Genomic DNA, 56095 nt, shown 5'->3' with positions numbered 1-56095 from the left:
GGCGCGGTACTGGTGTATGAGTTCGTCGCGCTGGGCGCGTCCAACGGCGCCGCCACCTATACCCTGGTACTGTTCGCCAAGACGGCACTGATCGGGTTCGGTCTGGGCGGCCTGGGCGGCTATCTATGGGGGTGCGTGCTGCGGCACCACTGGCTGCCGCAGCGTCTGCACAGCTTCGGCACGCTGATGGCCATGCTGACGCTGTTCACGCTGTCCAACATGCTCTTCCACGAGTCCGGCCTGCTGACGGTGACGGTGATGGGCGTGTGGCTGGCGAACATGCGCGGCGTGCCCACGCAGCAGATCATCGAGTTCAAGGAAACGCTCTCGGTGCTCCTGATCTCGGGCCTGTTCATCCTGCTCGCGGCGCGGCTGACCACCGACCAGCTCGCGCAGCTGTCCTGGCCGGCCTGGGCGTTTCTGCTCATTCTGGTGGGCGTGGCCCGCCCGCTCGCGGTCTGGGTATGCACCGCGGGCACACGACTCAACTGGCGGGAAAAAGCCTTGCTGGCCTGGCTGTCGCCGCGCGGTATCGTGGCCGCCGCGGTGGCGTCGCTGTTCGCCATCAAGCTCGAGAATCTGGGCATGCCCGGCGCTGAGATGCTGGTCCCGGTGACCTTTCTGGTCATCATCAGCACCGTCGTGGTGCAGAGCCTGTTGTCGCGCCCGATCGCCCTGGCCCTGAAGGTCAGCGAGCCACCTCCCACCGGCTTTCTGATCATCGGTGCCAACCCCGTGGCACGCGCCATCGCCAAGGCACTGGAAGAATCCGGCTTCACCGTGCGGCTCACCGACAACAGCTGGGACGCGGTGCAGGAAGCGCGCATGGCAGGGCTCCCGGTCTACTACGGCAACCCGCTTTCGGAGCATGCCGCGCAACACCTGGAACTGACCGGCATCGGTCATCTGCTGCCGCTGTCACCCTATCGCGAGTTGAACAACCTGGCGGTCCTGCATTTCGAACACGTGCTGGGGCACGGCAAGGTCTTCCGTCTCGCGGCGGGCACCGGCAAGCACGCCCATCGCCATCAGGAACAGGCGCTGGACCACCTGCCACTGGTGTTCGGCGAGAGCGTCACCTATGCCCAACTGTCGAGCGTGGTCCACCGGGGCGGCGAGGTACGCAAGGCCAAGCTGTCGGCCAATTTCAGCTTCGAGGACTATCGCCAGGCACACCAGGACCGCCTGCTGCCGCTGTTCTGCATCGGCCCCAACGGCCGCATCCGCGTCGCCAACGACCGGGTGCCGCTGGCGCCTCGCGCCGGTGACACCGTGATCAGCCTGATCCAGGTGGACTCCCCCGAGTACTGACCGACCGTATGCCCTCCATGACGCCATCGGGCCGCACGCAGCGGCCCGATGGCGGTCGATTCAAGGCAATGGCGCGCCTAGAAAAACAGGCGACGCAAGGCGCTGCCCGGATCCGCCTCGCGCATGAAGGCCTCGCCGACCAGGAAGGCGTTCACGTCATGCTCCCGCATGTGCTCGACGTCGCCACGCGTGTGAATGCCGGACTCGGTGACGACCGTGACGTGCGGCGGAATCCGCGACAGCAGGTCGAACGTGGTCGTCAGGGTGGTGTCGAAGGTACGCAGATCGCGGTTGTTGATGCCCACCAGGGTCAGGTCCAGCGCCATCGCCCGCTCGAGTTCGGCGGCGTCGTGCACTTCCACCAGCACGTCCATGCCCAGCTCGTGCGCCTGCTGGTGCAGCGCCTTCAGGCGGGCATCGTCGAGCGCCGCGACGATCAGCAGGATACAGTCCGCGCCGATGGCGCGCGCTTCGCTGACCTGATAGGCATCGACGATGAAGTCCTTGCGGATCACCGGGAGCGTGCAGGCCGCTCGGGCCGCCTGCAGGTCGCGCTCGTGCCCCTGGAAGAAGTCCACGTCGGTCAACACCGACAGGCAACTGGCGCCTGCCTCGGCATAGGCCCTGGCGATCTCGGCCGGCTGAAAATCCTCGCGAATCACGCCCTTCGAGGGCGAGGCCTTCTTGACCTCGGCGATGACGGCCGGGTCGCCCGCCGCGATGCGCCGGTCGAGCGCCGCGACGAAACCGCGCGGCGCCGCTTCGTGCCGGGCCCGCTCCAGCAGCTCGGCCTCGCTCACCTGCGCGCGACGCTCGCGAATCTCGACGTCCTTGCGCGCCAGGATCCTGGCCAGAATCGTGGGTAGACCGGTGTCGTTTGCTCGGCTCATCAGCGCTCGTCCTTGTGGGCCAGAATACGCGTGAAATCCGCGAGTTCCTTCATCTTCTCGAGGGGCAGCTTGGACGCCTGGGAGTCCTGGGCCAGCACCACGCCCTCGCTGAGCGTATCCGCCACGCCGGCCGCGTAGAGCGCCGCGCCGGCGTTCAACGCCACGATGTCCGCGGCCGGCCCCTCGCCCACCAGCGCCGCCTTGACCAGCTTGAGGCTGTCTTCGGCGGTAACCACCTTCAGCGGCGCCAGCGCCTGGCGTTCGATGCCGAAGTCCTCGGGGGCGATGGTGTACTCGTGGATCTCGCCGTCGCGCAGCTCGGCCACTCGCGTCGGCGCGGCCAGGGAAATCTCGTCGAGACCGTCCTCGGCGTTGACCACCAGCACGTGCTCGCTGCCCAGACGCCTCAGGGCCTCGGCCATGATCGTCAACAGCGCGGGGTCGTAGACGCCGAGCAGCTGGTTGGGCGCGCCGGCGGGGTTGGTGAGCGGCCCGAGGATGTTGAACACCGTGCGCACGCCCATCTCGCGGCGCGGCCCGATGGCATGCCGCATGGCCTGGTGGTGCATCGGCGCGAACATGAAGCCGACCCCGATCTCGGTGATGCAGCGCGCCACTTCCACCGGCGGCAGCTCCAGGGAAATCCCCGCCACATCGAACAGGTCGGCGCTGCCCGAGGACGACGACACGCTGCGATTGCCGTGCTTGGCGACACGCCCGCCGGCGGCGGCGACCACGAAGCTGGACGCCGTGGAGACGTTGAACAGGTTGGCCCCGTCGCCGCCCGTACCCACGATGTCCACCAGGTGAGAGCGGTCCACCTCCACGGGCGTCATCAATTCCCGCATCACTTGCGCGGCGGCGGTGATTTCCTCGGCCGTTTCTCCCTTCATCGCCAGGCCGATCAAGAAACCGCCGATCTGGGCATCGCTGGCCTCGCCGGTCATGATCGCCCGCATCACCGCATGGGTGTCGTCGAAGCTCAGGTGGCGGTGGCGCATCACCGCGCCGATGGCGTCTCGCATCTGCATGTGTCGCTCCTCGTTATGCGCGGCGTTTCAGAAAGTTGGCCAGCAGCTCGTGACCCTGGCGCGTCATGATCGATTCGGGGTGAAACTGGACACCCTCGATGTCCAGCGTCTTGTGGCGCATGCCCATGATCAGGCCGGGCGTCACGTCATCGGCGACGACGCGCGCCGAGACCTCGAGGCACTCCGGCAGGCCCTGTTCGGCCACCACCAGCGAATGGTAACGCGTCACTTCGAGAGGGTTGGCCAGGCCGTCGAACACGCCGCGCCCGTCGTGCTCGACCCAGGAGGTCTTGCCATGCATGACCTGCGGCGCCCGCACCACGTCGCCCCCGAACACCTGGCCGATGGCCTGGTGTCCCAGGCAGATGCCGAGAATCGGCAACTTGCCCGCGAAATGGCGCACCGCATCCAGCGAAATGCCTGCTTCGTTGGGCGTGCAGGGGCCGGGCGAAATGACCAGATGGCTCGGCGCCAGACGCTCGATCTCCTCGAGCGTGATGGCGTCGTTACGGTAGGTGACGACGTCGGCCCCGAGCTCAGCCAGGTATTGCACGACGTTGTAGGTGAAGCTGTCGTAATTGTCGATCATCAGCACGGACATGGCGCTATAGTCCTTGATTTCACAATGTTTTCGGTTTCTGGCTTCTGGTTGGCCGCCTGGATGTCACCCAGGTCGGCCGCGATGCCATGCCAGCCGTGCAGGGATGCAGACACAAAAATGCCGCCCTGACGGCGGCATTTCATTCAGTCGCAAGCGTGCCGCCCCTCGCTCAGGAGCGCCACCACTGAATCAAGCTGTAGGTCGTATCGGTAGTCATGCATTGCATATTGCCGTTTGTGATCAACGGATGTCAATTGGCTCGGGACGCTTGATCTCGCGTCGCGGCGGCGCCATGTCTATGCTTGAAGGCATACTTCCTCATCTGCAGGAGTCACCGATGAAACGCATGATAGGCGCCGCCATTGCCAACTGGTTTCGCAAACCCGAGAACCGCGAGAAAGCGAAACGCACGGCGAAGCAGATGGCCCAGAAGTACCAGAACCAGCGCAAGAAATCGCCGAACGATTCGTCTTCACGCTGATCTGCCCCGCACGGCATGTGCCATCGCACCTGCCGTGCTCCCTGCCCGACGCACCCGCGGCGTCAGCTCAGGTTGTCGAGACCGCGCTCGGCCATGGCCACCGCGCGAAACAGGGCGCGGCCCTTGTTGAGCGTTTCCTGCCACTCCTGCTCGGGCACCGAATCGGCGACGATCCCCGCTCCCGCCTGCACATGCAGCTGACCGTCCTTGATGACCGCCGTGCGAATGGCGATGGCAGTATCCATGTTGCCGTGCCAGGACAGGTACCCGACCGCGCCGCCATAGACGCCGCGCTTGACCGGTTCGAGCTCGTCGAGGATCTGCAGCGCGCGAAACTTGGGCGCGCCCGACAAGGTGCCGGCGGGGAAGGTGGCACGCAGGACATCCAGCGCCGACATGCCGGGCTTGAGCTTGCCGGTGACGTTGGAAACGATGTGCATGACGTGCGAGTAGCGCTCGATGGCCATGTTGTCGGTGACCTCGACCGTGCCCGTTTCGCTGATGCGGCCGACGTCGTTGCGCCCCAGGTCGATCAGCATCAGATGCTCGGCGATTTCCTTGGGATCCGCCAGCAGCTCGGCCTCCAGCGCCTGGTCTTCCGCCTCGCTATGGCCGCGTACCCGCGTGCCGGCGATGGGCCGCACAGTGACGTTGCCCTCCTCCAGGCGCGTGAGGATCTCCGGCGACGAGCCGACCACATGGTGATCGCCGAGGTTGAAGAAGAACATGTACGGCGACGGATTCAGGCTGCGCAGTGCACGGTACAGATCCAGCGGTGGCGCCCGATAGGGAATCGTCATGCGCTGCGACGGCACGCACTGCATGACGTCGCCGGCCAGCACGTACTCCTTGATCTGCTCCACCGCCGCCTTGAACCCTGCCTCGGTAAAGCCGGAAGTGAAGTGCCCCTCCTCGACCGCCGGGCCGCCCGTGCCGGGGCTGACGGTATTGAGCGTGGCGCTGCGCAACTGCATCTCCAGCGCTTCCAGACGCTCCAGCGCGTGGGGATAGGCATCCGCCACCTCGGGATCGGCATGCGTCCACAGCGTCAGGCGCCCGGAGAGATTGTCGAACACCACCAGCTCGTCGCACACCATCAGCAAAATGTCCGGCACGCCGATGGGGTCGGGTTTTTCCACGCCGCGCAGGCGCGGCTCGATGTAGCGAATGGTGTCGTGACCGAAATACCCCACCAGACCGCCGTCGAAACGCGGCTGCTCGTCGAGCTGGGGGACCTTGAAGCGTGCCTGGAACTGCTCGATCCAGGCGAGCGGGTCGTCGGCCTCGGTGACGCCGGCCTGCTCGCCATTCACGATGTGGCGCACCTCGTGGCCGCGCACCTCGATACGCTCGCGGCTCGGCAGGCCGATGATCGAATATCGTCCCCACTTCTCTCCGCCCTGCACGGATTCGAGCAGGAAGGTCCAGGGCGCGTCGGCCAGCTTGAGATAGGTGGAAAGCGGAGTGTCGAGATCCGCGAGTACCTCGCGGGTCATGGGAATGCGGTTGTAGCCGGCCTGCGCCAGCTCGGCAAAGCGTTCGGGGGTCATCATGCCCTGGGTTCCTTCGGTGAGAGGCTGCGTCACAAGGGGATCGCGAGGCCGAGTCGGCGAGACCATCGCCGCGACCCGACACCAGACGGCGACATCACCATCGCCAACGCTTGACGTCACGCATCAACGCGAGGGCTCTACGCGACGAGGGGGCATTCAGAATCATCTAACGCTGTCCGTTATAGCAGAACGTTATCAAAAACTTGGTTTTATAGACGCAAGTATCGAAAAACACTAAACGAGTTCCCAAAGCGATTCAACCATGGCATCCGGCGCGCTCGCCGCCACCGGATCGCCGTGATTGTAGCCGTAGGGCACCGCCAGGGTGCGGAATCCGGCACCCCGCCCGGCCTCGATGTCATGCCGGGAGTCCCCCACCATCAGACAGACGCTCGGCGTCACCCCGAAACGGGATGCCACGTGCAGCAAGGGCGCCGGATCTGGCTTCTTCGCCGCCAGCGAATCGCCGCCCAGCGTCAGGTCGAAAAAGTCGCTCAGTCCCAGCGTTTCGAGGATCGGGGCGATGAACGCCGCCGGCTTGTTGGTGATCAGCACCAGCGTCAGACCGCGTGCGCGCAACCCGTCGAGCGCCTCGCGCACACCGGGGTACAGGCGCGTCGCGCGACAAGGCGCCAGGCGATAATGATGCAGAAACGCCTCGTGAGCCGCCTCCGGGTCCGTGTCTTGCGCGTCGAGCGCTTCCAGGGCGCGCTCCACCAGCTTGCGGGAGCCATTGCCCACCCAGTCGCGCACCGACGCTTCGTCGACGCCCGCGAGTCCCAGCGAACGCAGGGCGGCATCGACGGCAGCGGCCAGGTCGGGGACCGAATCCACCAGCGTGCCATCGAGGTCGAACGCGACCAGGCGGATACCGTCGAGAATGCGCAGGGGCGGATTGGGCGACATGAAAGGCTCCTCGTCATCGATGGAAGGGTCATGCATGTAATATTACGGAAAAACCGGCCACACTGCTCCGCGCCCGGTGTTTTTGGCAAGCGAACGGCGTTATTCTATACGCAGACGTCGCCGACACCAGGCGCCAGCGCCCCCGCGTCACGACACGCCTTTCCAGGCGCCTCGTACCTTGGCGTTTCGCTGCGATGCCCGACCCTGGCGACACCCTTTTTCCATGTTTCGTTCTTCGGGAGTCCATCATGTCTACACCGCGCATCGTGGTGGTCGGGGGAGGCGCAGGTGGCCTCGAACTGGTCACCCGCCTGGGGCGCAAGCTCGGCAAGCGCCAACGCGCCGAGATCGTTCTGGTCGACCGCAACGCCACGCACATCTGGAAGCCCCTGCTGCATGAAGTGGCCACGGGCGTGCTCGATTCCAGCCTCGATGAAGTGTCCTACCAGGGGCATTCCAAGGCGCACGGCTACCGCTTTCAACGCGGCACGCTCAGCAACCTCGACCGCGACAACCGCACCATCACGCTGGCGCCGATCATCGACGACGACGGCGTCGTGATCCTGCCGGCGCGCACGCTGGAGTACGATTACCTGGTGATGTCGCTGGGCAGCGTCTCCAACGACTTCGGCACCCCGGGCGTGGCCAAGCACAGCCACTTCATCGACAGCCCGCAACAGGCCGAAAGCTTCCGCCAGGACATGCTCAACACCTTCCTGCGGTACAGCGATCCCGAGCGGCGCACCCATCCCAACCTGAGCGTGGGGCTCGTCGGTGCCGGTGCCACCGGCGTCGAGCTGGCCGCCGAACTGATCGGCGCCTCCAAGATGCTGCACAGCTACGGGTTCACCGCCATGGACAGCGGCAAGCTGGAGATCCACCTCATCGAGGCGGCACCGCGCATCCTGCCGGCGCTGCCCGAGCGCATCAGCCGCGCCGTGCACCAGGAGCTGGAACGCCTGGGCGTGCAGATCCATGTCGACACCCGCGTGACCTGCGCCGACGAGCACGGTTTCGTCACCGCCGACGAGACGCGCATCGCCACCGACCTCAACGTCTGGGCCGCCGGCATACGCGCGCCGGCCTTTCTGTCCGAACTGGGGCTTTCCACCGAGCGCAATCATCAGCTCAAGGTGCATCAGACCCTGCAGAGCATCGACGACGATCGCATCTTCGCCTTCGGCGACTGCGCCTCCTGCCCGCAACCCGACGACAAGCGCGTACCGCCTCGCGCCCAGGCCGCGCATCAGCAAGCCAGCCTGCTGTACCACAACCTGCGCGCGGCAATGGACGGCAAGCCCCTCAAGGATTTCGTCTTCCGCGATCGCGGCTCGCTGATCTCGCTGGCGCACTTCGATGCCGTGGGCAGCCTGATGCGCGGCGCCTCGGCACGCAGCCTGTTCATCGAGGGGCGCCTGGCCAAGCTGTTCTATGCCTCGCTCTATCGCATGCACCAGTTGGCCATTCATGGCGCCTTGAAAACCGGCATGACCGTCATCGTCGACGGCCTCAACCGGTATCTGCGCCCCCGCATGAAGTTGCACTAATCCGACCGGAGCACCATGATCGTGGCACTCACCGCGCGATCATGGAGCCCGCTCATGCAGCACTTCTTCAACGATGCCTCTCGCGTGGTCGACGACGTTCTGCACGCCGTCGGCCATCTCGCCCCTCTGCGCATCGCCGAGCCCGCCAGCGGCGTCCGCATTCTGATACGCCGCGACTGGTCTCGCGACGAGCATGGGCAACATCAGGTCGCGATCCTCTCCGGCGGCGGGTCGGGGCATGAGCCGGCCCACGCCGGCTTCATCGGCGACGGCATGCTGACGGGTGTCATCGCCGGCAGCATGTTCGCCTCGCCCAGCGTGGACGCCGTGCTGGCCGCCATCCGCGACGTCTGCGGGCCGGCCGGCTGCCTGCTGGTGGTCAAGAATTACACCGGGGACCGCCTCAACTTCGGCCTCGCCGCCGAGCATGCGCAGCGGGAAGGCCTGAAGGTCGCGATGATCATCGTCGGCGACGATGTTGCCTTGCCCGATACGCCGCAGCCGCGCGGTCTCGCGGGCACCCTGCTGGTCCACAAGGTCGCCGGCCATTACGCACGCCAGCGAGACGCGCTGGAAACGGTGCACGCCCAGGCGCAACGCGTGTGCGAGCGCATGGCCTCGATGGGGCTGGCGCTCACCGCGGCGACACTGCCGGGCCAGGCCCGCCCGGAGCGCAGCCCGGCGCTGGGCCTGGGGATCCATAACGAACCCGGCGCCCGGCACATCGCTCCCGATGACGCCCGGCAAGCCATGCAGCACGTCGTCACTCCCCTCGCGGCCGCTCTGAATGAACGCGGCCACGACGGCGACTGGGTGGCCATGCTCAACAACCTCGGCAGTTGCTCGACCCAGGAGATGAGCGTGCTGGCCGGCGCCCTGATCGAGGCATTCGGCGCCGAGCGTCTGCCCCACCTCATCGGCCCCGCCCCGCTGATGACGTCGCTGGACATGCACGGCTTTTCGCTGACCCTGATCGCTGCCGATGACGCCTTGCGCGAGGCGCTTCAGGCTCCCACCGACGCTCCCGCCTGGCCGGGCGTTCGCGCCATCCAGCCACCGGCGACGTTCACGCCGAACCTCGCCACCCAGGGCGAGGCGCTCGCCGAAGGTGCACCGCAATCGTCCGCCATCGCGTCCGCCGTGTCGCAGGTGATCGCGACCCTGCGCGATGCACGCGAGGCACTGGACCGGTTGGATACGCAAAGCGGCGACGGCGACGCCGGCAGCAGCATGCAGGAAGGCGCCGACGCCATCGCCGGGGCGCTGGAGGCGGGCCGGCTGGACACCGCGCATCCCGACCGCCTCTTCGCCGGCATCGGCCAGTGCCTGGCCAAGGGCATGGGCGGTTCGAGCGGCGTGTTGCTCTCGATCTTTTTCACCGCCACGGCGACGGCCATGGAACGACATGACCTGCCGGAGAGCTTGTGGCAAGGGGTCGAGCGCATGCAGACCTACGGTGGCGCGCAACGCGGCGATCGCACGCTGCTGGATGCCCTGATCCCCGCTCTCGAGGCCTGGCAGGCACAAGGCACCGTGCAGGCGGCGGCCGACGCCGCTCGTCGAGGCGCCGAGCATACCGCGACGCTCGCCCAGGCCCGCGCGGGGCGTGCCGCCTACGTGCCCGATACCGCCCTGCAAGGGGTCGTCGACCCCGGCGCGGAAGCGGTCGCACGCGTCTTCGAGACGCTGGCGCGCTGCCTATGAGGACGTCGGCTCGCTTTCGCGCTGCGTCAGCCAGGCACGCTTGGCGGCAGGACTGAGCTTCTTGAGGGCGGCCTCTTGGCGCAACGCCTCGCCATGGCCGCCCACGTACTCCGCATGGCGCAAGGTCAGCGGCCCCTTGCCGCGCAGGGCACGCGCCCCGCGCTTGCCGTCGCGATGCTCGCGGAAACGTCGTGCGACATCGGTGGTCACGCCGGTATACAACGCCCCGGCCGCCGTCTCGACGAGGTACAGATACCAGCGCTGCGCGGGGGCGTCGCGATCGTCCTCGGCCATGACGCGGCTCAGCGCTGCGCCAAGGCGTCGTGAAAGGCACGCATGACGGAGTCGTAGCGGTGCGGATCCGCTTCGTCGCGTGCCTTGAAGATCGCCGACCCGGCGACGAAGGTATCGGCGCCTGCGCGCGCGATCTCGGCGATGTTGTCGACCTTGACGCCACCGTCGACCTCCAGGCGAATGTCGCGCCCGCTGGCATCGATGCGCTGACGCACCTCGCGCAGCTTGTCGAGCGTGCCGGGGATGAAGGACTGCCCCCCGAAGCCCGGATTGACGCTCATCAACAGCACCATGTCGAGCTTGTCCATGACATGATCGAGGTAGGCAAGCGGTGTCGCGGGATTGAAGACCAGGCCGGCCTTGCAGCCGCCGTCGCGAATCAGCTGCAGCGAGCGGTCGATATGCTCCGATGCCTCGGGATGAAAGGTGATGTAGCTGGCGCCGGCATCGATGAAGTCACCGATCAAGCGATCCACCGGCTTGACCATCAGGTGCGCATCGATGGGGGCGGTGACGCCGTGCTTGCGCAATGCCTCGCAGACCATCGGCCCGATGGTGAGGTTGGGGACGTAGTGATTGTCCATGACATCGAAGTGGACGATATCCGCCCCCGACGCCAGGACATCGTCTACCTCCTGGCCCAGGCGCGCGAAATCGGCGGAAAGGATCGAAGGAGCAATCTTGAAATCAGGCATGAAAAGGCGCGTTCGACGTGAAATGAAGCCCTCATTCTAGCGAATGGCGGACGGAAAAACAGACGCACGGGGCGGAAGCGGCACGGACGCCTTGCACTTTCGGAAACCGCCTTCGATAGTAAAGAGAAACCTGAAACACGACACGACGCATCGCGCGTCGCATTCACGAGGGCTCGACATGCTCCGATTCACTTCGCGCCGTGGGCCGCGTCTGGCACTGTGCGCCGTACTGGTATTCTTCGCCACCTCCGCTGGCGCTCAGCAGGCGATTCTCGAGGGTGAGCGCTTCCATCCCCAGGAAAGCCGTCACGGCATGGCCGCCACCAGCCACTACCTTGCCTCCCAAATCGCCCGGGATGTCATGCAGGACGGCGGCAACGCCGTGGATGCCGCGGTCACCGCCGGCTTCGCGCTGGCCGTGACCCAGCCGCGCTCCGGCAACATCGGCGGGGGCGGCTTCATGCTGATTTCCGACGAGGACAGCGGCAAGGTGGTCGCCATCGACTATCGCGAGAAGGCGCCGGCGGCCGCGTTCGAGACGATGTTCCAGAACGACGCGGGCGAGGCCGTCCCCGAGCTGTCCCGCTATACCCACAATGCATCCGGGGTGCCGGGCACCGTCGCCGGCCTGGCGCTGGCACTCGACGAATATGGCACCCTGAGCCTCGCCGAGGCCCTGGCGCCGGCGATCGACCTGGCCGAGAACGGCTTCGCGCTTCCGCAGCGCTTCGTCGAGGGCATCGAGCAGGCCAGCGAGCGGTTCGAACAGTGGCCGGCCAGCCGGGCCAAGTTCTTCAAGCCCGACGGCAGCCGCTACCAGGTGGGCGACACCTATCGTCAGCCGGCCCTGGCAGCCACCCTCAAGCGCATCGCCGAGCACGGGCCCCGCGAGTTCTACGAAGGCGAAACCGCCGAACTGATTGCCGCCGAAATGGAAAAACATGGCGGCCTCATGACCGCCGAGGACCTGGCCGATTACCGCCCCGCGATCCGCGAACCCGTGCATGGCACGTATCGCGGCTACGACGTGTATGCCATGAGCCCGCCCTCCAGCGGCGGCGCGCATATCGTGCAGATGCTGAACATCCTCGAGGGCTACGACATCGGCGCCATGGGCTTCAACTCGGCACGCACCATCCACGTCATGGCCGAGGCGATGAAACGCGCCTATGCCGATCGGGCCGAGTACCTGGGCGATACCGATTTCGTCGACGTGCCACTGGCCGGCATTACCTCGAAGGCCTATGCCGACGCGCTTCGCGAGCAGATCGACCTGGGCCGCGCCACCCCGAGCGACAGCATCGCGGCGGGCGACCCGTTGCCCTACGAGTCCAACGAGACCACGCACTTCTCGATCGCCGACGACAGCGGCCTCGCCGTTTCCAACACCTATACCCTCAACTTCAGCTACGGCTCGGGCATCGTCGTCGACGGTGCGGGCTTTCTGCTCAACAACGAAATGGACGATTTCTCCGCCAAGCCGGGCACGCCCAACGCCTATGGGCTGATCGGCGGCGAGGCCAACAAGATCGAGCCCGAAAAACGCATGCTGTCATCGATGACACCGACCATCGTCAAGAAGGATGGCAAGAACGTTCTGGTCACCGGCAGTCCCGGCGGCTCGCGCATCATCACCACGACCCTGCAAGTCGTCATGAACGTCATCGATCACGGCATGAACGTGCAAAGCGCCGTGAGCGTGCCGCGCATTCATCACCAGTGGCTGCCCGACGAGATTCGCATCGAGGAAGGCATCAGCCCCGACACCATCGGCCTGCTCGAATCCATGGGACACACGGTCTCGCAACAGGCCGCCATGGGCGCCGCGCAATCGGTGCTGATCGAAGATGGTCGCTTCTACGGCGGGGCCGACCCGCGCCGCTCGACCTCCTCCGCCCTGGGGCTTTGAGCTTGTCGCCGGCGCGCATGCCGCGCCGGCGGCCTTGAGGTCCTTCGGTCGTCCCGGCCTCGACCATGGTGCCATCGACAGCTTCCGCGACGACTGGCACAACGACGACTCCCCCTCGACATGAGTCTCCCCATGCCCATTGCCTGGATCGCCCTCGCCGAGCTGTTCGGCACCGCCCTGTGGTTCACGCCCAATGCGGTGATCGGCGATCTGGAACGCGAATGGGCACTGGCCGCCCCCGACCTGGGGTGGCTGACCGGCGCCGTTCAGGTCGGTTTCTTCGTGGGCACGTTGATGATCGGTCTCAGCGGCATCGCCGACCGCCGCGATGCGAGCCGCCTGTTCGCCGCCTGCTGTCTGCTGGGTGCCCTCAGCAATGCCGCACTGCCCTGGGCCGGCGGCCTGTGGCCGGCGGTGGCACTGCGTCTGATCACCGGCATGGCGCTGGCCGGCATCTACCCGGTGGGCATGAAACTCATGGTCGGCTGGGCGCCGCAGCGTGCCGGGCTGGGGCTGGCATGGCTGGTGGGCATGCTGGTCGTCGGCACGGCACTGCCGCACTTGCTGGCCGGCGTCTCGCTCGGCGGCAACTGGCGCGGTGCGCTATGGAGCGCCTCGCTGCTGGCGCTTGTCGCGGGCGGGCTGGTGTGGCGCCTCGGCGAGGCGCCAGGCGTACGCAAGACGTCCCGGGACACGCCCCGCTGGGCGGGTCCCAGCGCCTTTCGCATCGCCGGGTTCCGGCACGCGGCAAGTGCTTACTTCGGTCACATGTGGGAGCTGTATACCCTGTGGGCCTTGATACCGCTATTGCTGGCCACGGCGCTTCCCGAGCTGACCAAGACGCAACTGGCCTTCGGCAGTTTCGCGTTGATCGCCATCGGCGGACCGGGCTGCTGGCTGGGGGGCTGGCTGAGCCTGCGCCTGGGCAGCCGCCGCATCGCCCAGATCGGACTCGTCGGCTCGGCGGCCTGCTGCCTGCTCTACCCCTGGCTGGGCCTGCATGGCGGACGCTGGGTCGCCCTGTTCCTGGGCCTCTGGAGCCTGTTCGCGGTCATCGATTCCCCGCACTTCTCGGCACTCTCGGCACGGGCCTGTCCGCCCTCTCTGGTCGGCAGCGCCCTGACCCTGCAAAACGCCATCGGCTTTGCGATATCGGCAGGTTCGCTGGCGTGGCTGCTGCCCGCCTGGTCATCGCTCGGCCCGTGGGTGGCCTGGCTGATGCTGCCCGGCCCGCTGCTGGGCCTGTGGGCATTGGCTCGAAAGGACGTCGCGAGCGGCTGAGGGGGCCGCTATACTCGCCCAGACACCGTTGACACGGATTTCTCACTCCCAGATCAGGATACATGTCGAATATGCATCGGACCCGTCGCATGGGGCACCTCCCCACACTGGCCCTCGCCGCCCTGCTCCTCGCGTTGCTCGTCATCGGCGGCTGTGCACAAAGCCCGCAGATACTTCAGGTCAAGCCCGATGTCGGCGCGAGTCTGCCGCAAACCGGCAACGGTCAGGCGATTGCCGTCAGCGTCGTCGACGGACGGCGCAGCGACGTGCTCGGCACGCGCTCCGGCGAACCCTCGTCGACCTCGACGATTCGCGTCCCCGCTCACGACGTCATCCCCAAGCTGCAGACCCAGGCGGAAAACGCCCTGCGGCGCATGGGATACACCCCGACGCGCGAAGGAGGGACCGGCGCGACCCTGACACTCACGCTCGCCGATCTCCAGTACGCCCCCGCCGACGCCGATGCGCCGCTGCTCGATGCCGCGCAACTCCAGGCCGTGCTGCGCGCGGAAATCGTCAACGACGGCGGCACCTATACCGGCACCTACACCGCCAAACGCACCCAGAGTTTCGCCATCAAGCCCGACTGGGAGACCAACAACCGCATGGTCAGCGACCTGCTGAGCAACGCCCTGCGGCGCGCCTTCAGCGATCCCGAGCTGTCACGCCAGCTGCAGTACTGACCGTCACTCGCCGGGCCCCGTGTCCTGACGCGGGCCACGTCGCACCAACGACCAAACGCTCTCCTGCTTGCCGCCGGCCTCCGGCGGCAAGGTTTCCAGGAGAGTCAGTTCGAAATTGGGGGCGAACAGGCGCTCCACCTCGTCATGATCCACCGAATACGGCGGCCCACCCTCGGGCGACTGGGTATCGACCAGGCTGATCAGCAAGCCTCGCGTTCCCGGCAGCAGCAGCTGCGCGAGATGAAAGGCATAGCGTTGCCGGGTGGCCTCGGGCAGCGCGATCAGCGCCGCCCGGTCGTAGAAGGCGGCCAGCTCGGCGGCCTGCGCCGTGTGAAAATGGAAGAAGTCCCCGCACCAGAGCTCGATGCTCCCCTGCCGGCAGCAGGTGAAATCCCCCTGGGTGTAGCGGGACACGGGGCCCTCGCCCTCGGCAATGAACTGCTCGATGGCCAACGACGACAATTCGAGCCCCAGCACCGGATGGCCCTGCTCGGCCAGCCAGCGCATGTCCAGGCTCTTGCCGCACAACGGCACCAGCACCTTCCCCCGCGGCGGGGCGCCGAGCGTGGGCCAATGCCGTTGCAATGACGCATGCGGCGCCGAGCGATGAAACCCGATGCGCCCTTCCTCCCAGCGCGACAGCCACTCATCCGTGGGCATGGATGCTCACCATAGCGACTCAATGCCTCCCGTTCGATTGGCGCTAGAACCAGCCGCTGCGACGCTTACGCCGACGCGGCAGGTGCGGCACGATCAGCCCGACCAGCAGCCCGGCGCCAGCCACGCCGGCCCCGTACATGAAGTAGCGCATCAACAGGTCTTGTTCCTGGGTATCGAGCCGCGCCTCGAGCCCGCGCACGGTTTCCTGCGCCTCGCCGTAGGCCGAGTTCAGCTCGGCGTTGCGGGCCTCCAGCTCCTCGATGCGCTGGCCGCGCTCATCGAGCGTGGTCTTCATGTCGGCCACGCGCTGTTCCCATTCCTGGTTGATGCCGTCGAGTTCCGAGGTCAGCTCGTCCACGCGCGTCTGCAACTCGGGCAGGCGTGAACGCGCACTCGGCGTGTCCTGCAGATAGCGACTGGGAATCCACACCGTGTCGCCGTCCTGGCTACGCACCCGGCTGTAATCGTTTTGTCGTTCCAGCAGCGTCACGGGTTCGCCGCTGTCGAGCGTTCCCACGATGCGATAACCGTCCGTGGGGCCGCTGCGTACATAGGTGGGCAACTGGTCCGAGACCCAGTGCTGTGCCTCATCCTGTGCATGGGCGTCCACCGCAAAGGCCCCGAGGACCAAGCTCAACATCAGAGGTTTGATTCTAGACATAACGTGGCTTCTTCATGAATGACGAACGGCTCACGATACGAACTGCTCCACGCGTTGCGATCCATGCCGAGCGGACCTCCTGTCGCGCCTCGGCGAGCGACCATCCACACATTCTGTGGATAAGTCTTGGGAAAACCGAATCATGACAGCGGCGAGACCGCCGCAATGTCTGTCATAGCGACAAATCGTGCAATTTTTGATCACCCCTTCCACGCGTTCTATCGCGTGCCGACCCCGCCTGGCGCGGCGTTGTCACCGCCGCCCACGGGCCGCGCGGGAGACGCCCCGAGGGCGAGATTGCGCGACAGCCGCTAGCGTATCATAGCCACGCCGGATTCGCGGACGATTCGACGTCCGCGCAAGGCTGGCCCAGGCTGCCGGCAATCCGTATAATGCAATGTCTTATCCTGGACAAGCGGCTGGGCCGCATTTCAAGGCCACGCTTTCTACTCACCCCCAATCACGGACAATGTCGGGCGCTCGACGCACCGACCGTATCGGTATGGCGAAGAAACTCTTCATCAAGACCCATGGCTGCCAGATGAACGAGTACGATTCCGCGCGCATGGCGGATCTGCTCGGTGAATCGCACGCACTCGAGCTGACCGACGACGAGCGGGACGCCGACGTCATCCTGCTCAACACCTGCTCGATTCGCGAAAAGGCCCAAGAGAAGGTGTTCCACCAGCTCGGTCGCTGGAAGAAGCTCAAGGCCGCCAATCCCGACCTCGTGATCGGCGTCGGGGGCTGCGTGGCCAGCCAGGAAGGCGAGCACATCAAGAAGCGCGCGCCGCACGTCGACATGGTCTTCGGTCCGCAGACACTGCACCGCCTGCCGACCATGCTCGACTCGCGCCAGGGCGCGGAGACCATTTCCATGGTCGACGTCACCTTCCCCGAGATCGAGAAGTTCGACCACCTGCCCAAGCCCACGTCGGACGGCGCCACCGCCTTCGTCTCGGTGATGGAAGGCTGCTCGAAATACTGCACCTTCTGTGTGGTGCCCTATACCCGTGGCGAGGAAGTCTCGCGGCCCTTCGAGTCGGTGATGGAGGAAGTCATCCATCTGGCCGACCAGGGCGTGCGCGAGATCAACCTGCTGGGCCAGAACGTCAACGCCTATCGCGGCGAGAATCAGCTCGGCGACGAGATCGACCTCGCCGAGCTGATCGGCTGCGTCGCCGCCGTGGAAGGCATCGACCGGATCCGCTTCACCACCTCGCACCCCGTGGAATTTTCCGACAGCCTGATCGAGGCTTACGGCGAGATTCCCGAGCTGGTCAGCCATCTGCACCTGCCTGTTCAGGCGGGGTCGGACCGTATCCTGGCGGCCATGAAGCGCGGTCACACCGTCGAGGAATACGTCGACAAGCTGGAGCGCATCCGCGCGCTGCGCCCGGACATCAGCTTCTCCTCGGACTTCATCATCGGCTTCCCCGGCGAGACCGAGGAAGACTTCATGGACACCATAAACCTCATCCAGCGCATCGGATTCGACGCCTCGTTCAGCTTCGTCTACTCCCCGCGCCCTGGGACGCCAGCGGCGAACCTGGAAGACGAGACGCCGGAAGCGACCAAGAAGCAGCGTCTGGCGATTCTGCAGGAGCGTCTCAACCAGCAGACCATGCAGATCTCGCGGCGCATGGTCGGCAACACCGAGCGCATCCTGGTCACCGGCTTCTCGCCCAAGGATCCCGGCCAGCTTTCCGGCCGCACCGAGAACAACCGGGTGGTGAATTTCCGCGCGCCCAACCCCACCGAACTCATCGGCTATTTCGTCGACGTCGAGATCACCGAGGCCTTGCCGAACTCGCTGCGCGGTGACCTGGCGTCACCCGCGCGCTACTGACGTGCCATTCACCTCTCGGTGAAACCTTGCGCAAGATCATTGCCCCGGCGTTGTCCGGGGCGCTAAGCTGAATTCACACTTCCAACCCATGGATCCCCTCGAGTTGAGCCAGAACACTTCGCAGGCACATCGCATCCTCACCCTGACGCTCGAACCCAACGACCCCATGCGCCTGGCCAGTCTGTGCGGGCAGCAGGACGAACACCTCAAGCTCGTCGAGACCCGCCTGGGCGTGACGCTGCGCAATCGCGGCAACACCTTTCAACTCGCGGGGCCGGGGTCGAGCGTCAAGGCCGCGGCCAACGTCGTCGAGCATCTCTACCGCGAGACGGAAGCCAGCGAGCTGACACCCGATACCGTGCACCTGTTCCTGCAGGAATCCGGCCTCGAGGCGCTGGAGGAGGAAGAGGAAACCATCGACGAAGGCGGTGTCCTGCTGCGTACGCCACGCGCGCTGATCAAGCCGCGTGGCAACAACCAGCAGACCTATGTCGCCAGCATTCGCGATCACGATATCAATTTCGGGATCGGGCCGGCGGGGACCGGCAAGACCTACCTGGCGGTCGCGGCGGCGGTCGAGGCACTCAACCAGCAGCAGGTGCGGCGCATCCTGCTGGTCCGTCCGGCGGTGGAAGCCGGCGAGCGGCTGGGCTTCCTGCCGGGGGACCTGGCACAGAAGATCGACCCCTACCTGCGCCCGCTGTACGACGCCCTCTATGAAATGCTGGGCTTCGAGCAGGTCGGCAAGCTGATCGAGCGCCAGGTGATCGAGGTCGCTCCGCTGGCCTACATGCGCGGCCGCACGCTCAACAATGCCTTCATCATTCTCGACGAGAGCCAGAACACCACGCGCGAGCAGATGAAGATGTTCCTGACGCGCATCGGGTTCGGCTCCACCGCGGTGATTACCGGCGACATCACGCAGGTCGACCTGCCGCGCGGCAACCAGTCGGGGCTGATTCAGGTCCTCGACGTGCTCAAGGACACCCCGGGAATCGGCGTCACCCACTTCGTGGCCAAGGACGTGGTCCGCCACCCGCTGGTGCAGCGCATCATCGAGGCCTACGATGCCTTCGAGAGCGCCGAGGAAGAACAGGAACGCACTCGCCGCGAGCGCCGCGCCCAGGCCAAGCGCGAAGAGAACGACGCGCGACGCGACAACGACGAGCCGACCAACGCATGACGCCCGACATCGATCGTCAGGTCGCCCTCGAGACGGCGACGGAACTTCTCCCCACCCAGGCCGACCTCGAGGCCTGGGTGGGGGCCGTGCTGGCGCGTCATCCCGACACGGACCGCCACGAACTCAGCGTGCGCTTCGTGACGGCCGACGAGAGCCAGGCGCTCAACCGCGATTACCGCGGCAAGGACAAGCCGACCAATGTGCTGTCCTTCCCCTTCGAGGCACCGCCCGGCATTCCCCTGGCGCTGCTCGGCGACCTGGCGATCTGCCACGCCGTGGTCGCCGACGAAGCCGCCGAGCAGGGCAAGCCGCTCGCGCACCACTACGCCCATATGGTGATCCACGGCACCTTGCATTTGCTCGGCTACGATCATATAGATGATCGGGAAGCCGAAGAGATGGAAGCCCTGGAGCGGGAATTACTGGCGCATTTCGCCATCGGTGATCCCTATGCCGAGTGAACCGCCGCCTGCCGGAACGGCCCCCGGCTTCCTCCGAAACGCGACCGCCGGCCGCGTCAGCATCTTATTACCCCAGCGTGATCGTCCATGAGGAACGAGAGACCCATCGCATGAGCGAAGACCGATCGAGCAGCCAGGGTGGCAAGTCCTGGCTGGATAAACTGTTGAGCGCTTTCTCCAACGACGCCGACGAGCCCAGCTCGCGAGACGAACTGCTCACCTTCCTGCGCGAGGCCGGCACCCGGCTACGCCTCGATCAGGATGCGCTGACCATCATCGAGGGCGCATTCCAGATCAGCGATCAGCAAACCCGTGAGGTGATGATCCCGCGCTCCCAGGTAACCGCCCTGCATGTCGATCAACGCCCCGAGGACTGCCTGCCGGTGATCCTCGAAACCGCTCACTCGCGCTACCCGGTCATCGACGAAAACCTCGATGAAGTGCTGGGCATCGTGCTGGTCAAGGACCTGCTGCCCTTGCTCAAGCTCAGCGATGCCGAGCGCCAGCGCTTTCAACTGCGCGACATCCTGCGTCCGGCGATGTTCATTCCCGAGTCGAAGCGGCTCAACAGCCTGCTCAAGGAATTCCGCGACACCCACAACCACATGGCGGTGGTGGTCGACGAATACGGCGGTACCGCCGGCATAGTGACCATCGAGGACATCCTCGAGCAGATCGTCGGCGATATCGAAGACGAGCACGACACCGACGAGGAAGACGACATCCGCGACCTCGGCGACGGCACCTACGCGATTCGTGCGCTGACCCCCATCGAGGAGTTCAACGAACGCTTCGACACGGCCTTCCCCGACGAGGAATTCGACACCGTCGGCGGCCTGGTGATGCAGCGCTTCGGCCATCTTCCCCGTCGCAACGAATACGCCGACCTGGGCGACTGGCGCTTCACCGTGCTCAACGCCGACAACCGCCGCATCCGGCTGTTGCAGGTCTCGCCCGCATCGGATGCCAGCAGCGAGACGGCGCAAGCCGAAAGGGAATGACCCAAGTGCGCCGTGACGCCACGTCGTCCTCGTTGCGGCATGGCCCACGGCGCCCTGCTCTGTTATAAGAGGCACCTTCGACAAGGAGTGCCTCATGCTGTCTTCCCGAGCCTATCGCCCCTGGATGGGATATCTCGTCGCGCTGGCCGCCGGCGCGCTCACGACCCTGACCTTCGCCCCGTTCTCGCTCTGGTGGATCGGCCCGATTGCCGTCGCCATGGTCTTCTACGGGCTGCACGACCTCACCACCGGTCAGGCCGCCTTGCGCGGCTGGAGCTACGGCGTCGGGCTGTTCGGCGCCGGCACGTCGTGGATCTATGTGTCGATTCACGATTACGGCTACACCGGCGTACCGCTGGCCGTCTTTCTGACGGCATTGTTCGTCGTCACGCTGGCGCTGTTCTATGCCGTGATATTCGGCGTCTATCGGCGCTTCACCTCGCCCCGCTGGGCCATGCTGACCTTCGCGGGCGCCTGGGTGCTGGGCGAAGCGCTGCGAACCTGGGCGTTCACGGGGTTCCCCTGGCTGCTGCTGGGCAGCGCCCATGTCGCGTCGCCCCTGGCGCCCTGGGCTCCCGTCGGCGGCGTCTACCTGCTCTCCTTGTTCGTCGCGCTGAGCGGGACCCTGCTGGTCGCGCTGTGCCGAAAGCGCTACTGGGCCCTGGCGCCACTGGCCGCCATTTGGGTCATCCCGATGCTGCTTCCCGCGCAATGGACGACACCCCAGGGTGAACCCAAGCGCGTCGCCTTGCTGCAGGGCAATCTCCCGCAACTGACCAAGTGGAGCGCCGAGGGCCAGCGCGCCGCTGCCAACACCTACAGCACGCTCACTCGCGCCCAGCCCGAGGGGACCGACCTGATCGTGTGGCCGGAGACCGCCCTGCCGATGTTCGCGGCCCAGGCACGCCCCGTGCTCGAGCGCGTGCAGGCGACGCTTCCGCCGGACACGGCCTTGCTGACCGGCATCGTGCAACGGGAGGCAAACGGCGATTACTACAATTCGGTCATCGGGGTCGGCGCCAGCGAGGGCAGCTACCGCAAGGAGCATCTGGTGCCGTTCGGCGAATACCTGCCGCTGGAGGGCTTGCTGCGCGGCATCATCGCCTTCTTCAACCTGCCCATGTCGAGCTTCACCGCCGGTGACGCCGACCAGGCACCGATCGAGGCCGCCGGCATGCAGCTGGGCAGTGCGATCTGCTACGAAATCATCTATGCGGATCTGGTCGCCAACCGGGCGCGCGACGCCAACGTGCTGCTGACCGTGTCCAACGACACCTGGTTCGGAGACTCCATCGGCCCGCTTCAGCACTTGCAGATGGCCCAGCTACGCGCCCTGGAGAACGGCCGTTACGTCCTCCGCGCCACCAGCAACGGCGTCACCGCCATCATCGACGCCCAGGGCCGGATCACGCAGCGCGCGCCGCGCTTCGAGACCACCAGCGTCAACGGCGAGGTCCAGCCCATGCAAGGCCTGACGCCCTTCACCCGGACCGGCAGCTGGCCGGCCTGGGGACTCGCCCTGCTGCTGCTCGTCCCCGGGCTGCGCTGGCGCCGTCGTACCTAGCATGCGCCGGTCCCGGCACGAGGCGCGGTGAATCCCGCGCCTCGTGCCGGGGGCCAGGCCACGGCCTAGTCCGACAGCGACACCTCTTCCTCGACGGGCAACGCCTCGGTCCTGCGATGACCGCTGGTCAGGATATGGTGCAGGCTGCCGCACTCCACCAGCGGATCGTTGCAATTGATGACGATGTCCGAGCGAGCCAGCATGTGAGCCTTGCCGGTGATGGTGTTCTCGGCCACCCGATGGTCCCCTTCCTGCCGGGAGCCGGTGAACTCGCCGATGAAGCCCGTGCCGCGCAGGGACACGGTCTCCAGCTTGTCCCCCGGCTGCAGCGTGCCCTCATGATGCATCAGCGCCAGGCGCGCCGAGGTGCCCGTACCGGTCGTGCTGCGGCAGATCACGCCCGGGTGCACGTAGGTCGTCGAGCGCGAGCGGAAGAAGCCGTCGGCGACCTGCTCGACCGGCCCCATGAAATGCAGGAACGGCAGCGGCCCCACATCACCCAGGGTGTAGTGCGAGAAGCCTCGCTCGGCCTGGATCGCCTCGACGATGGCATGGGCGCACTCCGCCAGCCGTGCCTCCTCGTCCCGATTCAACGAGAAGCCCAGCTCGGCGGCATCCACCATTGCGTAGAACCCTCCGCTGTAGGCGACGCTGTAGGTCACGTCGCCGACCGAAGGCACATGGATGCTGGCCCGGTAGGTGTCGATGTAACTGGGCAGCCCTTCGCAGGTGATGGCTTCCACGACGCCGTTTTCCACCCGCGCCTCGATATGCACCAGGCCGGCCGCGGACTCCAGGATGAAGCGCTGATGCCCCTCGCGCTTGGGCACGAGGCCGCTTTCCAGCACGGCCGTGGCGGTGCAGATGGTGTTGGACCCGGAATAGATGGGATAGCCCATCACCTCCATGATGATGTAGCCCACCTCGGCTTCCGGATCGCTGGCGGGAACGAGCAGATCCACCGACATCTCGGGAATGCCATAGGGCTCGCTGAGCAACAGCTGGCGCAGGCCGTCGGCATCCTCGCGCAGGTACTCCATCTTCTCGCGCACCGTATTGCCCGGCAGCGGGTCGATGCCGCCGGTCACGATACGGCTGACATCACCGCCGGCATGCAGGTCGATCAATTGCAGTGTCAGTTCTTCGCTCATTGTTCACCCTTCAGTGCGTACGGGGCGCCATGCGCTTGCCACTGCGAATCGGGGACGATCACGATCTTGCCCAGGTAATTGCTGTTGCGATTGACGAAGTAACGTTCGGCGTCATGCAACTCGGAAAGCTTGAACGCCGCGTGCAGTACCGGCGTCAACTGCCCCGTGCGGATCCAGTCCACCAGTTGCTCGGCCTCGTCGCGCGTGCCGTGGGACACGCCGAATATCTGCACCTGATACAGATAGATCCGCGTCCACATGATCTCGCTGAGATTACCGCCGCTCGCCCCGGCGATGCTCAATCGCGGGTACGTGGTGCGGCGCGTCATGTCGAAGATCATGGTGTCGATGAAGCGGTCGGTCATCTCGCCGCCGACCAGATCCATGACCGCATCGATGGGCGCGCCCTGCGTCAGGGCCTTCACCTTCTCGGTGAAATCCTCCATGTCCGTGCGATCCAGCACGGCCTCCGCCCCCAGCGCCATCAACGAAGCAGCCTTGTCCGGCTGGCTCAGCGCGTAGGGAATCGCTCCCATGATGCGGCAGAGCCGAATCAGGGCCGTGCCCACCCCGCCACTGGCACCGGTCACCAGCACGCGTTCGCCGGCCTGCACGTTGGCGGCGTTCAGCATGTGCAGCGCGGTCTGGTAGGAACACATGCCCATGGCGGCGAGTTCGGCATCGGCCAGTTCCGGGTTGTCCACCGTATGGAACTGCGCCGAAGGCACGGCAACGTACTCGGCGAAGCCGCCATCGGCCCCATGACCGTAATAGTCGGGCGTCAGGTTGATGTCGGGGCGGTCGTCGGCATAGATATTGAAATCCAGCAACCCGCGCTGGCCGATGCGTTCTTCACTCACGCCCTCGCCGACAGCGACCACGCGCCCGGCCACATCGGCACCCTGAATGCGAGGAAAGGTCAGGGTCGGGGCACCGCCGATCTGGAACGAGGTCGTGTCTCCCTTGTCCTTGGTCGGATAAAGCCCTTCCCGCGCCTTGCGGTCGGTATTGTTCTTGGCCGTCGCGGTCACCTGCACCAGGACCTCGCCATGGGCGGGTCTCGGCACGGGCACGTCCTGGCGATAAACCAGCTTGTCGATGCCCCCGTGTCCGGTCAGCAACATCGCCGCCATCGCGTCGGGCAGCCCCTCGTCATGCATGCCTGTCTCCTCGTCTTGGTCGTGGTTGGGTCTTCGATCGTGTTTCGGGGTGCGACGATATCAAACTTTTCCCCATGCCCAATGGCCCGATCCAGACACCATTTTCGAGCCCGGCCCATGGCACGCCACGTGCCGGACCACGACGAGGGTGACGAGAGGCACCAGTCCCTTGCCATTCGTATAGCGAAACTATACGCTACTCGAATGATCAAGAGCTTCCAACACAAAGGGCTGCGCAAGTTCTTCGAGACCGGCTCGACTGCCGGCATCCAGGCCAAGCACGCCACCAAGCTACGAATCCAGCTCACCGCACTGGATAGCGCGAAGGGCCCTGAAGACATGAACGCGCCAGGCTGGAGGCTCCATCCACTCAAGGGCAGCTTGCACGGACACTGGACCATCACCGTCAATGGAAACTGGCGGCTTACCTTCACGTTCGATGGCGAAGACGCCATCTTGGTGGACTATCAGGACTATCACTAGCAGTGACTATCACTAGGAGGCCGCATGAACCGCATGCACAACCCCGCGCACCCTGGCGCCGTACTGCGCGAGTACATCGGTGACATCTCAGTCACCGAGGCCGCCAAGCGTCTGGGCGTCACGCGCGCTGCGCTGTCTCGCATTCTCAACGGCAATGCCGGTATCTCGGCGGATATGGCACTGCGCCTTGAGCAGGCGCTGGGCACCAGCGCGGAGATGTGGCTGGAAATGCAACTCAAGTACGAACTCTGGCAGGCAGCACAACGACCTCGCGCTCAGGTCACCCCCCTACACGCCGCAGGGTGACCGTTCAAACGACATCGCATTCAGACCATCCAGCGCCAAGCAGGGTGGCTCCCTCCAATGAAGCGGCCAGGGGCGTCGAGTGTCTGACGCCCCTCATGCCCTTCCCTTGTGCCCTTTCTCTCGGCCTTATCCCCTGGCGCGTGCGAAATAGCGATGACCGCAGTGGTGGCAGGGCTCGAGCCGGGTGATGGTCTCGAGGATCACTTCCGTATCGCAGTGCACGCAGCGCATGCGGCCGGGCACCGCCATCTCGCCTTCGACATAGTCGGCGCGCGCAGCTTCGAGGTCGTCCGCGAAACGCGCCTGGTCGACGGTGGTGCGGTCGGCGATGGAAAACAGCGCCTCGGTGACCCGCCGCGAGACGGCGCCGAGGTCGATTCCCAGCCAGGTGGCGATGCCTTCGCCGCCGTGGGCCAGGAACTGTCGCAGGTCGCGCATGTCGCGCTCGACCCAGGCGCGCAGCAGGGCCAGCTCGTCCTTGGTGTAGGTCTCGAGTTCCGCCTCGAACTCGATGGCGTCATCCATCTCGCGCTGCAACGACTCCCACGACAGGTCACCGGCGCCCTTCTCGAGCCGTTCGAGTACCCGTTCGTAGGCACGGCTCAAGCGATTCTCTTGCTCGTGACGTTCGCTCATAATGCGTCTCCTGACTGTCGTCGAGGTCACGCCCCTACCTGTAGGCGCATGACTGGGGTATCCTGACGGCCTGACATATCACACAGACAACGTCCGTTCACCTCCGTTTCTACCACATCGCGGTGCCGGGCGTTATCCGCTTCAAGCCAAGCCCAACGCAAGGTGCCAGATCAAACCGATGGACGCACAGTACACGCCGCACGCAATCGAATCCGCCGCCCAGACCTTCTGGGACAAGAACCAGTGCTTCAAGGCCGTCGAGGACGCGACCCGGGAGAAATTCTACTGCCTGTCGATGTTCCCCTACCCCAGCGGCAAGCTGCACATGGGGCACGTGCGCAACTACACCATCGGCGACGTGGTCTCGCGCTTCCAGCGCATGCAGGGCAAGAACGTCCTCCAGCCGATGGGCTGGGACGCCTTCGGCATGCCCGCCGAAAACGCCGCGATCAAGAACCGGGTCCCGCCCGGCGCCTGGACGTACGACAACATCGACGCCATGCGTCGCCAGTTGAAGGCCCTGGGCTTCGCCTATGACTGGAACCGCGAATTCGCCACCTGCGACGTCGACTACTATCGCTGGGAGCAGTGGTTCTTCACCAAGCTGGTGGAGAAGGGCCTGGTCTACAAGAAGATGTCCACGGTCAACTGGGACCCCGTCGATCAGACCGTGCTCGCCAACGAGCAGGTGATCGAAGGGCGCGGCTGGCGCAGCGGCGCGCTGGTCGAGCGCAAGGAAATCCCGCTGTGGTTCCTCAAGATCACCGATTACGCCGATGAGCTGCTCGCAGACCTGGACAAGGTCGACTGGCCCGAGCAGGTCAAGACCATGCAGCGCAACTGGATCGGCAAGTCCACCGGGGTCGAGCTGAGCTTCGCGGTGGCCGACAGCAGCGAGCAGCTCGAGGTCTACACCACGCGTCCCGATACCCTCTATGGCGTCACCTACGTCGCCGTCGCCGCCGGCCATCCGCTGGCCAGGCAGGCGGCCCAGGACAACCCCGCGCTGGGCGATTTCCTGGAGGAATGCCAGCAGGGCGGCAATTCCGAGGCCGAGCTGGCGACCATGGAGAAGAAGGGCATGGACACCGGCCACAAGGCGATTCATCCGCTGACCGGTCGTGAAGTGCCGATCTTCGTCGCCAACTTCGTTCTCATGGAATACGGCACCGGCGCGGTCATGGCGGTCCCCGCCCACGACCAGCGCGACTGGGAATTCGCCACCAAGTACGGCATTCCCATCGAGCCGGTGATCGCCGACGCCGAAGGCAACACGCCGGATCTGTCCCAGGGCGCGCATACCGAGCACGGCAAGCTGATCAACTCCGGCGAATTCGACGGGCTCGAGTTCGACGCCGCCTTCGATGCCATCGCCGCGCGCCTCGAGGCCAACGGACAGGGCACGGTGAAGACCAACTTCCGCCTGCGCGACTGGGGCGTGGCCCGTCAGCGTTACTGGGGCGCGCCGATCCCGGTCAAGTACGGCCCCGAAGGCCAGACCGTGCCGCTGACCGACGACGAACTGCCCGTCGCCCTGCCGATGGAAGTCGAGGTCGATGCCTCCGGCTCGCCGCTCAAGAAAATGCCGGCATTCTATGACCTCGGCGAGGGGTGGACGCGCGAGACCGATACCTTCGATACCTTCATGGAATCGTCCTGGTATTACGCGCGCTTCGCCAGCGCCGACAACATGGAGGCGATGCTCGACGAACGTGCCGACTACTGGCTGCCGGTGGATCTCTACATCGGCGGCATCGAGCACGCCATCCTGCACCTGCTCTACGCGCGCTTCTTCCACAAGCTGATGCGCGACTTCGGCCTGGTCGCGAGCGACGAGCCCTTCCAGCGCCTGCTCACCCAGGGCATGGTCATCGCCGAGACCTTCTACCGTGCCAACGACGACGGCAGCAAGGACTGGTTCAACCCCGCCGACGTCGACGTCCAGCGCGACGACAAGGGCCGTCCGGTCAGCGCCATCCTGCGCGAGGACGGCCAGCCGGTGGAGATGGGCGGCATCGAGAAGATGTCCAAGTCCAAGAACAACGGCGTCGACCCGCAGGCGATGATCGACCGCTTCGGTGCCGACACCGTGCGCCTGTTCATGATGTTCGCTGCTCCCCCCGAGCAATCGCTGGAGTGGTCCGACTCCGGCGTCGAGGGCGCACACCGCTTCTTGAAGCGGCTCTGGAAGCTCGTCGCCGATCACCTGGACGCCGGCACGCCCGCGGCCCTGGATGCCGACGCCCTGAACGACGACCAGAAGACGCTGCGTCGCAAGACCCACGAGACCATCGCCAAGGCCAGCGACGACATCGGCCGCCGCACCACCTTCAACACCGCCATCGCCGCGGTAATGGAACTGGTCAACGCCATCGGCCGCTTCGAGGACACCTCGCCGCAAGGCCTGGCGGTCACGCGCGAGGCACTGGAAGCCTGCGTGCTGGTGCTGGCGCCGATCGTACCTCACGCCTGCCATGCCTTGTGGGATGCCCTGGGTCACGACACCCCGGTCATCGACGCCGCCTGGCCGCAGGCCGACGAGGCGGCCATGGTCAAGGACAGCGTCGAACTGGCGGTCCAGGTCAACGGCAAGCTGCGTGCGCGTCTCGACGTGCCGGCGGCCGCCGACAAGGCCGCCATCGAGGCCCAGGCGCTGGAGGCGGAGAACGTACGTCGCCACACCGAGGGCAAGACCATTCGCAAGGTCATCGTCGTGCCCGGCAAGTTGGTCAACATCGTCGCCAATTGATCCGGCTCACATGCCCGCTCCCTGGGAGCGGGCACAAGCTCGCAAGGAGGCCCGCGTGAAGCGCCGTTCGTTCATCTCCCGTGCCCTGATTCTGCTCGCCGCCACCACGCTGCTCGCCGGATGCGGCTTTCAACTCCGCGGCGTCGGCGACACCGCGCTCGACGTGCCCGCCGTCGCGTTGTCCTCGCCTTCGGGCGAATTGCGCGATGCCGTCGCGCAGGCCCTGCAAGGCGCCGGCGCCTCGCTCGAGGACGACGCGCCCCTGCGCGTCAATCTGGACGAGGAGCAGATCCGCGAGACACGCCTGACGCAAGGCAGCAGCGGCAACCAGCAGCGCCGCCTGACGCTCACCGTGCCCTTCTCGGTGCAGCGCAGCGAGGACAACGCCTACCTGCTCGATCAGCAGACCCTTGAGGCCAGCACCAACCTGACCGTCGACAACGACAACCTGCTCTCCCAGGACGAGCTGCGCAATGAAGCGCTCGCCTCGCTCCGCCAGGAGGCGGCACGTCAACTCGTCGATCGCCTGCGCGCCCTAGAGACACCATGAAGGTCTTTCCCGACAAACTGGACGACGCTCTCGGCAAGCGGCTGCACCCGGTGTACATCGTCGCCGGCGACGAGCCGCTGATCCACATGGAAGCATGCGACGCCATCCGCGCCGCCGCGCGCCAGCGCGGCGTCGAGGAGCGCGAGGTGCTGCACGTGGAAAACGGCTTCCAATGGGGGCGCCTGACCGAATCGGCCGCCAGCATGTCGCTGTTCGCCTCGAGCAAGCTCATCGAACTGCGTCTGGGCGGCCAGTCCCCGGGCCAGGAAGGCGCCAAGGCTCTCGATGCCTACGCGCGCCAGGCCAAGGACAGCGACGACATCCTGCTGATCAGCAGTGCGCGTCTCGACCGGCGCGCGCAGTCCAGCGCCTGGTTCAAGGCCCTGGACAAGATCGGCGTGTTCGTGCCGGTGTGGCCGGTGGACCATCAGCGCCTGCACTTCTGGGTGCGCGATCGCGCGAGCCGCCACGGGCTGTCCCTGGACATGGACGCGGCCCGCCTGCTCGGCGAGCGCACCGAGGGCAACCTGCTGGCCGCCGATCAGGAACTGCAGAAGCTCGCCTTGCTCTACCCCGCCAATGCACGGCTCGACACTCAGGCCATCGCCGGTGGCGTGGAAGACAGTGCCCGGTACGACGTCTTCACGCTGATCGACGCCTGCCTGCGCGGCGAACGCGTACGTGTCTCGCGCATCGTCCGCGGCCTGCGTGGCGAAGGGGTGGAGGCTCCCGTGGTGCTGTGGGCACTGACCCGCGAGCTGCGCATCTTCCTGTCGCTGGCGCAGCACCTCGACCAGGGGCAAAGCCTCGACCACGCCTGCAAGGCGCAGCGCCCGCCGATTCCCGACAAGCGGCGGCCGCTCTATCAGCAAGCCCTGAACCGCATGCCGCTCAAGCGGCTTCACAAGCTGCTGCTGTTCGCCCAGCGCCTCGATCTGGCGATCAAGGGCGCGGTCGCGCTGCCCGTATGGGAAGGTCTCCATGACCTGGCGCTCACCCTGGCCGGCGGACGCGGTCCCCTGGCCGAGATGGCGTATTCCTACCGGATCGCCTAGCCCGAAAGACAGAGACACTCGCCGGCTGGCGAGACCCTCGCGGAGGAAAGCAGGATGCCTTACACGATCGCGATCAAGCGTATCTACCAAACCGCCGAGCCCGAGGATGGCGCACGCGTTCTCGTCGACCGGCTGTGGCCCCGAGGCAAGCGGCGCGAGTCGCTGGAATTGACCGACTGGTACCGTGACGCCTCGCCTTCCAACGCCCTGCGCCGTGCCTGGCACCAGGGAGACATCAGCGACGCCGTCTTCGCCCACCGCTATCGTTGGGAGATCGAGGACGATCCCGACGTGTTGCTGCCTCTCATGCGCTGGACGCGCGAGGGCACGCTCACCCTGCTGACCGCCTCCCGGGAGCCACAGCACTCGCACCTTCCGTATCTGCGCGACATGCTGCTCAAGGCGCTGGAGACGGAGGATCAAGAAGCGGACGACCGCACGCCCGCCTCGTCGCCCTGCTACACCGATCAGGTCAAGCCCGCCGACACCGACGACGACAACGCCTCGTCGGAGCCACCTAACTCCCGCCACTGACCGTTATCCGAGGGCTCGCCATGCCGCGCCCTCGTGCATCGAGCAATCCCGCCGCGCCCCCGGGCACCGCCTGTCTGGCCATCAGGTGGTGCGCTGTCATCCATGGCGGTCATGCCACTCTCTCTTGCCACCCTCTCATGCCACCATCTCATGCCACCATCTGTTGGCATTCGAAATCGCAGGCATCACGGATCTTCATCAATTCCGGCAGCGGGGTAGGTTACTCTGGGGAACGACGAAAGTCGCAACCCGATAACACGCTATAACAACGGAGGCATGTCGCTGCCATGAAACACCCCATTACGGCACTGCTGACAACGCTGGGACTGAGCCTTTCCGCCGTCGCCACGACGGCACACGCGCAAGACGACCCCATCGTGGTCGGTGGGCTCAACTACACCGAGCACCTGATCCTCACCTCGGCCACCTTCCAGTTGCTCGAGGCCAACGGCTACAACGTCGACAAGCGCGACGGGCTGGGCACCTCGGTGCTGCGCCAGGCGCAGGAGAACGGCCAGGTCGATCTCTACTGGGAATACACCGGCAACTCGGTGATCCTGTTCAACGACCAGCCGCAGCCGGCAGATGCCGCCGAGACCTATGCCACCGCCAAGCGCCTGGATGCCGAGAAAGGCCTGATCTGGCTGGATCCCTCGGACACCAACAACACCTACGCGCTCGCCATGCGCGAGGCCGATGCCGAGGAACGTGACATCCACACCCTCTCGGACCTGGCCGAGGCCATGAACGACGGCGCCGACCTGACGCTCGCCTCCAATGCTGAATTCTATGCCCGCGACGACGGCCTGCGGCCGCTGCAGGAAGCCTACGGGTTCGAATTCCCGCGCTCCAACGTCAAGCGCATGGACTCGGGGCTGACCTACAGTGCGCTGCGTGAAGAGGAAGTCGATGTGGCACTGGTGTTCGCCACCGATGGTCGCAACGGCGCCTTCGACTTCGAGGTGCTCGACGACGACCAGCAGTTCTTCCCGGTCTACCAGTTGGCGCCGGTGGTACGCGAGGAAACGCTCGACGCGCATCCCAACCTCGAGCCCCTGCTCAACGAGATGTCCGCCGCGTTGAACGACGAGACGTTGATCGACCTCAACCGCCGCGTGGATGTCGACGATCAGAACATCGAACGGGTCGCCAAGGATTTCCTCACCGAAAACGACCTCATGTGATCGTCCGTTTCTGCGGATTTTCCAGCCTTTCACCTCAGTCTTTCACCTGCGGGGCGATGCATGCATCGCCCCGTTCCGACGACAGGACGCCCCATGTTTCCGAGTGGAAGCCAACCCGATGCCCGGGAAGTGCGTGACTTCCCGTACCCGATCGTCGAGGAACCGGCACTGTTCATTCCGCTGCCCGACGGCAGCCGACTCGCGGCACGAATGTGGCGGCCGGCGGACGCCGAGACCCATCCCGTCCCCGCGATCATCGAGTGCATTCCCTACCGCAAGCGGGATGCCACCAGTGCCGACGACGAGCGCATGCATCCCTACTTCGCCGGCCACGGCTACGCCGCGCTGCGCATCGATCTGCGCGGCAGCGGTGACTCGGACGGCGTGCTGGAAGACGAATACCTGGCCAGCGAGCAGGACGACATCGTCGCCGCGATCGCCTGGCTCGCCGAGCAGCCCTGGTGCAGCGGCCGCGTCGGCATGCTGGGCATTTCCTGGGGCGGCTTCAATTCGCTGCAGGTGGCCTCGCGCCAGCCGCCGGCGCTCGGCGCGATCATCGCCGTCGGTGCCACCGTCGACCGCTATCACGACGACGTCCACTACAAGGGCGGCTGCGTGCTCAACGAAAACTTCGGCTGGGCGGCCTCGTCGCTGTCCTTCATGTCGCGGCCGCCGGATCCCGCCTTGCGCGACGACTGGCGCGAACTCTGGCAGCACCGGCTCGCCCATCAACCCTTCGTCGCCGAGAACTGGTTCGATCACCAGACGCGCGATGGCTACTGGCGCCACGGCTCGGTATGCGAGGATTATTCGCGTCTGACGACACCGACCCTGGCCGTTACCGGCTGGGCCGATGCCTACGTCAACTTCGTCGCCGAGATTCTCGAGCACGCGCCCTGTCCCCGGCGCGGCATCGTCGGCCCCTGGCCACACGCCTACCCGCACCTGGCGATGCCGGGGCCGACCATCGGCTTTCTCCAGGAAGCGCTGCGCTGGTGGGATTACTGGCTGAAGGATCGCGACACCGGCATCATGGAAGAACCGCTGTACCGCGTGTTCTGTCCGTCCTTTTCCGAGGCCGATCCGCAACGCCTCGAAGTGCCCGGCGAATGGCTCGCCGAGACCCAGTGGCCGAGCCCGCACATCGCCTCCCGCGAGCTGGCGCTGGGCAACGGCGAACTGCAGGCCGCGGAAGACGGCGCCGCCCGCCCGAGGGTGGTCAGACTGCGCGCCCCGGCCGACAATGGCCTGCAATGCGGCGAGTACATCCCCCACAGCAGCGGCCCCGAGATCGCCGGCGACCAGCGTGGCGACGACGCCCACTCGCTGACCTACGACACCGAGCCGCTGGCGTCCGACACGGTGATCCTGGGGCGCCCCACGCTCTCGCTGCGGGTCAGCGTCGACCAGCCGCGCGCCAACCTGATCGTGCGCGTGTGCGACGTCTCGCCCGAAGGCGTGTCGCAGCGCGTCTCCTACGGCGTGCTCAACCTCTGCCACCGCGACAGTCACGTCACGCCTTCCGAGGTGCCGTGCGATACGCCGCTCGACGTGACCGTGTCACTGAACCAGACCTGCTATCGCTTCATTGCCGGTCATCGGCTGCGCGTCTCGGTGACCACCGCCTACTGGCCGCTGGTCTGGCCGAGCCCTTATCCGGTGGCGCTGACCCTGCACGAGGCCGACTCGCGGCTCACGCTGCCCCAGCGCCCCCCGCACGATACGCCGCCCGTGCAGTTCGAACCGGCGGTGTTTTCCGGACCCATGCAGCACCGGGTCGTACGCGCGGGAGAACAGTCCCGGGACGTCACCCACTCGCTGACCGACGGCTGGACCCGGCATGCCATCATCGACGACTTCGGCGAGATCGCCTACGACCACGGCCTGACCAACATCGCCTCGGCGGACGAGCGCTACACCATCCATCCCGAGGCTCCGGCCACCGCGACCATGAGCAAGAGCTGGCGCCAGGCCTTTCAGCGCGACGACTGGCAGGTACACACCGAGACCTGGGCGGAGTTGAGCTGCGATGCCGAGTGGTTCTACCTGGAGGCGCGCCTGCAAGCCTTCGAGGGCGGCGAGCGCTTCATCGACCGGCGCTGGAAGACACGACGCCGTCGCCGCTGGGTGTAAGCCCCCAACGGGACACCACGAAGCACGACAGCTGCTGAGGGATGTCCCCGCTGGCATCAAAACGCCCGAGGCAGTGCCTCGGGCGTTTTTACGTCTCAAGACGCCATGCCTCATAATGGCCACCCGTGCACCATGCTGATGCAAGACTCGCGCGCCACGACCGCCTCGCATCGCGGCGTTGATCGCGCATGCTGTCCGCGCCATTGCCTCATCGGCAAGCAGGAGGCGGCCACTGCGCACGATCGTGGCCATTCCCCCCAGAGTGGAACGACTCTTGCTTCATGCATGGTGCAGCAAGACGATCCCGCACGACTCATGCTAAGGCGTCATCCCTACGCTTCATGCCAGTGCTGCATGCCAACTCTCCGCGGAGCATACGATGGAACACTCGGACTACCCTTTGAGCGAAGTCCCCAGCAGCGAACGCAAAGGGCTGCTCTCCACCTCGGTTGTACTGCTCGGTTTTACCTTTTTCACCGCCACCATGTGGGCAGGCGGCTCGCTCGGCGTCGCCTTCCCGTTCGGCGAGCTGCTGGGGGTGATTCTTGTCGGCAACCTGCTGCTGGGCGCCTATGCGGCGGCCCTGGGTTATATCGCCTGCAAGAGCGGCCTCAACGCCGTGCTGATGGGGCGCTTCTGCTTTGGCGAGGTGGGCAGCAAGGTATCCGACTTCGTGCTCGGCTTCACCCAGATCGGCTGGTACGCCTGGGGCACCGCCACCATCGCCGTGGTCCTGGTCAAGACCACCGGCCTGTCGGAGTCGCTCAAGATTCCGCTGATGGTGCTGTTCGGCTTCGCCTTTTGCATCACCGCGATGGTCGGCTTTCGCGGACTGGACCTGCTTTCCCGCTTCGCCGTCCCGGCGATGATGCTGTTCATCCTGATCAGCCTCTACACCGGCCTGGTGGATGTCGGCGGGCTTTCCGGCCTTGCGGGCCAGACGCCCTACGAGAGCATGAGCTTTGCCGCCGCCATCACCGTGGTGATCGGGACCTTCATCAGCGGCGGCACCCAGGCCACCAACTGGAGTCGTTTCGCCCGTACCCCAAAGATCGCCGTGATCGCCACGCTGGCCGCCTTCTTCATCGGCAACGGCCTGATGGTGCTGACCGGCGCACTGGGGGCGATGATCTACCAGCAGGCGGATATCGTCGATGTCATGCTGGCCCAGGGCTTCGTGGTACTTGCCGTGCTGATGCTGTTCCTCAACATCTGGACCACCCAGGACAACACCATCTACAACTTCGCGGTCGCCGGCTGCAATCTGCTGCGTACCGATAAACGCAGGGTAGTCACCGTGACCGGCGCCGCCATCGGCACCGTGCTGGCCGTGGGCGGGATGTACAACCTGCTGATTCCGTTCCTGGTACTGCTCGGCACCTTCATCCCGCCGATCGGGGGCGTGATCATGGCGGACTTCTGGTGCCGCCATAAGGGCCGCTATCCAACGCTGAACAGCGCCAACTTGCCCGCTTTCAACTGGACCGGCCTGGCATCCTACGCGGTGGGCTCCGGCATGGCGTACTTCTCCCCGATCCTGCCGCCACTGGTGGGCGTCATCGCCGCGGCCCTGTGCTATGCCGTCTTGTCGAAGCTGCCGTTCACGCGCCCCGAGCTGGCCCCCTCGGAGCACTGAGATGACGACAGTCGGCGCCGCAGAGCGGCGCCGCGCGAGGCCGGCGGGACTCCGCCCTCGGTCCTCCCGGCAGCGGCCCCGATCCTCCCGGCAACGGACCCTCTACGTTTTACGCACTCGGTTTCACGGACTCGACGCGGACTGGATACGGACGGGAGACGAACTGGAGACACCCGCAGGCACGGAGCGCCAGGGCCACGGCCTCAGCCGCGACGCTCCCGCTCCAGCCGCTGCGCCATCAACGAGGCTACCAGCGGCGTGTCGGCGTCGCGGTGGGTCGGCATCGCGAAGCGCGCGGCGTCGATCTCGTCGGTGTCGATGTCGGCGCTGACGAGGGTCTCGCCGTCCTCGGCCCGCGCCAGCACCCGGCCGTCGACGCCGACGATGCAGCTACCGCCCCAGAACCAGCCGTCGCCCTCGGCCCCGTAGCGATGCGCCATGACCATCGGCGTGGCGTACATCATGGCGTAGAACTTCAGGCAGATCAGCCAGTTGCCTTCGTCGTCGAAATCGCCGTCGACCATTCCCGTCGCCGCGTTGACCGGTGTGAGCATCACGTCTGGCCGTTCCAGCATGGCCGCATGGGCCAGGCCCGGATTCCAGAGGTCGGCGCAGATCATCACCCCGCAGGCGAGGCCGTCGGCATCGGTAACGGTGAGCGTCTGCCCCTTGCCGAAATGCTTGCCCTCCTCGTGCCCGCCGTAGGTGCAGAGGTTGAGCTTGCGATGCACGGCAACGACACGCCCCTCGCACAGACACGCCATGGCGTTGGCGTACTCGCCGCGGGCGCAGCGCTCGACGAAGCCCACCACGGTCAGCATGTCGCCGGCGGCATCCGCCAGCTGGAGCAGACGCGGATCATCGCGGTCCATCGCGACCTCGGGGACGCGCGTGCCCAGGTCGTAACCGGTCAACGAAAGCTCGGGGAACACCAGGACATCGACCTCCCGGTGGCGCGCCGATTCGATGACGCGACGATGCGTCTCGAGATTGCACGCGACATCGGCCAGGACGCAGTTCATCTGGGCGGCGGCGAGTCGGTAATTCGTCCGACGAGTGCTCAAGGGGCGGCCTCCTGCAAGGAAAATCAAAACACGGCATTATCGTCGACGAGCATACGGCGAAGTCGATGCGTTGCCTATCGAACGCTCATTGCCACTGAAAATGAATGATATGACACATCCTAATGCCCAAAACGGGGGGCACTTGCAGAGAGCGTGTTATGCTCATCACATAATACGAACTTATAAAAAGCCTTTCATATAAGAAATTTATACGAGTTCAAACAAACCACTCCATCGCGAGTGCGAGGTCCGTGCCGTGGAATTACTGCAATATTTTCTCGACAATCTCGAGTTGCTGGGGACCCTCACCCTCGAGCACATCAGCCTGGTGGGTGTCGCGGTGGGGATCGCCACGCTGACCGGCGTTCCCATCGGCATCGCCATCACCAAGAACGAGCGCATCGCCAAGACCGTGCTCTACATCGCCTCGATCATCGTGACCATTCCCTCCATCGCGCTGTTCGGGATCATGATTCCGATCCTCTCGATCATCGGCCAGGGCATCGGCTACATGCCGGCGGTCATCGCGGTGCTGCTGTACTCGCAGCTGCCGATCATCCGCAACACCTACACCGCCATCAACAACGTCGACCCGGCCCTGCGCGAAGCCGCGCGCGGCGTGGGCATGAGCCAGAACCAGCGCCTGCGCATGGTCGAGATTCCGCTCGCCGTGCCGGTGATCATGGCCGGCGTGCGTACCGCCGTGGTGCTCAACATCGGCGTCATGGCGATCGCCGCCTACATCGGCGCCGGCGGGCTCGGCACGCTCATCAGCCGCGGCATTTCCCAGTCCGACCCTCGTCAGCTGATCCTCGGCGCCGTGGCCGTCAGCGTGTTGGCGATCATCGTCGACTATGCGCTGCTGGCCCTGCAGAAGCGGCTGACGCCCAAGGGCATGGAACGCGCCGCCACTACCTGATTCGCCTCCGCGCCACGCGCTGCAAACTACAACAGGCTGCCGACCCGACAAGGACCGCTTCATGATTCGACTCGACAACTTGACCAAGGTCTTCGACACGCCCAAGGGCGCGGTGACCGCCGCCGACCACATCAGCATGGAGGTGCCGAGCGGCGAGATCTGCATCCTGCTCGGCCCCTCGGGCTGCGGCAAGACCACCACCCTGAAGATGATCAACCGCATCATCCGCCCGACCTCGGGCAAGGTGTTCATCAACGAAGAGGACACCACCAGCCTCGACACCCAGGACCTGCGCCGCAACATCGGCTACGTGATCCAGCAGATCGGTCTGTTCCCCAACATGACCATCGAGGAGAACATCACCGTAGTGCCCAAGCTGCTGGGCTGGGACAAGGCCAAGTACCGGGAGCGCGCCCGCGAGATGATGCACATGATCGCGCTGGAGCCGGATGCCTTCCTCAAGCGTTATCCCAGCGAGCTTTCCGGCGGGCAGCAGCAGCGCATCGGCGTGGCCCGGGCGCTGGCCGCCGATCCCCCCGTGATGCTGATGGACGAACCGTTCGGCGCCATCGACCCGATCAACCGGGCGGTGATCCAGGACGAATTCCTGAAGATGCAGCAGGAGCTCAAGAAGACGATCATGTTCGTCAGCCACGATATCGACGAAGCGATCAAAATGGGCGATCGCATCGCCATCTTCCGCGCCGGCAAGCTGGTCCAGTACTCGGAGCCGGACGAGCTGCTCGCCGCGCCCAAGAACGACTTCGTCGAATCCTTCCTGGGCGAGGACCGGGCGTTGAAGCGCCTCAACCTGGTCAAGGTCCGCGATCTGGCCAGCGAGGAAATCGGCCTCGTCCGCCCGGACGACACCCTGGCCACCGCCCTTCAGCGCATCGAGTCCTACGGGTACCAGAACAGCATCGTGATGGTGAACCACAAGCGTCAGCCGGTGGGCATCATCACCGCCCCCGTCGCCCGCACCACCCAGGGCCATTGTCGCGATCACTACCAGAGCGTGCCGGTGGTGGTCAGCCTCGACGACGACCTGCGCAAGGTCGCCTCGCTGATGTTCGCCCACGACATGACCTGGGTACCTTGCGTCGACGACGACGGCCGCATCGTCGGCCAGATCACCCAGCGCGCGATCACCCATCACCTGGGGTCGCGCTACCGCGCCCATTCCAAGGGCGATGACGGCGTCGCGCTCGACGAGGCCTCTCCGTCATCGGCCCCCAAGGAGTAAGCCCATGCCGACGCTGAATCTTGCCGGCGCCGGGCGTTTGCTGGTGCTGGTGGCCGTCTTCCTCGCCGGTGTCTGGAGTCAGTCCAGCGGCGTGATCGACGACTTCATCTTCTATCTGCCCGACGTCCATTACCTGGCCGTGCAGCACCTGTGGCTGACCGCCATGTCCGGCGGCCTGGCGATCCTGGTCGCCATTCCGCTGGGTATCTGGCTGTCGCGCCCCAGCATGGCACGGGTCGCCGAATCCATGATGCAGGTCCTCAACGTGGGCACCACCATTCCCACGCTGGCCGTGCTGGCGCTGTCGATGAGCTTTCTCGGCATCGGCACCGTCCCGGCGGTCTTCGGGCTCTTCGTGGCCACGCTGCTGCCCATCGCCCGCAACACCTATACCGGGCTCAAGGGCGTCGATCCGGCCCTCAAGGAGGCCGCGGCGGGGATCGGCATGTCGCCCACCCAGCGCCTGCTGCGGGTCGAACTGCCCAATGCGCTGTACGTCATCTTCGCCGGCATCCGCACGGCGCTGGCGATCAACATCGGCACGGTGCCGCTGGCCTTCCTGATCGGCGCGGGCGGTCTCGGCGAGCTGATCTTCACCGGCATCGATCTCTACGACCCGGTCATGATGCTCTCCGGCGCGATTCCCACGGCGTTGCTGGCGGTCGTGGTGGACATGCTCATCGCCATCACCGCCTTCGTGGTGGTGCCGCGCGGGGTGAATCCGGGCCGCGCCTAGCGGGCGCCTCGACGGCTCACCCCGGCAAGCGGCGCCATTCGACAAGCACGATACCGACAATCGACCGTTATCCAGCAAGCAACGGCTGTCCAACAAGCAACGAAAGGAGCGACACCATGAAAACCTTGATGCCCCTGCTCACCGGCGCAGTGCTGGCCGGCAGCCTGGCCACCGCCCAGGCGAACGAAATCGTGGTCGGCGGCAAGAACTTCACCGAGCAGCAGATCCTTTCCAGCATGACCACCCAGTACCTGGAAGGCCTCGGCTACGACGTCGAGAAGCGCGCCGGGCTGGGCTCCGCCGTCCTCCGTCAGGCTCAGGAAAACGGCCAGATCGACCTCTACTGGGAATACACCGGCACCTCGCTGATCAACTACAACGACGAATCCGCCGAAGGGTTGACCGTCGACGAGACCTACCAGAAGGTCAAGGAACTCGACGCCGAGAAGGGCCTGGTATGGCTCGAGCCCTCCGACGCCAACAACACCTACGCGCTGGCCATGCGCAAGGAGAGCGTCGAGGAAACCGGCATCACCACGCTCAGCGACCTGGCCCAGGCGGTCAACGACGAGCAGGGGCTGACCTTCGCCATGAACGCCGAATTCTACGCCCGTGAAGACGGCTGGCGCCCGCTGCAGCAGGCCTATGAATTCCGCGCCGGGCGTGGCGACGTCAAGCGCATGGACTCCGGCCTCGTCTACCAGGCGCTGCGCGACGAGCAGGTCGACGTGGGGCTGGTGTTCGCCACCGACGGCCGTATCCCCGCCTTCGACTTCCAGGTGCTCGAGGATGACCAGAACTTCTTCCCGGCCTACGCGCTGACACCAGTGGTGCGCCAGGCGACCCTGGACGCCAACCCCGAGCTCGCCGAGCAGATGAATACCCTCTCCGGCCTGCTCGACAACGACACCATGTCCACCCTCAACGCCCAGGTCGATGTCGACAAGACATCCATCGAACGGGTCGCCGAGAACTTCCTCGAGGAAAACGACCTGCTGTAATCGCCGTTCCGCAGACAGCGGGCACCGTGCCGGTCGACGGCGCACGGTGCCCGCTGCCTTCCCCTTCTCAGGCAAGAGTGTCACCCATGCGACAATCCCTGCTCCCGCTGATCGGCGGCCTGGCTCTCGCCAGCACCCTCGTCAGCCCCCTCACCAGTACCGCCGCCCACGCCGAGGACATCACCGTCGGCGGCAAGAACTTCACCGAACAGCTCATCCTGTCAAGCATGACCACGCAATACCTCCAGGCCCATGGCTACGAGGTGGACCAGCGCGCCGGCATGGGCACCACGGTGCTGCGCCGCGCCCAGGAGAGCGGCCAGGTGGATCTCTACTGGGAATACACCGGCACCTCGCTGATCAGCTACAACAAGGTGACCGAGGACCTCTCGCCGGAGGCCACCTACGAGCGCGTCAAGGAACTCGACGCCGAGAAGGGGCTGATCTGGCTCGAGCCCTCCGAGGCCAACAACACCTACGCCCTGGCCATGCGGAAAGACGACGCCGAAGCACGCGGCATCGCCACCATTTCCGATCTCGCCGACGTCATCAATGGCGGCCAGGAGCTGGTGCTCGCCTCCAACGCGACCTTCTACTCGCGCGATGACGGCCTGCGCCCGATGCAGGAGACCTATGGCTTCGAGTTCGGCCGGCGCAACGTGAAGCGGATGGACCAGGGCCTGACCCTGACCTCGCTGGATCAGGAAGAAGTCGACGTGGCGATGACCACGGCGACCAACGGGCGCATCCCGGCCCTGGACCTGACCGTCCTCGAGGACGACAAGAACTTCTTCCCCGACTATGCGCTGACCCCGGTGGTCCGCGAGGAAACGCTCGAGGCGAACCCCGATCTCGACGAACGTATGAACGCGCTCTCCGCCCTGCTCGATGACAGCACCATGGCGCGCCTCAACGCCAAGGTCGACGTCGACAAGCAGCCCGTCGAGAAGGTCGCCGAGCGCTTCCTCGAGGAGCACGACCTGCTGTAACCGGCACGCGGAGCCAGGCTCCGCCGCCGACCGCGACGCGGGCCGTCTCATACCGGCCCCGTCTTTCGTCACGCCTTTCTTCGCCAGCACCCGAGGCCACTGCCATGCACGACCACGCCCCCCTCGACTGGATGCACGGGGTCGATCTCTCCGCCCTGGACGACGCCCACCTCCACCAGGCCAAGCGCTGCCTGCTCGATCTGCTGGGCGTGGCCGCCGGCGCCACCCGCACGCCGCTGGCCGACAAGGCCACGCGCTTCGTGACCTCCCAGCATGGCGGCGACCGCCCGCTGCTGTTCACCGCCGGCCAGGCCTCGCCCACCGGCGTCGCCCTGCACGGAGCCTGGCTGATCGACGCGCTCGACGCCCACGACGGCCAGGTGCTGACCAAGGGCCATGCCGGCGTGGCCCTGCTGCCCGGCTTGCTGGCACTGCCCGAGGTGGCCGACCTCTCAGGGCGCGACTTCCTCGCCCTGCTCGCCTACGGCTACGAGATCGCCACCCGCGCGGGGATCGCCCTGCACGCCACCAGCCCGGACTATCACACCTCCGGCGCCTGGAACGCCCTGGGCGTCGCCGCCGTGGCCGCGCGCCTTCGCGGGGCCGATGTCGAGACCCTGCATCATGCCCTCGGCATCGCCGAGTTCTATGGCCCGCGCAGCCAGATGATGCGCTGCATCGACCATCCCACGATGCTCAAGGACGGCTCCGGCTGGGGCGCGATGACCGGCATCTCCGCCGCCCTGCTGGCCGAGGATGGCTTCACCGGCGCCCCGGCGCTGACCGTGACCGCGCCGGACGTAGCCGCGCTCTGGCAGGACCTGGGTGAGCGCTGGTATCTCCACGAGCAGTACTTCAAGGCCTACCCGGTCTGCCGCTGGGCCCAGCCCGCGGTGGAAGCCGTGCTGTCACTGCCCGCCGAGCAACGCGTCCCCGCCGCCATCGCGCGCATCGAGATCGTCACCTTCCACGAGGGCAAGCGCCTGCATGTGACGCACCCGACCACCACCGAGCAGGCCCAGTACAGCCTGCCCTGGTCCATCGCCTGCGCCCTGGGCCGAGGCACCGTGGATGTTGCGGGCGTCAGCGACGAACTCGACGCCCCGGATCTCAAGGCCCTGGCCAGCCGGGTGGAGATTCACGAGGACGACACCTTCAACGCCCGTTTTCCCGCCGAGCGCTGGGCGCGCGCCCGGCTGCATCTGGAAAGCGGCGAGATCATCGAAAGTGCCGACTTCGAGGCGCGCGGCAATCACGATAGCCCCCTCTCGGACGACGAAGTCGTCGCCAAGTACCGGGCACTGGCCGAGCCCGTGCTGGGCGAGCGGGCAGCCCGGCTGGAAGACGTGGTGATGAGCCTCGAGACCCGCCCGGCAAGCGACCTGCTGGCGCTGCTCGGCGCGCCTTGAAGCGACGCCGCGCGGGTGGGATGATCCGCCTCGCCGGCGCGGCGCGCGCCGGCATCTTTCAGACCCAGCGTAGCGAGACGCCACCATGCACTATCAGGATCACCTGCGCGTCGGCGCCGCGCAGATCAACGCCAGCCTCGGCGATGTCGACGCCAACCTCGAACGCCATCTCGCGTTCATCGCCGATGCACGCCGCAAGGGGCTCGAGTTGCTGGTCTTCCCCGAGCTCTCGCTGACCGGCTACGGCCTGGGCAACCGGGTGATCGACGTGGCCTGCCCGGCTCATGATCCGCGCCTGGCCGAGCTGGCCCGTGCCGCCGGCGACATGCAGGTGGTGGTCGGCTTTGTCGAGGAAGCCAGCCCCGGCGAGTACTACAACGCCCTGGCGATTCTCCAGCACGGCAAGCTCCAGGCCGTGCACCGAAAGCTCAACCTGCCCACCTACGGTGGCCTGGAAGAAGGCAAGCTGTTCACCCACGGCAGCGAGCTCACGCATCTTCCGGTGTGTCCCGGCTGGTCGGCGACCTCGCTGATCTGCGCCGACCTGTGGAATCCGGGGCTGGTGCACGCCGCCCTGCTGGCCCGCCCCACTGTACTGTGCGCACCGATCAACTCGGCCTCGGGCATCGTCAGCGACGACTTCTCCAACGAGCAGAACTGGGCCGTCAACCTGCAGTTCTACGCCATGACCTACGGCACCCCCGTGATCATGGCCAACCGCTTCGGCCCCGAAGGCGACAGCCACTTCTGGGGCGGCTCGCGCATTCTCGGCCCGCGCGGCGACACCCTCGCCCTGGCCGAGGACGGCGAAACGTTGATCGAAGCCCAGCTCTCGCGCACCGCCATTGCCCGCGCCCGCTTCGAGCTCCCCACCCACCGCGACGCCGATACGCCACTGGTACGCGAATTGATGGACGGCTATCGCTGAACCCGGCCCCAAACGACACTCGGCGCCTCCCAAGGGAAGGCGCCGAGTGCGTGTGAAGCAGCGTCTAAACCGTCAACGACGAATCAATCGCGGCGATAAGTCCCCACCAACCGATTCATGCCCAGAATGTGCGGCTCAAGCTTGTTGAGCAGTTCCGGCTGCGTCAGCCCCTCCGGCAGTTCGGTTTGGGTGTCCAGCGCCAGCACCCAGAAATAATACTGGTGCGTCCCGTGGCCCTCCGGCGGCATGGGGCCACCGTAGCCGATGGCGCCGCCATCGTTGATGCCGGCGGTGCCCGTCTTCGTGCCCTCTTCCAGCGAGGTGACATCCGCCGGCAGATTGTAGAGCAGCCAATGGACGTAACCGTAGCTGCCATCCTTCACCAGCGGCGCATCCGGGTCGTGGCAGATCACCGCGAAGCCCTTGGTCCCCGCCGGCGCATCCTTCCAGCTCAGGGCCGGGGACACATCGTCACCTTCCGCCGAATGGCGCTTCGGAATCGCCCCATTCGGCGTGAAGGCGGTGCTTTCGACTTGCATGCTGGACGGTGCAAAAGGCATGGCGATCCTCCCATGAAACGCATTGAAACAATGAACCGAGCGACGCCCTGATGGCGGCTCTTCCCCCATAAGGTGATGGCGCAAGCGGAGGATTCAACCCGTCGGCCGGCCGCTTGCGAGGCATTATGGCTGCGACTCGCCCAGATGAAATCCGCTATTCGCCACCGCCAGCTTGGCTATCCGCTCGACCGATGGAGAGAAAGCGGGAGATAGGTAGGTAGCGACGAAAGGCAGAGAAGCAAATGCTGGCTGAACTTCCAATGCCTGTAACTGACTGTCGTCAGAAAACAGATCCTGAGGTAGCAATGCAACACCGGCGCCTTCACATGCCAACCTCGCCGTGACACTCATCGTATTGCAGTAGGTCAGACGGTCTGGACGAATATCCTGCATATCAAGCCAGCGAAATTGGTCGGCATACAAACGCGATCCGGGTGACAGGCTCAGGATGGATCGCCGAATTAAATTCATGGTGTCCAATGTCGACCTTGTTTGCACCAATTCGGCAGCCCCCATCCAGGCAATAGACGCATGGCCAAGGCTGTGCCTGATAACCCGTTCCTGAAGTTGATCATCGGGAACCAAAGCAAGATCTATTGTGCCGTTGCACAGCTTATTCCAAGTTTTTTCTGTAATGTCGACATCTATATCAAGCTCGATATTCGGCATGGCGCGCTGCACATCTAACGTAAAATCGGCGAGCCACCAGAGCGCTACCGTCTCGGTACACCCTACTCGAATTCGGCCAGTAGCCTCTTGCCCATCCTCGAAAACTGAAGACAGCTCATCGCGCAAGGCCAGAATACGCTCTGCGTATCCAATCAGTTCGCGACCAGCAGCAGTAAGAGTCGCCGGCCGCTTCCCACGCTGGAACACAACGCTGCCAATACGTTCCTCCATGTCGGCGATACGCATGGAAATATTGGGTTGTGTAGTATTGAGCCTTTCCGCAGCTGCACCGTAAGAACCGAGCCTATAGATCCAATAGGCCGTCTCGAGGTGTCGGAATTCGAGTCGCATCATTGCTGCTGATCTCCGCGTATCAAAAACTCTGATTTCCGTATGCGCTAACGAACTCATACAATCAGACCTAATCAATACAGCGATAGCAACATGCAGATCTCAGTTAAGGCTGATGCCGTGATCGTAGCAACTGGATTCGAGCGGCTTGAACAAGGAATTAATTCTCACAAAACACCCAGCATTTTGAAAGCGCTAGAGAGCAGTATAGAACATGACCGAGGCGGGAATCTATATATTGCCCCCGACTACAGTCTAGGCATCATCGGTGAATCAGGGCATCGACTCCCCATATTTATGACCAGCTTCTCCGCTCCGAGTCATGGAGTAGGTGATGCAGGTACTTTCCCACTCCTCGCCCACCGCTCCGCTGCGATTATTTCGAGCCTGACAGAGCAACTAAAAGCCCACAAGGAATAAATGATGAATCACGATAAACTGCTAGGGAACTCAATTTCTCGCTTGACTGGCCGTGGGACTGGTTTCATATTCGCAGGAGTTATCATCGGAGGTGGACTGTCCTGGCCACTCATGAAAATGACTCTAGGCAACATGTCTCCTCAAGTGTTTCTTATATGGCGTCTTGTTTTTGCCACTATCAGTGCTTTCGTATTGGTAAAAATGACTCGTCAGTTTCGTATCCCCGGTCGTGAGGTCTGGTTTCCAATCATTTCGGTGGCCTGCCTGCAAATGGGGGCATTCCTCTGGTTGATCACAGTCGGTGTCACCATGGTCCCGGCCGGACGCGCAGCGCTGCTGGCGTATACTAGCCCAATCTGGATGATACCTCTGGCTGTGTTATGGCTGGATGAAAAACTCGATCGTTCCGTCATTGCAAGTCTAGTTTTCGGGCTTGCCGGTTTGGCGTTTCTTTTTCTCCCGTCTAATCATGTTTTATCTAATACACAAGCCCTAGTTGGTAACGGACTACTGTTGCTCGCGGCCGTTGTCTGGGCCTTCCAAATAGCACTTTTGCGACGCTACCCTTCCAGATGGTCGACATTACAGCTACTACCGTGGCAACTTCTGGCTGCGACCCTTGGGCTATCATCACTGACAATCGCTTTCAGTGACGTCTCTTTGTTTCAAGGTCTAGATATTCGAAGCCTGTTGGTGACGACCTACGTCGGTATCGTTTCCACGACCTTCGTCTTTTGGGGTATGTTGCATATTGCCCGAACCATGCCCGCAATTTCTAGCACGATCAGCTTTCTGGGGATACCGGTGGTTGGCCTATTAAGCTCCGTGTTGCTGTTGTCGGAGAGACTGGATGTCGGGCTCGTGGTCGGATTTGTACTGATCGCCGTTGCCGTTTTCATTCAATCAAAGAGCTCACGACTTTGACCCCCTTTGCGGCTTATAGCACCGGCGCCGGCAATACCTGATCATCACTAATAGTCACCGTATACCTTCCTTGCTCTTTACAGGGCAGTTGGCTTTGCGGCGTGCTGCCCAGGTTCTTCCACGTGTAATGACCACCAGATACCGGTCATGAGGGGGTATTCAATGCGGCAGCCCACCGAATTCCGGCACATCCCTTAGCCCTTGGCCCCAAGCAGCCTTGCTGGATGTAAAGATGTGCGCCGTTGGCAACATAGTGATTTCAGTGTCCAAACACCCTGCAGGGACGACGAGCAACCCTGCGACCTGAATGCTTGGCAACGCTGAACCACAAAGCTTACAAAAGCTCTTGCTATGACGAGTGCCTGGAAGCGTAAAGGAGGTCACAGCATCTACACCCGCTATCCAGGCCAGTTTAGCTGACTGCGAAAATAGATTTGCTGCGTAAGCAGACCCCGTATCCTTTTGGCACCACTCACAATGACACAGGTAAAAGCTGTCGAATTGCCCATGAACCTCAAATTTCACTGTGCCACACAGGCAAGAACCGAAGTGGTCAGTCATCCAAAATCCTTCCTTAGCCTATAGATGAAACACATGTAGCGCCTTGACTTTGCGGCGCACCGGAGCGCCAGCGTAGGTGCGTCCGACAGCAGCTACTTGTTAGGCAAGCGCCTCTCCTCTACGCCATGCAGCATCTTCAATTGCCTCAAACATAGCGGACACACTTGAAAAAGCTTCTCTCAAGCTAAGTGCTTGAAGACCTACCTCTAGTTCATTCCATTTTCCATGAGCAAAGTCGTTTCTTATTGATCGAAACGTTCCAACTCGCGACAGAACTCCATCAGTATCTTCAACTTCAAGCCCACAGCGCACCAAGTATAGCAAATAAAACTCTATATCGCTCATACCACGCTCGTTCTTTTTTGGCGCGCCCCCAAATAGCGTTATAGCTATATGCTTCAGCCCCCACTCCGAAAAACTAGCTAAAAGAATAATCGGTGCAGCTTTTGCAAAAATGGCTACATTATTCTCCCAAGCCGGCACTTCCTCCGAAAGGTAATCGAGAACTTCGGCTCCTGCGTCTTTTTCCTCAACGGCCCGGCCATACTCCGCTTGTAGCTCACTCAACTTAGCTTCCGAGGCCACAAGCTGATTGAAACAATAGTTATTAAGCTGGCTAAGCTTATCGAACACCTCCCAGAATGGCTCCCAAAATCGATCCGGTTGATAGATGTAGAACCCATCAGCAATACTTCCCGTCACCTCGTCATCCACACAAGACCAAGTCCAAAACAAACCATATTTTTTAGCAGCTACTAATTCAGCGTCCATGTTTCTATTATCTGCCTAACGCCCGCAGTACGCGCGGCTTTGGAATGGAGGCGAAGCCGCAATGGAAAAGCCATCGCCGTGCCTGCGATTGTTAAATGTTGAGCGAATCATAGATCGCTTTAGCCATTTCATAGTCTATTTCGTGCTTGCCGTGAGGGGTCGCTCTTACGAAACACCCAATTTCCTGAGGAGAAAAAGAAAAGTCTTTGGGAAGCTTTAGCTTTCTTTTGGCTGTCCCATCTGACGCATTACATTGATCACAGATGGTAGTCATTGGGAATCTACCGTGACTACTCATGTACGGTGCTGAATGATCATGATGTTTATGAAGGGGCGCAACCCAACCCCAAAAGGCATTAGGACGACCCGGAAATCTTTTAGCCCACCTCATAATCTCGTACTTGCTTCTTTTGCATGAAGGACAAAACCAGCTATCTCCAACCTCTTTCCACAGATTCTTATAGTGAAGGCCATCATGACTTCTAAACTCTTCAAATGTTGGCACTTTGATCTTCATAGGCATTTAACGCCGCCAACACGCACGGCTTTGTAGTGGAGGCGAAGCCGCAACGGAAAAGCCGTCGCTGTGCTTGGCCTTGTTAGCGGTCTTTCCTTGCACTATAAATAGCCTTTGCCGCAATTTCTGTGGTGGTTGTTTCGTCATCTCTAGTTCTTGTGGTATCAGGATGGTAATCCCCGTTCTTATACATTGCCCATTCTGCCGTGAGAAGTTTCTCCTCGAAGTGATTCAAGTTGAGATTAAGCCACATAGAAAGCTGCTGAAAGTTATGAGCAACTTTGGCGCCTTTATGCTCTTTCAAAAAGGACTCCAGGTCGATCGGGTAATTTCGCTCCTCGGCAGCCATAATCGCCGTTCGCGCTATAGTTAGTAACTGCTGTCCAGTAAAGCGCATGGATTGATCTATTATATCGTGGCGAAGACCATACTCGATTCTTATGTTTTTTGAGTGTGACCAGTAACGATCTTCTAGGAGAACGAGACGCTTGTAGTAGGTTTTTAGGATTTCAGCCTCAATAAAGCCTCTAGTATCCTCCTTCAACTCATCGAAGGTTTTTAACCTTACGTTGGTCTTTTCAGCTGCTTCAAATGCACCGCTTTGGAAACCAGCTACAGATATAATGAAACCCCGATCCGCACCTATGTCATCCACTATTGACCTAAGAGCCAATACTTGAGCTTTGGTTACCTTATTCTTCCAGTGTTTCGCCTCAACGACCCAAGTAATGTTTTCACCCAGAAATTTCGTCTTTATGAACACATCGACGTCATGACATGTGCGCACACCTTGCACCCTGACGTTTGTCTCAGCGTCAGCTCCTAACGAATCAAAATGATCCTTGATATCTTCTTGGAATACATACCAATCTGGATCTTTGCGCATAGCCATCTTGACCGCTAACGCTCGCCATAAACGGCGCGAGGAACGAGCGTCCGGCGACCGAAGGGAGCGAATTTGATGGCATTGTTAGCCATTAAGCTCATCTCTGGTAAGAACGCCTTCAACAACCAGTTGCCTAATCTCGTCGTCACTGAGGCGATGGCTGCATGCCTCAGCAAACGAGTCGGCAAGTGGTGGATTATCTAAGATGTGGGCAATATCGAAGGGCCTTTTCGGTATACGGGCGCTCTTTGCTTTGTAGTGCACCCGATCACGCCCCTCATCATCCGGCTCAACTTTTTCGACACGGCGAAGTTGGTCTGTCTCTGTTCGATAAACCGCTCCAACCTCGATTTCGGTAACATTAATTGGCATTTATTTCTCCTTCCACTTATGGCTAACAGGTATTAGACAGCACGCTCGTTTTCCCACTTGAACGAGCAGGCGCGTTCAACAATCTTATCGAGCCAGCGTTATGCAGAATTCGCGTGCCTGCTACCTTTGCAGGCTCTATCACCTTGAAACAAACACACCCCCTGCCCCGCTGCCGTGTGAGCCACGCTACCGCCATGCAAAGCACTGAACGCTTCACCACTGGGTTCATCAGGTTGTATCGGCAGTATCAAACAATACTTAACCTAGCTTAATTTAACGTCGATTAACATAGCGCTACACGAAAGACGTAGACACAAAAACGCCCGCGCCGGTGTGAGCGGCGCGGGCATGGGGTTCAGGCGTGCAGGTGGTTCAGGAGGGGAAGCTGAACTGAGCGGCTTCCTGGTCACTGCGCTTCGCTTGCTACCGGCTGGTTTTCCGGCGGTCTATCGCCGCGGCAATGTCCTGTTCGTGCTCTTCGCCCCAGCCGCAAAGCGGCTCCATGGCCCGCACCAGACTCGCCCCGAAGGACGTCAGCGAGTAGTCGACGCGCAGCGGGATCTCTCCATAGTCGGTTCGCTGGACGATGCCGTCGGACTCGAGCTCCTTCAACTGTTGGATCAACATTTTGTCGCTCACGCCCCGAACGCTTCGCTTGAGCTCGCCGTAACGTGTCGGTCCCTTGTCTAAAAAGAACAGAATCAATGGCTTCCACTTCCCGGAGATCACGTGCAGCGTCGCATGCAGGCCGCAAATGAAACGTGGGTTTTCTGAGTTTTCTTTCGCCATAACGGGCACTTACCAAAAGGTGCATACTTGAACATTTGTAAGCGGCTTATATATCGTGAAAGCGAATCGAGTCAACACATACGGAGACCCAACCATGAGTCGGCTACACGGAAAAATTGCATTGATCACAGGCGGAGCCAGCGGCATCGGCTTGGCCTCGGCCCAACGCCTCATCGACGAAGGGGCCTTCGTCTTCATTACCGGACGGCGCCAGGACGCCCTCGACAACGCGGTTGAGGCACTGGGATCCAACGCCCGGGCCGTCCAGGCGGATGTGACAAAGCCGGAGGATCTCGATCGCCTCTTCGAAACGATCCAGAAAGAAAAAGGACACCTGGACATTCTGGTGGCCAACGCAGGCGTCGGCGAATTCGCCAGCCTGGGACAGATCACCGAGGAGCACTACGACTACATCTTCGACATCAACGTCAAAGGCACCCTCTTCACCGTCCAGAAGGCCCTGCCCCTGATGACGAACGGCGGCTCCATCATCCTTACCGGTTCCACGGTGGGCAGCATGGGCACCCCCGCGATGAGCATCTACAGCGCCTCCAAGGCGGCCGTCCGAAACCTGGTGCGCAGTTGGGCCCATGATCTCAGAGGCACCGGCATTCGCGTGAACGTCATGTCTCCTGGCCCGACCAAAACAGATAAGCTGATGGAACTGCTCCCATCCGAAGCCCTGAGCGAGATGAATCGAACCGTACCGCTTGAACGTCTGGGCGATCCCAAGGAAACCGCTGGCGCGGTGGCGTTCCTGGCGTCCGACGACAGCAGCTTCATGACGGGGAGCGAGGTGTTCGTTGATGGGGGCTACGCGCAGGTTTAGGGGGCTGTCCCACAATTCCCTCGATGGAAGGAAAGAGCATGAAGGCTGCATATTATGATGTTCCAGGCGGACCGGAGGTCCTGAGCTACACAGACGTCGAGGCTCCGGTTTGTCCCGAGGATGGAGTGCTCCTCCGGGTGGAGGCAATCTCGATCGAGGGGGGCGATCTCATCAATCGGGCGACGGCGGCGCCTCAGGCAGCAGGCCACGTTCCCGGCTATGCGGCTTCGGGCGAGATCATCGAGGTTGGCTCGAAGGTTCACGACCGCTTCATCGGGCAAAAGGTGACGTCATTCGACATGGGCGGATCCCATGCCGAATTGCGCGCCGTGAAGGCCACGCGGACATGGATCGTGCCGGACGGGTTGCAGATGACGGCTGCGGCCGCCCTGCCCATCTCGTTCGGAACCGCCCATCACAGCCTGTTCGCGCGCGGAAATCTGGTCGACGGCGAGACCCTGCTCGTGCAGGGCGGAGCGGGCAGCGTCGGGGTCGCGGCGATCCAACTGGCACATCGCGCCGGCTCGAAGGTATTGGCAACCGTCTCGGGCGCGGATCGCGTCGCGCGACTGCGGGCTTATGGGCTGGACGCCGCGATCGACCACCGCTCAGAGGATGTGACCGCGGCCGTCATGCGGCTGACCGACGGCCGAGGCGTAGACCTGGTCGTCGACCCCGTCGGGTCCACGCTCGCGGGATCGCTTGCCGCACTCCGTCCCAAGGGCCGTCTGGTCTTCGTCGGCAATGCAGGGCGCGCGTTGCTGGACCTGGACCTCTGGCCCGCCTTGCAGGCCAACCAGACGCTTCTGGGTGTGTTCATGGGCAGCCAGCTCGAAAAACCCGAAGTCCACAGGACGGTCGACGACATGTTGCGCCTGGCCGCCACCGGTGAGCTGGAGGTTCCCATTGATCGACGGTTTTCGCTTTGCGAGGTCGCGGCGGCCCATGCCTATGCCGAGGAAAATTCCATCCTGGGCCGGGTCGTTCTTGTCCCTTGACCTGCCCGTCGCAACGGCATGCGTCCGGGTCGCTGCATCAGGGATCGTTGCCATAGATGGGAACTGCAACCTTGATCAGGCGCTGGTCATGCCTGGCTGTTTGCTACCGTCGATGACGATTCGGCAAGGGCGACGGAAACTGCGTCATGGACAGGATCGCGCGTCCAGAGGACAGCATCGCCACCCTTCAACAACTTTCGCGGAACACCCATTCGCGAAAATTCGAACGAGTGTCCTGTAGACACGTTTTTCCAACTCAAGGGAGAAGCAAGACTCACCGCCCCCACCCGTCGGATGGAGTTGATTGACGAGAGTGAACACTGCCGCCTGATCGACTAGCGGTGCAGGCCTTACTATGGCGCTATCCATTTTGCCTCCTCAGTAGCCATAACGCCGTGCTTAGCGGCCGTAGTGGAGCGCAAGCGAAACGAAGATCCGCGCGCAGCGACTACAGCACATTGTTATGCCACTCCCAAGCTCAAAACATAGCTCACTACATGTGCGAAAGCGTGAGCGATTATTGCCGCTTCCAAGCCATATCGCCAATACAGGTAACCGAACAGCACCCCGAAGGTGGTATTAGTGCCGACAATGAATAGCACTACGTAGCCAGTTAACTCGCCTGCCTGCATTGCCGCCGCTGGTAAATGGCCCGCGCCGAAAAGCAGCGCGCTCACGACGATGGCCAGCCAGACGTAGAGGGGCCGAGGAGTACCTCTACGATATTGCAGGAACCGCCATGCCAGCCATACCAAGACTGTCATTAGCCCCCATCGTAAAAGCAATTCCTCTGTGACCCCACCATAGAGCACACGCGCAATTATCGGCACTGAAAATTGCTGCTCCACCTCAGCGAGGGCCGCTGGGAAGCCGAAACCGCCAATTGCGAATAGCCCAACTCCCCCCACGACCCCGGCGACCAAACTGGGACGGAGCTGCGGCCGAAGGGCTGACCTGATCGATCCTGCAGTCACTGCGGCCTCAAAAGCAGCAGCTCGAAAGCCAACTTTCGGCGCCAGCACCACGCCTAACCACACAGCAACAGCGACTAACAGCGCACTCTGCGCAGTGCTTGCAAGTAATACCAACCATAAGGGCGCGGCAGGCGTCACGTCAGCCACGAGTTGTGGTAGCACAGTGACAGTGAGCGCGACCACGCCGAGCATGCCCGCAACCCACATGCATAAGCCAAGTCGAAGTCGCTGGTGTTTAATGGGTTCTACTGTTGTCATCAGTGCATCCTTCGGCATAACGCCCACATTTGCGGCTGGTTTGGAGCGCTGGAATTCCCCCAATAAGGGTGACACCTCTGAACAGACTTAACCTATCGCGAATCAGCGCCGAGTGACATGGCCTTACATGTAAGACTTACACACAAAAACGCCCGCACCGGTGTGAGCGGCGCGGGCGTGGGGGGCAGCCGTGCGGGTGGTTCAGGAGGGAAGCTGAACTGGGCCGTTTCCTGGGCAGAGCGCTTCGGCCAGCGTTGGGAGACGGCCTTGCGGCGGGTGTAGAAACGCACGGCATCGGGGCCGTAGGCGTGCAGGTCGCCGAACAGCGAGTCCTTCCAGCCGCCGAAGCTGTGGAAGGCGACCAGGACGGGCAGCGGTACGTTGATGCCGACCATGCCGACTTCGATGGCGTCGGCCAATTCGCCAGCCTGGGCCAGATCACCGAGGAGCACTACGACTACATCTTCGACATCAACGTCAAAGGTACCCTCTTCACCGTCCAGAAGGCCCTGCCCCTGATGAAGAACGGCGGCTCCATCATCCTCACCGGTTCCACGGTGGGCAGCATGGTCCCCCCGCGATGAGCATCTACAGCGCCTCCAAGGCGACCATCCGAAACCTGGTGCGCAGTATGGCCCATAGTCTCAGGGGCACCGGCATTCGCATAAACGTCATGTCTCCTGGCCCAACCAAAACAGACAAGCTGATGGAACTGCTCCCATCCGAAGCCCTGAGCGAAATGAATCGAACCGTACCGCTTGAGCGTCTGGGCGATCCCAAGGAAACCGCAGGCGCGGTGGCGTTCCTGGCGTCCGACGACAGCAGCTTCATGACGGGGAGCGAGGTGTTCGTCGACGGGGGCTACGCGCAGGTTTAGGGGCTAGGCGGAGAACGGGAGGCAATGAACCCAAAGGGGCCAGATAGATTTCAAATCGGTCAGCTTGGTTAAAAACAAATCAACCTGCCCTATTTACATTGATCGACATAGAATCGATCTGCCCCTTTGATTTTGGCTCCCCTCGCACATAACGCTTTGCATGAACGGCGCGTCCGGTGGAGGCCCGTCGGGTCGGAACGAATTTAATGCACTTGTCGGGCGCGCGCTCATGGAAACGAGAACATGTTGACAAGTAGCCCGTTCGGGTCCGCTACCATAAACCGCCTCATCCCGAATTCTTCATCGCATAGGTCGTGTGCCAACTCGAAACCACGGGCCTTCACTGCAGCGTATGTCGCCTCAACATCTTCGACCTGCACCGATATGATGACGCCCTGTGCAGGGTACTGGAAAGGCCGAGGGGTAAACTCATGGTCGAGGCGCATGATACCGATTTGCAGTTCCGGCTTGTCGGGCGACGCCATCTGGATGTACCAGCCCTGATGCTCGAATCCAACGACAAAACCCAGCAACTCTTTGTAGAAGTCGCGGGTCTCTTCCATCTTGTCAGTGCAAATGTTCGGAAGCAGCCTCGTAACGGCGGTGCCTTCAGTCATAGTTCACCCGCTTGGTTTGATCAGTGCTCGACGCCCAACGGCTGCGCTCAGCCGCGCAGCTTCGCTGCGGCGACTGGAGCGATTTGTTGGGCGATTTCGGACTCACGACTGATTGCTTCCAGAGCCCTCTCCGGGTTTAGAGGCGGAGTCTTTGGGATTCTCGGCATTCTGCGGGGAGGCTCCGTCTCCGCCCCGACCCTTATCCCAAAGCCAGCTTCCATCGGGGAGCTGTTGGTCCGGAACTCCGAGAACCTCGAGCGGACTTCGGCCGCCGCGGCCTCCCCGGTCTGCTTGACCGGCCTCACCACCTTCGCCACCCAACGCGAATCCGTCGCCTTCTACTTCAGCGCTGCCTCCATTGCCGCCTTGGCCAGCACCAGGCGCGCCAGCGTTTCCGCCGGCTCCACCGATAGCGGTGCCGCTTCCAGCCACCCTCGCGTAACCACCACTCCCCCCTTGACTAGGTGTAGGGTCCCGGATGATAGGATCGCCTATAGAAGTTATCCTCTGCTAGCAGCGAGAGAGCTTCTTCAGCAATTCATCCGGGAGCAAGTTCATGGACATCAAGCTGCATAAACAAGCGACCACGAC

General features: G+C 63.6%; 56 protein-coding genes and 1 pseudogene (1 of these 57 cut by a window edge). 34 read left to right on the top strand and 23 right to left on the bottom strand.

Annotated features, from left to right (window positions below; translation table 11 throughout):
- Positions 1-1311: the 3' portion of a sodium:proton antiporter gene (locus ABGX75_RS10050; protein ID WP_347411312.1), read on the top strand. Its footprint begins 489 nt before the window's first position; 1311 of the gene's 1800 nt are visible here — the last part of the coding sequence; its start codon lies off the left edge, out of view; it ends in the stop codon at positions 1309-1311.
- A 77-nt stretch (positions 1312-1388) separates the two neighbouring features.
- Here ABGX75_RS10050 and trpC read toward each other — a convergent pair whose 3' ends face one another.
- The 3 genes from trpC to ABGX75_RS10035 are packed head-to-tail and all read right to left on the bottom strand — an operon-like array spanning position 1389 to position 3833.
- Positions 1389-2201 (bottom strand): indole-3-glycerol phosphate synthase TrpC, encoded by an 813-nt coding sequence (trpC, locus tag ABGX75_RS10045; protein WP_347411311.1) that lies wholly within the window; start codon positions 2199-2201, stop codon positions 1389-1391.
- Complete coding sequence (trpD, locus tag ABGX75_RS10040) at positions 2201-3232, bottom strand: anthranilate phosphoribosyltransferase (protein ID WP_011507616.1); 1032 nt, start codon at positions 3230-3232, stop codon at positions 2201-2203. The genes trpC and trpD overlap by 1 nt, the downstream gene beginning before the upstream one ends.
- Before the next feature lie 13 nt (positions 3233-3245).
- Positions 3246-3833, bottom strand: coding sequence for an aminodeoxychorismate/anthranilate synthase component II (locus ABGX75_RS10035; RefSeq protein WP_011507617.1), 588 nt, complete (start codon positions 3831-3833; stop codon positions 3246-3248).
- A 337-nt stretch (positions 3834-4170) separates the two neighbouring features.
- Between ABGX75_RS10035 and ABGX75_RS10030 the strand changes: the two genes are divergently transcribed.
- On the top strand, positions 4171-4314 hold the full coding sequence (locus tag ABGX75_RS10030; RefSeq protein WP_179153285.1) for a hypothetical protein: 144 nt from the start codon (positions 4171-4173) through the stop codon (positions 4312-4314).
- A 62-nt stretch (positions 4315-4376) separates the two neighbouring features.
- Here the strand turns inward: ABGX75_RS10030 and trpE are convergent, their stop codons facing one another.
- Together trpE and ABGX75_RS10020 are read right to left on the bottom strand one after the other, a co-directional pair.
- Positions 4377-5864 (bottom strand): anthranilate synthase component I, encoded by a 1488-nt coding sequence (trpE, locus tag ABGX75_RS10025; RefSeq protein ID WP_035412303.1) that lies wholly within the window; start codon positions 5862-5864, stop codon positions 4377-4379.
- A 237-nt stretch (positions 5865-6101) separates the two neighbouring features.
- Positions 6102-6773: a phosphoglycolate phosphatase gene (locus tag ABGX75_RS10020; protein ID WP_301969295.1), complete on the bottom strand. Its 672-nt coding sequence runs from the start codon at positions 6771-6773 to the stop codon at positions 6102-6104.
- A 248-nt stretch (positions 6774-7021) separates the two neighbouring features.
- Here ABGX75_RS10020 and ABGX75_RS10015 point away from each other — a divergent pair, with 248 nt between their 5' ends.
- The gene (locus ABGX75_RS10015; protein ID WP_011507621.1) at positions 7022-8320 is read left to right on the top strand and encodes an NAD(P)/FAD-dependent oxidoreductase; all 1299 of its coding nucleotides are present in this window, start codon (positions 7022-7024) and stop codon (positions 8318-8320) included.
- A 54-nt stretch (positions 8321-8374) separates the two neighbouring features.
- Positions 8375-10024 (top strand): dihydroxyacetone kinase subunit DhaK, encoded by a 1650-nt coding sequence (locus ABGX75_RS10010; RefSeq protein ID WP_347411310.1) that lies wholly within the window; start codon positions 8375-8377, stop codon positions 10022-10024.
- Here ABGX75_RS10010 and ABGX75_RS10005 read toward each other — a convergent pair.
- Both ABGX75_RS10005 and rpe read right to left on the bottom strand, forming a co-directional pair.
- Positions 10019-10318, bottom strand: coding sequence for a GIY-YIG nuclease family protein (locus ABGX75_RS10005; RefSeq protein WP_347411309.1), 300 nt, complete (start codon positions 10316-10318; stop codon positions 10019-10021). The two genes, ABGX75_RS10010 and ABGX75_RS10005, sit on opposite strands and share 6 nt — an antisense overlap.
- 8 nt (positions 10319-10326) lie before the next feature.
- Positions 10327-11013, bottom strand: a complete 687-nt coding sequence (rpe, locus tag ABGX75_RS10000; protein ID WP_110062249.1) for a ribulose-phosphate 3-epimerase — start codon at positions 11011-11013, stop codon at positions 10327-10329.
- A gap of 178 nt (positions 11014-11191) precedes the next feature.
- Between rpe and ggt the strand changes: the two genes are divergently transcribed.
- The 3 genes from ggt to ABGX75_RS09985 all read left to right on the top strand — a co-directional run bounded on the left by ggt (position 11192) and on the right by ABGX75_RS09985 (position 14886).
- Positions 11192-12922: a gamma-glutamyltransferase gene (gene ggt, locus ABGX75_RS09995; protein ID WP_179153283.1), complete on the top strand. Its 1731-nt coding sequence runs from the start codon at positions 11192-11194 to the stop codon at positions 12920-12922.
- Positions 12923-13054: 132 nt separating this feature from the next.
- Positions 13055-14203 carry an MFS transporter gene (locus ABGX75_RS09990; RefSeq protein ID WP_347411308.1) on the top strand — a complete coding sequence of 383 codons (1149 nt, stop codon included), beginning with the start codon at positions 13055-13057 and terminating at the stop codon, positions 14201-14203.
- A gap of 71 nt (positions 14204-14274) precedes the next feature.
- The gene (locus ABGX75_RS09985) at positions 14275-14886 is read left to right on the top strand and encodes a YajG family lipoprotein (protein ID WP_011507627.1); all 612 of its coding nucleotides are present in this window, start codon (positions 14275-14277) and stop codon (positions 14884-14886) included.
- 3 nt (positions 14887-14889) lie between these two features.
- On the opposite strand, the gene tmpT is transcribed toward ABGX75_RS09985, so the two are convergent.
- A complete protein-coding gene (gene tmpT / locus ABGX75_RS09980; RefSeq protein ID WP_287124963.1) occupies positions 14890-15546 on the bottom strand; it encodes a thiopurine S-methyltransferase in 657 nt (218 codons plus the stop codon).
- Positions 15547-15589: 43 nt separating this feature from the next.
- On the bottom strand, positions 15590-16186 hold the full coding sequence (locus ABGX75_RS09975) for a TIGR04211 family SH3 domain-containing protein (RefSeq protein WP_347411307.1): 597 nt from the start codon (positions 16184-16186) through the stop codon (positions 15590-15592).
- A gap of 523 nt (positions 16187-16709) precedes the next feature.
- Between ABGX75_RS09975 and miaB the strand changes: the two genes are divergently transcribed.
- The 5 genes from miaB (at position 16710) to lnt (ending at position 22265) form a co-directional block, all read left to right on the top strand.
- A complete protein-coding gene (miaB, locus tag ABGX75_RS09970) occupies positions 16710-18056 on the top strand; it encodes a tRNA (N6-isopentenyl adenosine(37)-C2)-methylthiotransferase MiaB (protein WP_347411306.1) in 1347 nt (448 codons plus the stop codon).
- A 103-nt stretch (positions 18057-18159) separates the two neighbouring features.
- Complete coding sequence (locus ABGX75_RS09965; RefSeq protein ID WP_035411881.1) at positions 18160-19239, top strand: PhoH family protein; 1080 nt, start codon at positions 18160-18162, stop codon at positions 19237-19239.
- Positions 19236-19700: an rRNA maturation RNase YbeY gene (gene ybeY / locus ABGX75_RS09960; RefSeq protein ID WP_035411878.1), complete on the top strand. Its 465-nt coding sequence runs from the start codon at positions 19236-19238 to the stop codon at positions 19698-19700. Before ABGX75_RS09965 ends, ybeY begins: the two co-directional genes overlap by 4 nt.
- A gap of 110 nt (positions 19701-19810) precedes the next feature.
- Positions 19811-20701, top strand: a complete 891-nt coding sequence (locus ABGX75_RS09955) for a transporter associated domain-containing protein (protein ID WP_011507633.1) — start codon at positions 19811-19813, stop codon at positions 20699-20701.
- 94 nt (positions 20702-20795) lie between these two features.
- A complete protein-coding gene (lnt, locus tag ABGX75_RS09950) occupies positions 20796-22265 on the top strand; it encodes an apolipoprotein N-acyltransferase (protein ID WP_179153279.1) in 1470 nt (489 codons plus the stop codon).
- A gap of 65 nt (positions 22266-22330) precedes the next feature.
- Here the strand turns inward: lnt and ABGX75_RS09945 are convergent, their stop codons facing one another.
- Positions 22331-23416 carry a proline racemase family protein gene (locus ABGX75_RS09945; RefSeq protein ID WP_011507635.1) on the bottom strand — a complete coding sequence of 362 codons (1086 nt, stop codon included), beginning with the start codon at positions 23414-23416 and terminating at the stop codon, positions 22331-22333.
- Complete coding sequence (locus ABGX75_RS09940) at positions 23413-24576, bottom strand: zinc-binding dehydrogenase (RefSeq protein WP_347411305.1); 1164 nt, start codon at positions 24574-24576, stop codon at positions 23413-23415. Before ABGX75_RS09940 ends, ABGX75_RS09945 begins: the two co-directional genes overlap by 4 nt.
- A 204-nt stretch (positions 24577-24780) precedes the next feature.
- On the opposite strand from ABGX75_RS09940, the gene ABGX75_RS09935 reads away from it, so the two are divergent.
- Both ABGX75_RS09935 and ABGX75_RS09930 read left to right on the top strand, forming a co-directional pair.
- Positions 24781-25059 (top strand): type II toxin-antitoxin system RelE/ParE family toxin, encoded by a 279-nt coding sequence (locus tag ABGX75_RS09935; protein ID WP_110062257.1) that lies wholly within the window; start codon positions 24781-24783, stop codon positions 25057-25059.
- 24 nt (positions 25060-25083) lie between these two features.
- Complete coding sequence (locus tag ABGX75_RS09930; RefSeq protein WP_011507637.1) at positions 25084-25365, top strand: HigA family addiction module antitoxin; 282 nt, start codon at positions 25084-25086, stop codon at positions 25363-25365.
- Between the two features lie 126 nt (positions 25366-25491).
- Here the strand turns inward: ABGX75_RS09930 and ABGX75_RS09925 are convergent, their stop codons facing one another.
- Positions 25492-26001: a zinc ribbon-containing protein gene (locus ABGX75_RS09925; protein ID WP_011507638.1), complete on the bottom strand. Its 510-nt coding sequence runs from the start codon at positions 25999-26001 to the stop codon at positions 25492-25494.
- Positions 26002-26179: 178 nt separating this feature from the next.
- Here ABGX75_RS09925 and leuS point away from each other — a divergent pair, with 178 nt between their 5' ends.
- From leuS to codB, 7 genes are all read left to right on the top strand, one after another.
- Entirely contained in the window at positions 26180-28750 is a 2571-nt protein-coding gene (leuS, locus tag ABGX75_RS09920; protein ID WP_011507639.1) for a leucine--tRNA ligase, read from the top strand.
- A gap of 55 nt (positions 28751-28805) precedes the next feature.
- On the top strand, positions 28806-29300 hold the full coding sequence (gene lptE / locus ABGX75_RS09915) for an LPS assembly lipoprotein LptE (RefSeq protein WP_011507640.1): 495 nt from the start codon (positions 28806-28808) through the stop codon (positions 29298-29300).
- A complete protein-coding gene (gene holA, locus ABGX75_RS09910) occupies positions 29297-30355 on the top strand; it encodes a DNA polymerase III subunit delta (RefSeq protein ID WP_011507641.1) in 1059 nt (352 codons plus the stop codon). The genes lptE and holA overlap by 4 nt, the downstream gene beginning before the upstream one ends.
- 54 nt (positions 30356-30409) lie before the next feature.
- Complete coding sequence (locus ABGX75_RS09905; protein WP_347411304.1) at positions 30410-30889, top strand: DUF488 family protein; 480 nt, start codon at positions 30410-30412, stop codon at positions 30887-30889.
- A 287-nt stretch (positions 30890-31176) separates the two neighbouring features.
- Positions 31177-32073 (top strand): glycine betaine ABC transporter substrate-binding protein, encoded by an 897-nt coding sequence (locus tag ABGX75_RS09900; RefSeq protein ID WP_287124957.1) that lies wholly within the window; start codon positions 31177-31179, stop codon positions 32071-32073.
- Between the two features lie 93 nt (positions 32074-32166).
- Entirely contained in the window at positions 32167-34206 is a 2040-nt protein-coding gene (locus ABGX75_RS09895; protein WP_287124956.1) for a CocE/NonD family hydrolase, read from the top strand.
- Positions 34207-34585: 379 nt separating this feature from the next.
- The gene (codB, locus tag ABGX75_RS09890; RefSeq protein ID WP_287124955.1) at positions 34586-35842 is read left to right on the top strand and encodes a cytosine permease; all 1257 of its coding nucleotides are present in this window, start codon (positions 34586-34588) and stop codon (positions 35840-35842) included.
- A gap of 203 nt (positions 35843-36045) precedes the next feature.
- Here codB and ABGX75_RS09885 read toward each other — a convergent pair whose 3' ends face one another.
- Positions 36046-36906, bottom strand: coding sequence for a nitrilase-related carbon-nitrogen hydrolase (locus ABGX75_RS09885; RefSeq protein WP_287124954.1), 861 nt, complete (start codon positions 36904-36906; stop codon positions 36046-36048).
- 256 nt (positions 36907-37162) lie between these two features.
- Between ABGX75_RS09885 and ABGX75_RS09880 the strand changes: the two genes are divergently transcribed.
- The 7 genes from ABGX75_RS09880 to ABGX75_RS09850 all read left to right on the top strand — a co-directional run bounded on the left by ABGX75_RS09880 (position 37163) and on the right by ABGX75_RS09850 (position 44131).
- Positions 37163-37825 (top strand): ABC transporter permease, encoded by a 663-nt coding sequence (locus tag ABGX75_RS09880; protein ID WP_011507648.1) that lies wholly within the window; start codon positions 37163-37165, stop codon positions 37823-37825.
- A gap of 61 nt (positions 37826-37886) precedes the next feature.
- Positions 37887-39068, top strand: a complete 1182-nt coding sequence (locus ABGX75_RS09875) for an ABC transporter ATP-binding protein (RefSeq protein ID WP_347411303.1) — start codon at positions 37887-37889, stop codon at positions 39066-39068.
- 4 nt (positions 39069-39072) lie between these two features.
- Positions 39073-39804, top strand: a complete 732-nt coding sequence (locus ABGX75_RS09870; RefSeq protein WP_011507650.1) for an ABC transporter permease — start codon at positions 39073-39075, stop codon at positions 39802-39804.
- A gap of 116 nt (positions 39805-39920) precedes the next feature.
- A complete protein-coding gene (locus ABGX75_RS09865) occupies positions 39921-40805 on the top strand; it encodes a glycine betaine ABC transporter substrate-binding protein (RefSeq protein ID WP_287124953.1) in 885 nt (294 codons plus the stop codon).
- An 86-nt stretch (positions 40806-40891) separates the two neighbouring features.
- Positions 40892-41794, top strand: coding sequence for a glycine betaine ABC transporter substrate-binding protein (locus ABGX75_RS09860; protein WP_011507652.1), 903 nt, complete (start codon positions 40892-40894; stop codon positions 41792-41794).
- A 104-nt stretch (positions 41795-41898) separates the two neighbouring features.
- Positions 41899-43203 carry an MmgE/PrpD family protein gene (locus ABGX75_RS09855; RefSeq protein ID WP_287124952.1) on the top strand — a complete coding sequence of 435 codons (1305 nt, stop codon included), beginning with the start codon at positions 41899-41901 and terminating at the stop codon, positions 43201-43203.
- Between the two features lie 85 nt (positions 43204-43288).
- Positions 43289-44131 (top strand): nitrilase-related carbon-nitrogen hydrolase, encoded by an 843-nt coding sequence (locus ABGX75_RS09850; protein ID WP_287124951.1) that lies wholly within the window; start codon positions 43289-43291, stop codon positions 44129-44131.
- 83 nt (positions 44132-44214) lie between these two features.
- On the opposite strand, the gene ABGX75_RS09845 is transcribed toward ABGX75_RS09850, so the two are convergent.
- Both ABGX75_RS09845 and ABGX75_RS09840 read right to left on the bottom strand, forming a co-directional pair.
- Complete coding sequence (locus ABGX75_RS09845) at positions 44215-44691, bottom strand: YbhB/YbcL family Raf kinase inhibitor-like protein (RefSeq protein ID WP_110062227.1); 477 nt, start codon at positions 44689-44691, stop codon at positions 44215-44217.
- Between the two features lie 123 nt (positions 44692-44814).
- Positions 44815-45714, bottom strand: a complete 900-nt coding sequence (locus ABGX75_RS09840) for a LysR family transcriptional regulator (protein ID WP_287124950.1) — start codon at positions 45712-45714, stop codon at positions 44815-44817.
- A 90-nt stretch (positions 45715-45804) separates the two neighbouring features.
- On the opposite strand from ABGX75_RS09840, the gene ABGX75_RS09835 reads away from it, so the two are divergent.
- On the top strand, positions 45805-46131 hold the full coding sequence (locus ABGX75_RS09835; RefSeq protein WP_287124949.1) for a hypothetical protein: 327 nt from the start codon (positions 45805-45807) through the stop codon (positions 46129-46131).
- 3 nt (positions 46132-46134) lie between these two features.
- Positions 46135-47055, top strand: coding sequence for a DMT family transporter (locus tag ABGX75_RS09830; protein ID WP_287124948.1), 921 nt, complete (start codon positions 46135-46137; stop codon positions 47053-47055).
- A 159-nt stretch (positions 47056-47214) separates the two neighbouring features.
- On the opposite strand, the gene ABGX75_RS09825 is transcribed toward ABGX75_RS09830, so the two are convergent.
- The 5 genes from ABGX75_RS09825 to ABGX75_RS09805 form a co-directional block, all read right to left on the bottom strand.
- Complete coding sequence (locus tag ABGX75_RS09825) at positions 47215-47616, bottom strand: GFA family protein (protein ID WP_287124947.1); 402 nt, start codon at positions 47614-47616, stop codon at positions 47215-47217.
- A 99-nt stretch (positions 47617-47715) separates the two neighbouring features.
- On the bottom strand, positions 47716-48387 hold the full coding sequence (locus tag ABGX75_RS09820) for a hypothetical protein (protein ID WP_287124946.1): 672 nt from the start codon (positions 48385-48387) through the stop codon (positions 47716-47718).
- Between the two features lie 599 nt (positions 48388-48986).
- Positions 48987-49796, bottom strand: a complete 810-nt coding sequence (locus tag ABGX75_RS09815; protein ID WP_287124945.1) for a restriction endonuclease — start codon at positions 49794-49796, stop codon at positions 48987-48989.
- A 78-nt stretch (positions 49797-49874) separates the two neighbouring features.
- A complete protein-coding gene (locus ABGX75_RS09810) occupies positions 49875-50162 on the bottom strand; it encodes a hypothetical protein (RefSeq protein WP_347411302.1) in 288 nt (95 codons plus the stop codon).
- A 423-nt stretch (positions 50163-50585) separates the two neighbouring features.
- A complete protein-coding gene (locus tag ABGX75_RS09805) occupies positions 50586-50951 on the bottom strand; it encodes a helix-turn-helix domain-containing protein (RefSeq protein ID WP_287124943.1) in 366 nt (121 codons plus the stop codon).
- A gap of 94 nt (positions 50952-51045) precedes the next feature.
- Between ABGX75_RS09805 and ABGX75_RS09800 the strand changes: the two genes are divergently transcribed.
- Positions 51046-51780: an SDR family oxidoreductase gene (locus ABGX75_RS09800; RefSeq protein WP_287124942.1), complete on the top strand. Its 735-nt coding sequence runs from the start codon at positions 51046-51048 to the stop codon at positions 51778-51780.
- Positions 51781-51818: 38 nt separating this feature from the next.
- On the top strand, positions 51819-52778 hold the full coding sequence (locus ABGX75_RS09795) for a zinc-binding alcohol dehydrogenase family protein (RefSeq protein WP_287124941.1): 960 nt from the start codon (positions 51819-51821) through the stop codon (positions 52776-52778).
- Between the two features lie 461 nt (positions 52779-53239).
- On the opposite strand, the gene ABGX75_RS09790 is transcribed toward ABGX75_RS09795, so the two are convergent.
- On the bottom strand, positions 53240-54010 hold the full coding sequence (locus tag ABGX75_RS09790; RefSeq protein ID WP_287124940.1) for a CPBP family intramembrane glutamic endopeptidase: 771 nt from the start codon (positions 54008-54010) through the stop codon (positions 53240-53242).
- Between the two features lie 245 nt (positions 54011-54255).
- A pseudogene (locus tag ABGX75_RS09785) lies at positions 54256-54417 on the bottom strand (aldehyde dehydrogenase family protein); the annotation flags it as partial.
- Between ABGX75_RS09785 and ABGX75_RS09780 the strand changes: the two are divergent.
- Both ABGX75_RS09780 and ABGX75_RS09775 read left to right on the top strand, forming a co-directional pair.
- Positions 54361-54594, top strand: a complete 234-nt coding sequence (locus ABGX75_RS09780) for an SDR family oxidoreductase (protein ID WP_287124939.1) — start codon at positions 54361-54363, stop codon at positions 54592-54594. The pseudogene ABGX75_RS09785 and the gene ABGX75_RS09780 overlap by 57 nt on opposite strands.
- The gene (locus tag ABGX75_RS09775; RefSeq protein ID WP_287124938.1) at positions 54591-54887 is read left to right on the top strand and encodes an SDR family oxidoreductase; all 297 of its coding nucleotides are present in this window, start codon (positions 54591-54593) and stop codon (positions 54885-54887) included. Before ABGX75_RS09780 ends, ABGX75_RS09775 begins: the two co-directional genes overlap by 4 nt.
- A 227-nt stretch (positions 54888-55114) precedes the next feature.
- On the opposite strand, the gene ABGX75_RS09770 is transcribed toward ABGX75_RS09775, so the two are convergent.
- Entirely contained in the window at positions 55115-55504 is a 390-nt protein-coding gene (locus ABGX75_RS09770) for a VOC family protein (RefSeq protein ID WP_287124937.1), read from the bottom strand.
- Between the last annotated feature and the right edge of the window lie 591 nt (positions 55505-56095).

It is taken from the genome of Chromohalobacter sp., from assembly GCF_039830575.1.
Classification (GTDB): Bacteria; Pseudomonadota; Gammaproteobacteria; order Pseudomonadales; family Halomonadaceae; genus Chromohalobacter; species Chromohalobacter israelensis.
Note: the sequence above shows the minus strand (reverse complement) of the source record. Positions and strands in the feature narration are given on the sequence as shown.

Coding starts and splice junctions, on each gene's coding strand:
- ABGX75_RS09935 (WP_110062257.1), top strand. CDS start 24,781: ATGATCAAGAGCTTCCAACACAAAGGGCTGCGCAAGTTCTTCGAGACC.
- ybeY (WP_035411878.1), top strand. CDS start 19,236: ATGACGCCCGACATCGATCGTCAGGTCGCCCTCGAGACGGCGACGGAA.
- ABGX75_RS09905 (WP_347411304.1), top strand. CDS start 30,410: ATGCCTTACACGATCGCGATCAAGCGTATCTACCAAACCGCCGAGCCC.
- ABGX75_RS09985 (WP_011507627.1), top strand. CDS start 14,275: ATGCATCGGACCCGTCGCATGGGGCACCTCCCCACACTGGCCCTCGCC.
- ABGX75_RS09940 (WP_347411305.1), bottom strand. CDS start 24,576: ATGCATGACGAGGGGCTGCCCGACGCGATGGCGGCGATGTTGCTGACC.
- ABGX75_RS10030 (WP_179153285.1), top strand. CDS start 4,171: ATGAAACGCATGATAGGCGCCGCCATTGCCAACTGGTTTCGCAAACCC.
- ABGX75_RS09945 (WP_011507635.1), bottom strand. CDS start 23,416: ATGAGCGAAGAACTGACACTGCAATTGATCGACCTGCATGCCGGCGGT.
- ABGX75_RS09975 (WP_347411307.1), bottom strand. CDS start 16,186: ATGTTGAGCTTGGTCCTCGGGGCCTTTGCGGTGGACGCCCATGCACAG.
- ABGX75_RS09795 (WP_287124941.1), top strand. CDS start 51,819: ATGAAGGCTGCATATTATGATGTTCCAGGCGGACCGGAGGTCCTGAGC.
- ABGX75_RS10005 (WP_347411309.1), bottom strand. CDS start 10,318: ATGGCCGAGGACGATCGCGACGCCCCCGCGCAGCGCTGGTATCTGTAC.
- ABGX75_RS09865 (WP_287124953.1), top strand. CDS start 39,921: ATGAAAACCTTGATGCCCCTGCTCACCGGCGCAGTGCTGGCCGGCAGC.
- ABGX75_RS09775 (WP_287124938.1), top strand. CDS start 54,591: ATGAGCATCTACAGCGCCTCCAAGGCGACCATCCGAAACCTGGTGCGC.
- ggt (WP_179153283.1), top strand. CDS start 11,192: ATGCTCCGATTCACTTCGCGCCGTGGGCCGCGTCTGGCACTGTGCGCC.
- codB (WP_287124955.1), top strand. CDS start 34,586: ATGGAACACTCGGACTACCCTTTGAGCGAAGTCCCCAGCAGCGAACGC.
- ABGX75_RS09825 (WP_287124947.1), bottom strand. CDS start 47,616: ATGACTGACCACTTCGGTTCTTGCCTGTGTGGCACAGTGAAATTTGAG.
- ABGX75_RS09800 (WP_287124942.1), top strand. CDS start 51,046: ATGAGTCGGCTACACGGAAAAATTGCATTGATCACAGGCGGAGCCAGC.
- holA (WP_011507641.1), top strand. CDS start 29,297: ATGAAGGTCTTTCCCGACAAACTGGACGACGCTCTCGGCAAGCGGCTG.
- ABGX75_RS09860 (WP_011507652.1), top strand. CDS start 40,892: ATGCGACAATCCCTGCTCCCGCTGATCGGCGGCCTGGCTCTCGCCAGC.
- ABGX75_RS09850 (WP_287124951.1), top strand. CDS start 43,289: ATGCACTATCAGGATCACCTGCGCGTCGGCGCCGCGCAGATCAACGCC.
- ABGX75_RS10020 (WP_301969295.1), bottom strand. CDS start 6,773: ATGTCGCCCAATCCGCCCCTGCGCATTCTCGACGGTATCCGCCTGGTC.
- tmpT (WP_287124963.1), bottom strand. CDS start 15,546: ATGCCCACGGATGAGTGGCTGTCGCGCTGGGAGGAAGGGCGCATCGGG.
- ABGX75_RS09805 (WP_287124943.1), bottom strand. CDS start 50,951: ATGGCGAAAGAAAACTCAGAAAACCCACGTTTCATTTGCGGCCTGCAT.
- ABGX75_RS09770 (WP_287124937.1), bottom strand. CDS start 55,504: ATGACTGAAGGCACCGCCGTTACGAGGCTGCTTCCGAACATTTGCACT.
- ABGX75_RS10015 (WP_011507621.1), top strand. CDS start 7,022: ATGTCTACACCGCGCATCGTGGTGGTCGGGGGAGGCGCAGGTGGCCTC.
- ABGX75_RS09820 (WP_287124946.1), bottom strand. CDS start 48,387: ATGGACGCTGAATTAGTAGCTGCTAAAAAATATGGTTTGTTTTGGACT.
- ABGX75_RS09790 (WP_287124940.1), bottom strand. CDS start 54,010: ATGACAACAGTAGAACCCATTAAACACCAGCGACTTCGACTTGGCTTA.
- ABGX75_RS10010 (WP_347411310.1), top strand. CDS start 8,375: ATGCAGCACTTCTTCAACGATGCCTCTCGCGTGGTCGACGACGTTCTG.
- rpe (WP_110062249.1), bottom strand. CDS start 11,013: ATGCCTGATTTCAAGATTGCTCCTTCGATCCTTTCCGCCGATTTCGCG.
- ABGX75_RS09875 (WP_347411303.1), top strand. CDS start 37,887: ATGATTCGACTCGACAACTTGACCAAGGTCTTCGACACGCCCAAGGGC.
- lnt (WP_179153279.1), top strand. CDS start 20,796: ATGCTGTCTTCCCGAGCCTATCGCCCCTGGATGGGATATCTCGTCGCG.
- ABGX75_RS09895 (WP_287124956.1), top strand. CDS start 32,167: ATGTTTCCGAGTGGAAGCCAACCCGATGCCCGGGAAGTGCGTGACTTC.
- ABGX75_RS09810 (WP_347411302.1), bottom strand. CDS start 50,162: ATGCCAATTAATGTTACCGAAATCGAGGTTGGAGCGGTTTATCGAACA.
- trpC (WP_347411311.1), bottom strand. CDS start 2,201: ATGAGCCGAGCAAACGACACCGGTCTACCCACGATTCTGGCCAGGATC.
- ABGX75_RS09835 (WP_287124949.1), top strand. CDS start 45,805: ATGCAGATCTCAGTTAAGGCTGATGCCGTGATCGTAGCAACTGGATTC.
- leuS (WP_011507639.1), top strand. CDS start 26,180: ATGGACGCACAGTACACGCCGCACGCAATCGAATCCGCCGCCCAGACC.
- ABGX75_RS09845 (WP_110062227.1), bottom strand. CDS start 44,691: ATGCCTTTTGCACCGTCCAGCATGCAAGTCGAAAGCACCGCCTTCACG.
- ABGX75_RS09930 (WP_011507637.1), top strand. CDS start 25,084: ATGAACCGCATGCACAACCCCGCGCACCCTGGCGCCGTACTGCGCGAG.
- ABGX75_RS09815 (WP_287124945.1), bottom strand. CDS start 49,796: ATGGCTATGCGCAAAGATCCAGATTGGTATGTATTCCAAGAAGATATC.
- ABGX75_RS10035 (WP_011507617.1), bottom strand. CDS start 3,833: ATGTCCGTGCTGATGATCGACAATTACGACAGCTTCACCTACAACGTC.
- trpE (WP_035412303.1), bottom strand. CDS start 5,864: ATGACCCCCGAACGCTTTGCCGAGCTGGCGCAGGCCGGCTACAACCGC.
- ABGX75_RS09870 (WP_011507650.1), top strand. CDS start 39,073: ATGCCGACGCTGAATCTTGCCGGCGCCGGGCGTTTGCTGGTGCTGGTG.
- ABGX75_RS09925 (WP_011507638.1), bottom strand. CDS start 26,001: ATGAGCGAACGTCACGAGCAAGAGAATCGCTTGAGCCGTGCCTACGAA.
- trpD (WP_011507616.1), bottom strand. CDS start 3,232: ATGCAGATGCGAGACGCCATCGGCGCGGTGATGCGCCACCGCCACCTG.
- ABGX75_RS09990 (WP_347411308.1), top strand. CDS start 13,055: ATGCCCATTGCCTGGATCGCCCTCGCCGAGCTGTTCGGCACCGCCCTG.
- ABGX75_RS09900 (WP_287124957.1), top strand. CDS start 31,177: ATGAAACACCCCATTACGGCACTGCTGACAACGCTGGGACTGAGCCTT.
- ABGX75_RS09830 (WP_287124948.1), top strand. CDS start 46,135: ATGAATCACGATAAACTGCTAGGGAACTCAATTTCTCGCTTGACTGGC.
- ABGX75_RS09955 (WP_011507633.1), top strand. CDS start 19,811: ATGAGCGAAGACCGATCGAGCAGCCAGGGTGGCAAGTCCTGGCTGGAT.
- miaB (WP_347411306.1), top strand. CDS start 16,710: ATGGCGAAGAAACTCTTCATCAAGACCCATGGCTGCCAGATGAACGAG.
- ABGX75_RS09855 (WP_287124952.1), top strand. CDS start 41,899: ATGCACGACCACGCCCCCCTCGACTGGATGCACGGGGTCGATCTCTCC.
- ABGX75_RS09840 (WP_287124950.1), bottom strand. CDS start 45,714: ATGATGCGACTCGAATTCCGACACCTCGAGACGGCCTATTGGATCTAT.